General features: G+C 61.6%; 46 protein-coding genes and 1 tRNA gene (2 of these 47 cut by a window edge). 25 read left to right on the forward strand and 22 right to left on the reverse strand.

The features are described from left to right. Nucleotides 1–1,472, reverse strand: the 5' portion of a protein-coding gene (locus VGG89_09980; protein ID HEY1976864.1) for an EAL domain-containing protein. The gene continues 694 nt to the left of window position 1, outside the view; only the first 1,472 of its 2,166 coding nucleotides appear in the window; its start codon is at nt 1,470–1,472; its stop codon lies off the left edge, out of view. An 82-nt stretch (nt 1,473–1,554) separates the two neighbouring features. Here VGG89_09980 and VGG89_09985 point away from each other — a divergent pair, with 82 nt between their 5' ends. Together VGG89_09985 and VGG89_09990 are read left to right on the forward strand one after the other, a co-directional pair. Beyond that, nucleotides 1,555–2,403, forward strand: a complete 849-nt coding sequence (locus VGG89_09985) for an NAD(P)-dependent oxidoreductase (GenBank protein HEY1976865.1) — start codon at nt 1,555–1,557, stop codon at nt 2,401–2,403. A 6-nt stretch (nt 2,404–2,409) separates the two neighbouring features. After that, complete coding sequence (locus VGG89_09990; protein HEY1976866.1) at nt 2,410–4,692, forward strand: EAL domain-containing protein; 2,283 nt, start codon at nt 2,410–2,412, stop codon at nt 4,690–4,692. Here the strand turns inward: VGG89_09990 and VGG89_09995 are convergent. The 5 genes from VGG89_09995 to VGG89_10015 form a co-directional block, all read right to left on the reverse strand. Next, nucleotides 4,661–6,292, reverse strand: coding sequence for a GMC family oxidoreductase (locus VGG89_09995; GenBank protein ID HEY1976867.1), 1,632 nt, complete (start codon nt 6,290–6,292; stop codon nt 4,661–4,663). The genes VGG89_09990 and VGG89_09995 overlap by 32 nt on opposite strands. Then, on the reverse strand, nt 6,274–6,615 hold the full coding sequence (locus VGG89_10000) for a hypothetical protein (GenBank protein HEY1976868.1): 342 nt from the start codon (nt 6,613–6,615) through the stop codon (nt 6,274–6,276). The genes VGG89_09995 and VGG89_10000 overlap by 19 nt, the downstream gene beginning before the upstream one ends. Before the next feature lie 33 nt (nt 6,616–6,648). After that, complete coding sequence (locus tag VGG89_10005) at nt 6,649–7,275, reverse strand: hypothetical protein (GenBank protein HEY1976869.1); 627 nt, start codon at nt 7,273–7,275, stop codon at nt 6,649–6,651. A gap of 200 nt (nt 7,276–7,475) precedes the next feature. Next, nucleotides 7,476–8,009, reverse strand: a complete 534-nt coding sequence (locus VGG89_10010; protein ID HEY1976870.1) for an inorganic diphosphatase — start codon at nt 8,007–8,009, stop codon at nt 7,476–7,478. Between the two features lie 20 nt (nt 8,010–8,029). Next, entirely contained in the window at nt 8,030–8,458 is a 429-nt protein-coding gene (locus tag VGG89_10015) for a hypothetical protein (protein HEY1976871.1), read from the reverse strand. Nucleotides 8,459–8,539: 81 nt separating this feature from the next. Between VGG89_10015 and VGG89_10020 the strand changes: the two genes are divergently transcribed. Next, a complete protein-coding gene (locus VGG89_10020) occupies nt 8,540–9,034 on the forward strand; it encodes a hypothetical protein (protein HEY1976872.1) in 495 nt (164 codons plus the stop codon). Here the strand turns inward: VGG89_10020 and VGG89_10025 are convergent. Next, on the reverse strand, nt 9,031–11,286 hold the full coding sequence (locus VGG89_10025) for a hypothetical protein (GenBank protein HEY1976873.1): 2,256 nt from the start codon (nt 11,284–11,286) through the stop codon (nt 9,031–9,033). The genes VGG89_10020 and VGG89_10025 overlap by 4 nt on opposite strands. A 70-nt stretch (nt 11,287–11,356) precedes the next feature. Then, nucleotides 11,357–11,788 (reverse strand): c-type cytochrome, encoded by a 432-nt coding sequence (locus VGG89_10030; protein HEY1976874.1) that lies wholly within the window; start codon nt 11,786–11,788, stop codon nt 11,357–11,359. A gap of 307 nt (nt 11,789–12,095) precedes the next feature. Here VGG89_10030 and VGG89_10035 point away from each other — a divergent pair, with 307 nt between their 5' ends. Continuing rightward, nucleotides 12,096–13,118, forward strand: coding sequence for a cyanophycinase (locus VGG89_10035; GenBank protein HEY1976875.1), 1,023 nt, complete (start codon nt 12,096–12,098; stop codon nt 13,116–13,118). On the opposite strand, the gene VGG89_10040 is transcribed toward VGG89_10035, so the two are convergent. Next, nucleotides 13,115–15,901 carry an NB-ARC domain-containing protein gene (locus tag VGG89_10040; protein ID HEY1976876.1) on the reverse strand — a complete coding sequence of 929 codons (2,787 nt, stop codon included), beginning with the start codon at nt 15,899–15,901 and terminating at the stop codon, nt 13,115–13,117. The genes VGG89_10035 and VGG89_10040 overlap by 4 nt on opposite strands. Nucleotides 15,902–16,039: 138 nt before the next feature. Between VGG89_10040 and VGG89_10045 the strand changes: the two genes are divergently transcribed. Further along, nucleotides 16,040–17,464, forward strand: coding sequence for a hypothetical protein (locus VGG89_10045; GenBank protein HEY1976877.1), 1,425 nt, complete (start codon nt 16,040–16,042; stop codon nt 17,462–17,464). Nucleotides 17,465–17,542: 78 nt separating this feature from the next. Here the strand turns inward: VGG89_10045 and VGG89_10050 are convergent, their stop codons facing one another. Continuing rightward, a complete protein-coding gene (locus VGG89_10050; protein ID HEY1976878.1) occupies nt 17,543–17,917 on the reverse strand; it encodes a hypothetical protein in 375 nt (124 codons plus the stop codon). A 164-nt stretch (nt 17,918–18,081) separates the two neighbouring features. Here VGG89_10050 and VGG89_10055 point away from each other — a divergent pair, with 164 nt between their 5' ends. Continuing rightward, nucleotides 18,082–20,787, forward strand: a complete 2,706-nt coding sequence (locus tag VGG89_10055) for an AAA family ATPase (protein HEY1976879.1) — start codon at nt 18,082–18,084, stop codon at nt 20,785–20,787. A gap of 51 nt (nt 20,788–20,838) precedes the next feature. Continuing rightward, nucleotides 20,839–22,212: a PQQ-binding-like beta-propeller repeat protein gene (locus VGG89_10060; GenBank protein ID HEY1976880.1), complete on the forward strand. Its 1,374-nt coding sequence runs from the start codon at nt 20,839–20,841 to the stop codon at nt 22,210–22,212. A 24-nt stretch (nt 22,213–22,236) separates the two neighbouring features. Here VGG89_10060 and VGG89_10065 read toward each other — a convergent pair whose 3' ends face one another. Then, nucleotides 22,237–23,409: a choice-of-anchor tandem repeat GloVer-containing protein gene (locus VGG89_10065; protein HEY1976881.1), complete on the reverse strand. Its 1,173-nt coding sequence runs from the start codon at nt 23,407–23,409 to the stop codon at nt 22,237–22,239. A 179-nt stretch (nt 23,410–23,588) separates the two neighbouring features. Between VGG89_10065 and VGG89_10070 the strand changes: the two genes are divergently transcribed. The 3 genes from VGG89_10070 to VGG89_10080 all read left to right on the forward strand — a co-directional run bounded on the left by VGG89_10070 (nt 23,589) and on the right by VGG89_10080 (nt 25,896). Then, nucleotides 23,589–24,392 carry an MEDS domain-containing protein gene (locus tag VGG89_10070; protein ID HEY1976882.1) on the forward strand — a complete coding sequence of 268 codons (804 nt, stop codon included), beginning with the start codon at nt 23,589–23,591 and terminating at the stop codon, nt 24,390–24,392. Further along, entirely contained in the window at nt 24,392–25,036 is a 645-nt protein-coding gene (locus VGG89_10075; protein HEY1976883.1) for an MEDS domain-containing protein, read from the forward strand. Before VGG89_10070 ends, VGG89_10075 begins: the two co-directional genes overlap by 1 nt. Before the next feature lie 596 nt (nt 25,037–25,632). Beyond that, complete coding sequence (locus VGG89_10080; GenBank protein HEY1976884.1) at nt 25,633–25,896, forward strand: hypothetical protein; 264 nt, start codon at nt 25,633–25,635, stop codon at nt 25,894–25,896. A 152-nt stretch (nt 25,897–26,048) separates the two neighbouring features. Here VGG89_10080 and VGG89_10085 read toward each other — a convergent pair whose 3' ends face one another. The 4 genes from VGG89_10085 to VGG89_10100 all read right to left on the reverse strand — a co-directional run bounded on the left by VGG89_10085 (nt 26,049) and on the right by VGG89_10100 (nt 29,857). Beyond that, complete coding sequence (locus VGG89_10085; GenBank protein HEY1976885.1) at nt 26,049–26,654, reverse strand: DUF4760 domain-containing protein; 606 nt, start codon at nt 26,652–26,654, stop codon at nt 26,049–26,051. Between the two features lie 14 nt (nt 26,655–26,668). Beyond that, entirely contained in the window at nt 26,669–27,259 is a 591-nt protein-coding gene (locus tag VGG89_10090) for a DUF4760 domain-containing protein (protein ID HEY1976886.1), read from the reverse strand. A 126-nt stretch (nt 27,260–27,385) separates the two neighbouring features. Beyond that, nucleotides 27,386–27,796: a hypothetical protein gene (locus VGG89_10095; protein HEY1976887.1), complete on the reverse strand. Its 411-nt coding sequence runs from the start codon at nt 27,794–27,796 to the stop codon at nt 27,386–27,388. A 438-nt stretch (nt 27,797–28,234) separates the two neighbouring features. Continuing rightward, on the reverse strand, nt 28,235–29,857 hold the full coding sequence (locus VGG89_10100) for a hypothetical protein (GenBank protein HEY1976888.1): 1,623 nt from the start codon (nt 29,855–29,857) through the stop codon (nt 28,235–28,237). Nucleotides 29,858–30,039: 182 nt separating this feature from the next. Between VGG89_10100 and VGG89_10105 the strand changes: the two genes are divergently transcribed. Next, entirely contained in the window at nt 30,040–31,320 is a 1,281-nt protein-coding gene (locus VGG89_10105; protein ID HEY1976889.1) for a choice-of-anchor tandem repeat GloVer-containing protein, read from the forward strand. Nucleotides 31,321–31,493: 173 nt separating this feature from the next. Further along, a tRNA-Ser gene (locus VGG89_10110) sits at nt 31,494–31,582 on the forward strand. Between the two features lie 19 nt (nt 31,583–31,601). On the opposite strand, the gene VGG89_10115 is transcribed toward VGG89_10110, so the two are convergent. Together VGG89_10115 and VGG89_10120 are read right to left on the reverse strand one after the other, a co-directional pair. Continuing rightward, nucleotides 31,602–32,390 (reverse strand): copper resistance protein NlpE N-terminal domain-containing protein, encoded by a 789-nt coding sequence (locus VGG89_10115; GenBank protein ID HEY1976890.1) that lies wholly within the window; start codon nt 32,388–32,390, stop codon nt 31,602–31,604. A 259-nt stretch (nt 32,391–32,649) separates the two neighbouring features. Then, nucleotides 32,650–33,873 carry an MFS transporter gene (locus VGG89_10120; GenBank protein HEY1976891.1) on the reverse strand — a complete coding sequence of 408 codons (1,224 nt, stop codon included), beginning with the start codon at nt 33,871–33,873 and terminating at the stop codon, nt 32,650–32,652. Nucleotides 33,874–33,901: 28 nt separating this feature from the next. Here VGG89_10120 and VGG89_10125 point away from each other — a divergent pair, with 28 nt between their 5' ends. The 4 genes from VGG89_10125 to VGG89_10140 all read left to right on the forward strand — a co-directional run bounded on the left by VGG89_10125 (nt 33,902) and on the right by VGG89_10140 (nt 35,340). Continuing rightward, nucleotides 33,902–34,240 (forward strand): hypothetical protein, encoded by a 339-nt coding sequence (locus VGG89_10125; GenBank protein ID HEY1976892.1) that lies wholly within the window; start codon nt 33,902–33,904, stop codon nt 34,238–34,240. 82 nt (nt 34,241–34,322) lie between these two features. Continuing rightward, a complete protein-coding gene (locus VGG89_10130) occupies nt 34,323–34,682 on the forward strand; it encodes a hypothetical protein (protein ID HEY1976893.1) in 360 nt (119 codons plus the stop codon). After that, the gene (locus VGG89_10135; GenBank protein ID HEY1976894.1) at nt 34,682–35,080 is read left to right on the forward strand and encodes a phage holin family protein; all 399 of its coding nucleotides are present in this window, start codon (nt 34,682–34,684) and stop codon (nt 35,078–35,080) included. Before VGG89_10130 ends, VGG89_10135 begins: the two co-directional genes overlap by 1 nt. Nucleotides 35,081–35,139: 59 nt before the next feature. Next, nucleotides 35,140–35,340, forward strand: a complete 201-nt coding sequence (locus VGG89_10140) for a hypothetical protein (protein HEY1976895.1) — start codon at nt 35,140–35,142, stop codon at nt 35,338–35,340. Here the strand turns inward: VGG89_10140 and VGG89_10145 are convergent. Then, the gene (locus tag VGG89_10145) at nt 35,337–37,841 is read right to left on the reverse strand and encodes a zinc-dependent metalloprotease (protein ID HEY1976896.1); all 2,505 of its coding nucleotides are present in this window, start codon (nt 37,839–37,841) and stop codon (nt 35,337–35,339) included. The two genes, VGG89_10140 and VGG89_10145, sit on opposite strands and share 4 nt — an antisense overlap. Before the next feature lie 38 nt (nt 37,842–37,879). On the opposite strand from VGG89_10145, the gene VGG89_10150 reads away from it, so the two are divergent. The 5 genes from VGG89_10150 to VGG89_10170 all read left to right on the forward strand — a co-directional run bounded on the left by VGG89_10150 (nt 37,880) and on the right by VGG89_10170 (nt 44,259). Further along, nucleotides 37,880–38,527 (forward strand): FMN-binding negative transcriptional regulator, encoded by a 648-nt coding sequence (locus tag VGG89_10150; GenBank protein HEY1976897.1) that lies wholly within the window; start codon nt 37,880–37,882, stop codon nt 38,525–38,527. Further along, nucleotides 38,521–40,005: a radical SAM protein gene (locus VGG89_10155; GenBank protein ID HEY1976898.1), complete on the forward strand. Its 1,485-nt coding sequence runs from the start codon at nt 38,521–38,523 to the stop codon at nt 40,003–40,005. The genes VGG89_10150 and VGG89_10155 overlap by 7 nt, the downstream gene beginning before the upstream one ends. Before the next feature lie 25 nt (nt 40,006–40,030). Then, entirely contained in the window at nt 40,031–40,405 is a 375-nt protein-coding gene (locus tag VGG89_10160) for a VOC family protein (GenBank protein HEY1976899.1), read from the forward strand. Between the two features lie 81 nt (nt 40,406–40,486). Then, entirely contained in the window at nt 40,487–43,066 is a 2,580-nt protein-coding gene (locus VGG89_10165) for a LuxR C-terminal-related transcriptional regulator (GenBank protein HEY1976900.1), read from the forward strand. Then, nucleotides 43,063–44,259, forward strand: coding sequence for a hypothetical protein (locus VGG89_10170; protein HEY1976901.1), 1,197 nt, complete (start codon nt 43,063–43,065; stop codon nt 44,257–44,259). The genes VGG89_10165 and VGG89_10170 overlap by 4 nt, the downstream gene beginning before the upstream one ends. A gap of 256 nt (nt 44,260–44,515) precedes the next feature. On the opposite strand, the gene VGG89_10175 is transcribed toward VGG89_10170, so the two are convergent. Next, entirely contained in the window at nt 44,516–46,738 is a 2,223-nt protein-coding gene (locus tag VGG89_10175; protein ID HEY1976902.1) for a hypothetical protein, read from the reverse strand. Between the two features lie 24 nt (nt 46,739–46,762). After that, complete coding sequence (locus tag VGG89_10180; protein HEY1976903.1) at nt 46,763–48,679, reverse strand: multicopper oxidase domain-containing protein; 1,917 nt, start codon at nt 48,677–48,679, stop codon at nt 46,763–46,765. A gap of 76 nt (nt 48,680–48,755) precedes the next feature. On the opposite strand from VGG89_10180, the gene VGG89_10185 reads away from it, so the two are divergent. The 4 genes from VGG89_10185 (at nt 48,756) to VGG89_10200 (ending at nt 51,434) form a co-directional block, all read left to right on the forward strand. Continuing rightward, the gene (locus VGG89_10185) at nt 48,756–49,247 is read left to right on the forward strand and encodes a hypothetical protein (GenBank protein HEY1976904.1); all 492 of its coding nucleotides are present in this window, start codon (nt 48,756–48,758) and stop codon (nt 49,245–49,247) included. Further along, nucleotides 49,195–50,439, forward strand: coding sequence for an FAD-dependent oxidoreductase (locus tag VGG89_10190; GenBank protein HEY1976905.1), 1,245 nt, complete (start codon nt 49,195–49,197; stop codon nt 50,437–50,439). Before VGG89_10185 ends, VGG89_10190 begins: the two co-directional genes overlap by 53 nt. Before the next feature lie 102 nt (nt 50,440–50,541). Then, a complete protein-coding gene (locus tag VGG89_10195; protein ID HEY1976906.1) occupies nt 50,542–50,805 on the forward strand; it encodes a DUF6582 domain-containing protein in 264 nt (87 codons plus the stop codon). 101 nt (nt 50,806–50,906) lie between these two features. Beyond that, the gene (locus VGG89_10200) at nt 50,907–51,434 is read left to right on the forward strand and encodes an SRPBCC family protein (protein ID HEY1976907.1); all 528 of its coding nucleotides are present in this window, start codon (nt 50,907–50,909) and stop codon (nt 51,432–51,434) included. A gap of 10 nt (nt 51,435–51,444) precedes the next feature. Here VGG89_10200 and VGG89_10205 read toward each other — a convergent pair whose 3' ends face one another. Both VGG89_10205 and VGG89_10210 read right to left on the reverse strand, forming a co-directional pair. Then, the gene (locus VGG89_10205) at nt 51,445–52,335 is read right to left on the reverse strand and encodes a CheR family methyltransferase (GenBank protein ID HEY1976908.1); all 891 of its coding nucleotides are present in this window, start codon (nt 52,333–52,335) and stop codon (nt 51,445–51,447) included. After that, nucleotides 52,320–57,671, reverse strand: partial view of a HAMP domain-containing protein gene (locus VGG89_10210; GenBank protein ID HEY1976909.1) — the 3' portion only. It continues 1,167 nt past the right edge of the window; only the last 5,352 of its 6,519 coding nucleotides appear in the window; its start codon lies off the right edge, out of view — the gene reads right to left on this strand; it ends in the stop codon at nt 52,320–52,322. Before VGG89_10210 ends, VGG89_10205 begins: the two co-directional genes overlap by 16 nt.

The raw sequence follows: 57,671 nt of genomic DNA on the forward strand, positions 1-57,671 counted from the left end.
ATCTCGCCGCTGGCGAGATTCACGATCGGCTGGTAGCGCGCGAAGATCTGCGACGATGCGATCGCGCGGTGAAGCGCGCTTTCCATGGTGTGACGCGCCAGCACTTGTTCGCGCATCGATTCGTCGAAGATCGCCAGACGGTTGCGTCCGGCGCGCTTGGCCGCGTACATCGCGATGTCGGCGTCGCGGAGGAGCTCGTCGGCCTTCCCGTAGCGCTGCGCCGCGACGACGATGCCGATCGAAGCGCTGATGTAAATGTCGCGGTCGCCGACCCGGAACGGTTGGCGCATGTGCGAGAAGATCATTTGCGAGATCGTCTCGCACTTATCGAGATCGCTGCCCGGAGGAACCCACGCGACGAACTCGTCGCCGCCGATCCGGCCGATCTCCACGCCTTGCGGCAAGCCGTCTTCGAGCCGCTTTGCAATCGCGCACAGGAGCTCGTCGCCGACGGAATGTCCAAGGCTGTCGTTGACCACGGCGAAGCGGTCGAGATCGATGTAGAGCACTCCGAACGGATTGTGACTTACCGCGAACGAGCGAAGCGCTTCTTTGAGGCGCCACAGCACGTACGCCCGGTTGTAGAGACCGGTCAGCGTGTCGCGCACGGCCGATTTTTGGAGAGCCGCCGCGCGCAGCTGCAGCTTGCGGAGGCGCAGCAGCACGAAGATCACGAGCAGCGCGCCGCCCCACGCGACAATGGTCAGCGGAACGTCGATCGCGAGCGCGCTGGCTTGCGCGCTGTCGACGGCGGCGAAGTGCGACGCGACCTGCAAGCTCCACGGAGCGGCGTCGAGCTGTCTAGTCAGCGCGGCGTCGATCGCCATCGTGGGCGGCGGCGTCGAACCGGCAATGACGTTCCCGGCCGAATCGGTAATCCAGGCGCTGTCGAGGGCGTCGCTCGCGCGCGCGAGCAAAGAACCGAGTTTCGCATGCGACGTTTCGATCATGACCACGCCCGCCGGCGAGGTGGAACCGATGGTTTCGCTCACCGCAACGAACGGCGTACCAGAGGGTGGATCGGCTCGCGTAAAGACCGCTTTCCCCGGATCCGCAAGTGCCCCTTTGAACCACGGACGCTGGCTATAATCCGCGGCAAGCCGAGCGTTGCGCGAGCGGCTCAACCGAATCGATGGCGGATAGCCCTGCGAGTAGTACGCACCCATGCCGGCAACGAGCGACGGATTGGTGGCCGAAAACAGCTGCGCAAGCGTCTGCGCGGCGGTGTAGGGCCCGGTTTGCGCGCCCACGGTCGCCGCGGTGACGTCGGTCAACTGGGACGCCAGGGCAAAGTAACCGTCGACTCTGAGGCGCATTTGCTGCGCATTGCCTTCTTGGATGGCAGCGGCTTGGCTGCGTGCCTCGGCGACTCGCTCGATCGAATAGAGCAAGCCTAGGCCGTAGACGGCGAGCGCTACGACGAGCGTCGTGATGATGGCCGGCCATGGATATGGGGGTGTTTCCTTATCCATCGCGCCCCTTAGGCATATGCTGGTACTTGCTTCCGGGCGCTCGGCGGGTCGACCTACTGCTGGGCCCTAAGAACTAGGGCTTATGAAGATTGCCTATTTTGGAACCGGTTTGCTGGGGTCGGGCTTCGTGCGGGCGATGCTCGACCGCGGCGATGACGTGCGGGTTTGGAACCGCACGAAAGCCAAGGCGCACGCGCTCGCGGAGCACGGTGCCGTCGTGTGCGACGATCCGGCCGATGCGACCCGCGGCGCGGATGCGATCCATTTGACGCTCGCCGACGACGCCTCGGTCGACGCCGTTCTGGAGCCGCTTGCCGGTTCGATTGCAAGCGAAACCACCATCGTCGATCATACGACCACGGCACCGACGCCGACGCGCGAACGCGCCGCACGCTGGCGCGGGCGCGGTATTGCGTTCGTGCACGCACCAGTGTTCATGGGTCCGAAAAATGCTCGCGAAGCGACGGGCATCATGATGATTTCGGGCGATCGCGCGCTTTGCGCGCGCGTAAAACCTTCGCTCGAACCTATGACCGGGCAGGTTGTGGAACTCGGCGACGATCCCGGTGAAGCGGCGGCGTTCAAGCTCATGGGAAATTTGATGCTCGTCTTTACCGTTGCCGGACTCGCGGACATGTATCGCTTTGCCGATGCGATCGGCATCGCGCCGCGCGAAGCGCATAAACTCTTTTCCTTTTTTATGCCGGTTAACGCGATCAACTTTCGCGGCAAGGACATGGCTCACGGCGATTTCACACCGCAGTGGGAGCTCAAGATGGCCCGCAAAGACGTGCGTTTGATGCTCGAAGAGGCCAAACGCTACGGCGAAGATCTTGCCGTCCTCCCCGAGATCGCGGCGTTTTTCGACGACTATATCGAGCGTGGCCACGCCGAAAAAGACGTGGGAGTCATCGCAATGCGAGCCGAATGACGGTTTATGGGGCTCGAAGCCCTCGAGGTCGACGCGCGACGCTATCGCCGCCCATGGTTTTGGTTGGTGGTGCTGTTTCTTGCGGCACTCCTTGCGACGGTCGCCGAAGCCGTCGTCGCGCAATCGCGTATCGCGCAAAACGTCGCGGACTTCCGTTCGGTGCAGATGCTGCGGCTCGAACGAGCCGAAACCTCGATCGACGACTTCCTTAACGACGCCGTCCAGCTCGTCAACGCCGAAGCCGGCGCCATCGGACCGCTGCGCGGTGACCGCGCCCTCGTCGAGCGTCTCTTATTGGGGATGGCACCGGCGCGCAACGATCGTCTTATGTATGGTATGGGGATCTTCTACGCGCCGGGCGTTTTCGACCGGCGATCGCGCCTTTTTGGGCCGTACGTCGTCGTGCTGCCGCGGGTTCGATTCCTTCCGAACACGGAAACGAGCGACAAAGAGTTTCACTATCCCGCGCGTTTGTGGTATCGCGACGCGGTAGACGCCGAGGGTGAGCGAGTCGTCGACGGTCCTTATACCGAGGAACGCCAGAGCTACATCAGCGTGTTGAAGGCGTTTTATCGTAACGGCGCCCTTGCGGGCGTGGCGAGCGTCGACACTAAAACGTCGGCGTTCGGCAACATGGTCGCCGCCGCGATGAAGAAAACGTCGCACGACGTCGTGTGGATCACGAGTCGAAGCGGCGAACGCGAGTTTTCCAGCGGAACGATGCCGCCGGGGCGTTCCCACATCGATCAAGCGATTGCGTTGCGTGTCGTTCACGCGCTGCTGCACCTTTCGACCGACGCTTCGGCGCTCGCGGCGCAGAATAAGGTGATTGCGTCCGGTGCGATCGTTACCGGTGTGATCGTCTGGATTCTCGCAGCGACTCTGGGGATCGTCATCGTTCGCGGATGGCGCGTTCGCGAGGCGGCGCTGGCCTCGGAGCTGCGCGAGGTGCGCCTGCGTCACGAAATGGAGGCGGCGAAGAAGCTCGAAGCCAGCCTTCGCAAGGCCGCATACACCGATGCGCTAACCGGGCTTCCCAACCGCACGCCGTTTTTGCAGAGCGTTTCGACGGCGATGTCCGAAGTGCGCGCCGGCACGCGATCGTATGCGGTATTCTTCATCGACCTCGACCGTTTCAACATGGTCAACGACACGCTCGGACACATCGCCGGCGACGAACTGCTCAAGCTGGTGGCGCGGCGCCTGCGCGAGACGCTTCCGCCCGATGCAATGGTCGCTCGGCTCGGCGGCGACGAGTTCGTCGTTCTCGCGCCGGTCGATCCGAGCGGCATCGAGCCGATCGCGCGCCTTTTGCTGGAGTCGTTCAAACGGCCGATCGTGCTGGAGTCGCGCAGCTTGCGCATTGGCGCATCGTTCGGCATCGTCGACATCGGCGGCGAGTACTCACGTCCGGACGAGCTGCTGCGCGACGCGGACATCGCGATGTTCCACGCCAAGCTGGCCGGCCGCGGCCGTTACGCGCTTTTCGATCTGGCGATGCGGTTGCGCGTGGCCGAAGCGTCCGAACTGGAAAACGACCTTCGTCACGGCATCGAGAAGCACGAGTTTACGCCCCACTACCAGCCGCTCTGCGACATCGAGTCCGCCTCGATTCGGTCGTTCGAGGCGCTCGTGCGCTGGCAGCGTCCCGGCCGGGGGCTCGTGCCGGCCGCGGAGTTCATCGGTTTTGCTGAAAGTCACGGTTTGATCGACGCCATCGACCTCATGGTGCTCGAAGACGTGTGCGAGCACGCGGCGGCAATTCGCGCCGCGTATGCGGAGAGTTCGATTGCGGTCAACATCTCCGCCGCCCATCTCGCCGCGACCGACTTGGTATCGACCGTAGCGGCGGCATTGTCGACGCGGGGGTTATCGCCCAGCGCGCTCAAGATCGAGGTGACGGAAACGGCCGTTATGTCGAACGAGGAGCTCGCACGCGCGACGATGACGGGCTTGCGAGATTTGGGCGTGCAAATCGTTCTCGACGACTTCGGTCAGGGACATTCGTCGCTGGCGTACTTACAACACTTGCCGATCGCGGGACTGAAGATCGACCGCTGCTTCGTCGAGCCGCTTGGAACGAGCGCCCAAGCGCTCGCGATCGTGCGCAGCATCGTGGCGCTGGCGGGGACGCTGGGTTTATATACCGTCGCCGAAGGGGTGGAGAACGAAGCGCAGCTTCAGGTTTTGCGCGAGCTCGGCGTCAATTTAGGCCAAGGGCATCTGTTCGCGCCGCCATTGGCACTCGACGAACTGCTCAAACGCTCCGCCCAAGCGACCGCCGGATAACGCTTGCAGTCCGCAGCGCTAGCGCCGCGATGGTGAGCGTTGGATTGGCCGTGCCAAAGGTCGGAAAGAGTCCGCTGCCGGCGAGATAGAGGTTGGGATGATCGTGTGAACGGCCGTAGCCGTCGGCGACCGACGTTTTGGGATCGTCGCCCATCCGATACGTTCCCATGATGTGCCCGGCGCTTTGAAATGCCGGCGAGTGGTGGCGCTCGGTCACGCCGAGCGCGTCGAACAAGCGGTCGTGCGTGCGTTGCGCTTCGGCCATGCCGTCGAGCGCGTACCGGTCGACGCGGTACGTAATCTTCGGCCGGGGAATACCGATCGCGTCGAGCTTGTCCCAGTCGGGGACGATCCGGTTTTGCGAATCCGGCATCTGCTCGTTGAGGCTGGCGAAGCGAATCTCGCGCTGCATCCGTTCGTCCAGTGCGCGCTGCAGCGCGGCTCCCGCGAGGCCTCGATCGATGAGCGCTTTGGCCGAGTCCGTCGGCCAGCCGAACGGCCAGCTCCAGCCGTCGTTTCCGATCTCGATGCGAAACGCCGAACGTTTCGAACGAAACGCGCCGTCGCGCAGCATCTCGATGCCCGACGTCGAGAGCGGGCCGCGATACGGGTAAACCGGATCCTTCGCGAGCGCCCAGCTGAGCCGGGTCGGATGATCGCTGAGATTGCGGCCGACGAGCCCGCTGGCGTTGGCGACGCCGTTGGGCAGCGCGTTCGATCGCGAGGCCAGCAGCAGTTTCGGCGTTTCGATAGCGTGCGCTGCGACGACGAAGACCTTGCCCGTCGCGGTATGCGACGATCCGTCGGGGCGCTTGAAGCGAACCGCGGCGATCTTGCCGCCGCTCGCGACGTCGATCGCGTACGCGACCGACTGCTCCAGAATGCGAACGCCTTTAGCGCGCGCCTTTTGCGCGTGAACCGAGCCGTCGTACTTCGCGCCGATGGGACAGACCGGAATGCACGACGCGTTGCCGCAGCACGGCGGACGACCGTCGTAGACTTGCGAGTTGCGGGCTTGAGGGGTCGATGCGACTTCTAAGCCGATCTTCGACGCCGCGACGGCAACGCGGCCGTCGAGATACGATTGCGCGATCGGAGGCAGCGGATACGGCCCGCTGCGCGGCGCACCGCCGAGATTGGCGTGCGCATCGCCCGAGACGCCGAGCTCGCTTTCGGCGCGATCGTACCACTGAGCGAGATCGCTATACGCGATCGGCCAATCGATTCCGACGCCGTACGCGGTGCGCATCTTGAAATCGTTGGGCAGCAGCCGCAGCGCGGTGCCCAGCCAATGCCACGTCGTTCCGCCGACGCGGCGTTCGTAGGTTGCCGCAAACGCATCCGGTCCATTTTGTACGTAGTACGCGTGTGGATCGAGCGACGAGGGTCGCGGCGCGTAGGGTACGTCGGGATACGCGCACTCCGGTACCTTGGCGATCGCGTTACGAAAGCGTTCGACGGCGTCGCCGCGATCGACCGACGGTCCCGACTCGAGCACGGTAACGCTCGCGCCGGTTTGCGCGAGCTCGTAGGCGATCGACAAGCCGGCCACGCCGCCGCCGACCACGACGACGTCGGAGTTTATGGTTTGTAGTGCCACGATCCGGGAGCCGCGCACTGACTCGGGGGTTTGGTAAAGCTGCACGCACGCCAAGCCAATGCTTGCAGCCACGTTACCGTCGTCGCCTTTGCGCCGTCGATCCCCGTGTACCAGAGCGTCAGAATCGCTCGATCCGGCGCGGACGCACCCGCGATTTGGAAGTACGTCGCGCCGAGTTGTGCGTCGAGATCGGCGTAACCCGTGAGTGCTTTCGACTTGGTCATAAACGCGTCGAGATCGCCGCCGCTCGCCGCACGCGTGCACCCGGCCAGCGCGGCGATACCGGCGATGAACGCGCTCCGGCGCAGAGATGCGATTCGCACGTACGGTCGCTTATCTGCGGTGTACGAGGGTCCCTACCAGTGCAGCTGTCCCTCGGGGTGCGGCTTCACCCAAACGATCAGGTCCCATTGCGTCGGGAACTCGAAGATCGTCGAGATGTAATCGGTACTGGGGACCCGGCCGGCCTTGACGACGGTCTCGGCCGACGGATGCGCGAGATCGCCGCCCGCCTTCACGAAATCGTCGTTCCAAATCCACTGGTCGTAAATCGTTTTGCCGCTGCGCGGATACTTGACAACGTAGTGCACGTGTCCGTTGAACTCGTACCAGCGGCCCGGATCGACGCCCCACATGCTCGGCCGGGGTTCTCCGTTGGGCCGCGGTACCGAAAAATCTGCTCCCATCAGGTTACCGTCTTTGTCGTACCAGAGCTGGCTGGGGTGCTTCGGATCGGAGTTCCACTGCTGATCGGCGTAGCTGATCGCGCCCGTGTCGTCGGGTGCGGTGTAGCGCACGTAGCCGGCCTTTAAAGCGTCGCCGACGTGCGCAAAGCGCGCCATGAGGTCTTGCTGAACGGTTTGCACGAACTGCGTTTCAGTCGGGCCGAGCGGCCCGGTGTTCGTGGGCTGCTCGTCGGCGACGGCAGTTGCGGGGAATGCGCAAAGAGCCGCCCACACAACCGCTACCAACAGTGATCTCATCGAACCTCCTCCTCGCTCGTCGGGTGCCCCGAACGATAACGTGGCGAGGCGGTACCCTGTGACTGCATCGTTTAGGGCACGACCTCAACCAAGTTCCAATTTCAACGCCACCGAATGCTGCTCGCGCGCAGCCTGCCGGGCGTTATTCCGGAGAGGCCACCAGCCGCGCAGGCCGCGAGCAGAAGAATGATCGCCAGCATCTAACCGGAAAAGCGGGCGTGCGATTCGGCAATTATGCGGCGAGCATAGGCGCTGTCGTGCCAACCGATCACGCTCGTTTCTTTTCCTTCGAGCGCTTTGTACGTCTCGAAAAAGTGCGAAATCTTTTTCATGAGATGCGGAAACATTTGCGTATAGTTGTAGATCTCGTCGAAGGCGGGCTCGCCGACCGGTACGGCGAGAACCTTGTCGTCTTCCTTGCCTTCGTCGCGCATCTCCAGCAGCCCGATGGGGCGCGCCGCAAGTAAGCATCCGGGAAACGTCGGCACGATCGCCAAAACCAGCACGTCGAGCGGATCGCCGTCGAGCGCCAGCGTTTGCGGACCAAATCCGTAATCGCCGGGATAGTGAATCGAGGAATGTAGGGCGCGGTCCAAGCGAAAAATATCGAGCTTTTTATCGTACTCGTACTTGTTGCGCGAACCTTCCGGAATCTCGACCACGACGTTGATCTCGTCGGGCTGCTTGTCGCCCAACGGCAGGTGCAGGTAGTTGCGTGGCGGTGCGGGCGGCATAGTCGTCGACTAAAGATCGATTACTGGACCGGCTTAAAAAAGAGCCCGGCGATCTTTCCCGTCGCCGGATCGATCGCGATCTCTTCGGCGATGACTCCACTCTTGAACAGGACGGCGTAAACGTACACCATATAGTTTGCCTGTTTTGTGACTTGAGCCAGTTTGAATCCCTGGGGATCGCCCAGTTGCGACAGCTGTGAGGCAATCGTTTTGACCAGCGAGTCGGTGAGTGACGCGTTCATCTTGTCGTCGAACTGCGAGCGATCGAACTGCCCGGTCTGAGCTTGATGAAAGAGGTCCTTGGCTTTGGCCGTCATCACCGGATCGTCGGTCGGTAAGGGCGATGGCGCGGAGGACGGCGTGGACGAAGGGGTGGCGCTCTGGGCGAACGCTGCGCCGGGGAAAAGTGCGATCGCTAGTGAGACGCCCGTGATAACGCGATGTTTCATGGTTTGGTCGTACACCGCCGATGCGTCGATTCCCGTCTAATTTGAAGGACTCGTGGGGCGCGACGCTCGATTTTCAATAACGTGGCCGTGCCCTGGAAGCCGCTGATGGTTATGCTCGTTGCCGTGCAGGCGATGGCCGGCTGCACTGTCTCGCGTAATACCGGCGAGGGCGCAGCGCTGATCGGTACGTGGTCCTGCAGCAGCGTCTCTCACACCGTCAGCACGATGCGATTTTCGCGTGCATCGGATGGGTCGATTTCAATGGCGAACCGATACACGACCGAAGGCGGCGACGCGGGCGAGTTCGACGAGACGTACAGCTACGATCCCAAAGGCAAAATATGGACCTGGAGCACGACCGACAGCATAACGGGATCGAGAGAAGAAGGTACGGCCGGCCCGTGGACCGGCCGCACGTGGACGTTCGACGGAACGCGCTACATGCGCTCGGGCAGCAAGCAAAAAATGCAGATGGTCTACACGCGGCTAAACGACAATGCGTTTAGGCGTGAGTTTATGATTTCGCGGCGAGAGACGCCGATTATGACGAGCTCTTCGCTGTGTAAGCGTATTTAGAATCCTGCCGCGGTAGCGAGTGACGTGATCTGCGCTTGCGTCAGGACACCGTTGAAAATGGCGACTTCGTCGATCGTCGACACCGGCGCGCAGGGTATCGTCCCGCACAGGCCTCCGCCGGCGTTGAAGTATGAGGCGGCTCTTGCCGGCCACGCCGTCGAGTGCGGATTCGCGGCGCTTAGCGTTGCGCCGTTGACGCTGACGAACACGTGATTGACGCCGCCCGAAACCTGCTGTGTCATTGCGACGAAATAGGGAGTACCGTCCGTTAGCGCGACTGCCTGCGACGCCGCGTTGCCAACGAGCGCCCATCCTAAAGAGCCGTGATAGATCCCAAAGCAGTTCCCTTGATAATCCACGACGCACTGATGCAGGGCCGAGTACGTCCCCTTGATTTGCGCGACGATCGTATATCCGGTCGCCCTGGTTACCGTCGGCATGTTCGACGGCAACGCGACGAAGCCGTGTTCTGCAAACGAGAATGCGGTATCGGGCGAACAGCAAATGCCGGTCACTCCGGTCGCCACGTCCGAGGGGTTGCGCACGACGCCGGCATAGGCGTTTCCGGACGAGTCGGCTACTGCAGAATTCGCGGCATCGTCGAGCCGGTAATAGGCAAGCGGCGATAGTGCCAGGACCGATGCCGCATAACCGGTGGGCGCCGGACTCGGCGTGGGGACCGTAAAACCGGCCGTCGTCGCGAGTGTTGCGATCTGTGCGGTGGTCAGTGGCCTGGGGAAGATCGCGATTTCGTCAATCTTGGCTACTCGCGTGCACGCCGTGGTGCAGGTTGGGCCGCCCACGTCGACCCGGCTGGTTGTGGTCGCGAGGTGCGACACGCCGGAGATGTTCGCCGGAACTTGCGGGCCGCCGTCGACGCTCACCGTAACGACGGCCGGGCTGTGGGAAATGTCGACCGACGCGGTTGCGAAGTAATTCGTGTTGTCGGTGAGTGCGATCGCCTTGGACGTCGCCTTGCCGACGTTTCCCCAACCTAAGTAACCGTCGTCGACACCGAAACAATCGCCGTAGTAGTCGACGATGCACTGACTCACCGTCGAATAGCTGCCGCCGATTATCGCCGAGATCGTATACATGCTCGCGTGCTTGAGCGTCGCCGAGATCGCAAGATACCCCGGCGTGACGAACGAGTAGGAGGTATCGGGCGAACAACACAAACCGGTTGCTCCCCGCGTCACGTCAGCCGGGTTTCCCACCGTCGCGTTCGCGTTGTGGGCCGATCCGTCGACCGCCGCCGTTCCGCCGCCCTCGTCCAAGCGGTAATACACATACGGGGTGTGCGCAAGGACGGCTTGCGCGAACGGATCGGCGCCGGTGGCCGTGGACGAATGCACGCAGCTCGACGTCTGATTGCTAAAGAGCGGTTGCATGGGAAACTCGTCGGTACCTAGCGTGGAACCGCCGAAGCTGTCGTTTTGCAGCATGATATTGGCGCACTTGTCGGCTATCTCGGCCGTCGTCGAGTCGTTCCAGCTGACACCGTTGAGATCGGTGAGCGTTTCGGCGATTTCGTGCCCCATCGCGATCGAGACGCCGTCGAGCGTTCCGGCGCCGCCGGAGTTGACGAAGTTCACCCCGCAGTTCGAACCGATCATATACGGAAACGCGACGAACGGCAGGACGGTGGTGCCCGTGATCGCGTCGGAGTGATAGGCACAGAACGACGTGTTGTAACCGGCGGGATTATGACCGAAGGGAAGCGCGATGACGTAGATGACGTTGTAGTTGCTCACTCCGAAATGCGTAGCGACCCGCTCGGTTTCGGCGGCTATTTGGGCGGTCGTCGGTGCCGACGGCACCGCGTTGGCGGTATCGCTCCACGTACCGGCAACGATATTCGCGGGATTGGTGATGTAGGATCCGTTCCACTCCCAATATTGCGTGACCGTGTTGAGCCAGTTCGATCCCCCCAATGCGTTCAGGAAGTTCGTAATGCGCGTTTGCTCGCTGTCGGGATCGCTCGTAAATCCCCAAAAGTCGAGGTAAATGGTGGGTACGGGTTGGATGGCGCCGCCGTGGTAGTACAGGTTTTGCGTTGCGGTCGTGTGAGGACGCAGCCTATAGCCGCGCTTGGTGAGCATGAGGTGCGGCTTGCGGAATCGGATCTGTCCGGACCACTTCGTTTCCGTCTTCGCAGGGAGCACCGAAAGCGGCCCGCTCGGGCCTCCCTTGGCCGCGCAACCGGCGGCAAGGAGCAGTAAAATGGCAAAAGCCCCACGGTTCAAACGCATGGTCGCCTCCTGGCCATACAAGGATTCGCCGGCCAGGTACCCGACCCTGGCGCGTTGCGGCCGCCGGAGGCTACTTCAGTTGGGTGAAGACGTAGGTGGCGACGTCGTGTAAGTCGGTCTCGGAGAGCCTCCAACGCGGCATGACGGGATCGAGCGGCTGACCCTCGTTGTCAATGCCGGTGGAGATCGCGCGCTCGAGCAGTGCGATCGTGTACGGATGCTTCTGATCGACGACCAGCGCTTTGTGTCGTAGGTCGGCGCTCACGGCGCCGCCCGGCAAGTGGACGCCGCCGGCTCCGTCGGCGCCGTGGCACGCCGCACACGCCGGCCGCAACGGGGGCTTGGCAGCGACGATCTGAGTGCCGCTGCTGTCACGGCCGGTCAGGAAGATCGATCGTCCGTTGTTGGCCGAGCTCGAGTTCCCTCCGCTGCATGCCGCGATCGAACAAGCGGTCAGGAGCGCAAGCGATGGAAATACCTGGGCTCGAACGACGCTCAACATTTCAATCCTTCAGTTCCACGAAGACGACGTGGGTATCGGTGGCTCCCAACGTTCTCGCCGACATTATTTTTTGTCGAGAGTTTCCATTTTCCCGGCAGCGCGGATTGCGTGGCACGCTTGCTTAGCGGAAATCCCCTATTGTCGCGGCCGCTTGACTAGGGCTACAATTCGACATCTTTTGTTGACGCTCGACGAGGTGGAAAAGATGTCGCGACGTTTTCTCGCAGTAACATGCGCCACTGCTGCTCTCGCACTTGGAGCCTGCGCCGGAAGCAACGCTCCCTCAGTGCCCACCTCGTCTGCCCCTGTGAAAGGGTTGCGCCCTCACGGGGCGTGTAAGTACCAGTTTTATCCGCCGGTGGGGAGCAGCACGCCGAGCAACGTAACGCCTCAAGGGCCAGGCATCATCATGGGCGGCGGCGGTACCGACGTCGACGCGGGGTTCGTGTGGATGCACGACACGATTGCCGGCTCGCCGTCGGGAAACGGCGGCGACGTCGTCATTCTGCGTTCGACTGGAACCAATGCGTACGACTCGTACATTTACGCCCTCGCGAAGTTTAATTCCGTGCGCACGCTATTGCTTCCGACGTGCACGCCGGCGAGCGTATTGCAACAGGCGGCGACGATCGTCAATCAGTCCGAGGGCGTCTTCTTTGCGGGTGGAAATCAAGCCGACTATATCAGCGCCTGGACGGGTACGCCGCTCGCGACCGCCGTTCAGAACCTCTACAATCGCGGGGGAGTCGTTGGGGGAACCAGTGCCGGCGACAACGTGCTGCCGCAGTATATTTTCGATGCGATCGCCTCAGGAAATAAGTCGGTCGAAACGAAGGACGTCGTCGCCAATCCCTACGAGTCGACCATTAGCTTTTCGTACGATTTCCTGAATCTGCCGATCTTGCAGAACGTCATGACGGATCCGCACTTCGTTACGCGCGATCGCTTCGGGCGCTTTGCTGGATTCCTGGCTCGCCAGTTTGCAGACGGGAAAGACACCGGGACGGTCATCCACGGAGTCGGCATCGACGAAATGACCGACGTGGTCGTCGACAAGAATGGGATTGGAACGCTCTTACTACAAGGTACGGGTGGTTCGGCGTACTTTTTGAGCGCGGGCCCGGCTCAAACCATCAGCGCGAAAACACCGCTGGTATACGACAACATTCAAGTTACCCGTTTAGGCGCGGCGGGGCAAACCTTCAACTTCAAAACCTGGTGCGCTGCGCAACCGACCTATACCGTTAACGTCAACGGCAACAACTCGCCGATCTACGCCCCGAATCCGCCGTACACGCCGCCGCCCAGTGCGATCATCCCCACCTGTTAGAGGGCGGTTTTAGCGAGCAGACGTACTTCAGCGATGGCCTTCTCTTCGGTCCAGAATTTGCCGGCGCTCACACACGTGTCGAGGTGTTCCTCCTCGATGGCGCCGCTCCAGAAGGCGTTGAGAAGTTCGGTATATCCGAGCAGCTCGGTGTGCTCGCGCGTAATCTCGAGCGCTTCGAGTCGTCCGTCGATATAGCCAAGCAGGTGCGCCGCTCGCGCGGCATTTCGGCTGCCGTTGCTGCTTTCGAGCATATGAGCCGCCGTCAGATGTTGAACCGCGTAGATTAGCGAGACTTCGTCTCTTTGGCCGTCGCAAACGATGTCCAGCGCTTCGCGCGCATGCTCTTTCGCATCGGCGTAACGTTGAAGCGACAACTCGTAGGCGGCGATATTCACTAAGATTCCCGCCAGGAGATTGTACCGTCGCAGATCGCGCGCGCTCGTCAACGCCTCCTTCGCCAATCGAAGCGCCTCTTGCGCATTCCCCGCCATGAACTCCGCTTCGGCCAGCGTCGCGGCAGTGAGCATAACCTTCGATGCGTCGGCGGATTCTTGGTAGGCCGCAGATGCCTGTGCGAAAAGCCCACGCGCGGCCACGACGTCACCCTGGAGCGCGCGTGCAACGGCGAGATCTCCCAAGACGGCGCCCAAACGCGTCGAGCCGCAAGCCCTTCGACCTGCGAGCGCCTCAAGTAAAAGCGCCTCGCCCTCGTCGACTCGCCCCATGTAGAGCAGCGAGCGGCCCGCCAAGCGTTGAGCGTCGGCAACGTTGCTGGGCACGTGGAGGTCTTTGAATAGCGTTAGCGCGCTGACGGCGGCCGTATGCGCTTCTCGGAAATGATTGAATATCGAGGCGAAGCTCGCGCGCGCCAACTCGAGTCCGGCAACGATCTCCTTGGGCGTCTCATCGGTAACCGACTCAAACGCGACGGCGAGCCAGCGCAGACCTTCGGCCGGCGCGACGGCACCGAACACACGGGGAATTGAAGCGGCAATGCGCTGTCCGACGAGCCGATCGCCGCACGAGAACGACCAGGAAAGCGCGTCGCGCAAGTTCTCGAGTTCGGCTTCGGCACGCGCCAGCCACGCACGAGGCGAAAACGTCTCGTACTGACCGTTCAACGCTTCAAGGTAATCCGCGAACAGGCCGGCATGCCGGTTGGCGGCGGTTTCGTGTTCGGCTGCGAACGTTAGCTTCTCACTCGCGTAGTCGTGGGTCGACTCGAGGAAGTCGTACCGAGTGGACTCTTCCCAAGGTTCCGTAAAGAGCAAAGACTTGTCGACGAGCGACGTCAGCGCGTCGATAACGTCGACCGAGTCGACGCCGGAGCTCTCGCACAATGCTGCCGCCTGCTCGGTCGTAAAGCCGTTGAGGAAAATCGAGACCTTGCGGAAGATCGATTGCTCGCGTTCGGCGAGCAGATCGTAGCTCCAATCGATCAGCGCGCGCATCGTTTGATGACGCGGCAGCGCGCTTCGGTCGCCGCCGGTGAGCAAGCGAAAGCGCTCGTGGAGTTTCTCCGACAGCTGCTTGGGAGTCAGTATCTTGACGCGTGCGGCAGCCAGTTCGATGGCCAACGGAATACCGTCGAGCCGGCGGCAGATCTCCGTTACGTCCGGCGTATTGTCGTCGGTCAACGTGAAACGTTTGTCGGCCGAGCGCGCACGATCGGCAAAGAGCGCAATCGCTCCGGCGATCTCCAAAGACGGCATACGATACGCGTCCTCGCCGGCGATCGCGAGAGCCTCGCGGCTGGTGGCAACGATGCGCGTATCCCCGCACTGCTGGAGGAGGACCGTGCAGACGGCGCGCGCCTCGGCGATGACGTGCTCGCAGTTGTCGATGATCAGCAGCAACTGCTTGCGCTTGAGGTAGCCCACGATGGTATCGAGCGGAGAGCGCGTCTGCGACTGCGGCAGGTTCAGTGCGCGCACGATGGTATCGGTTACCAGCGTTGCATCTGCGACTGGAGCAAGATCGACCAGCCACACGCCGTCGGCGAAGCTCGGAAGCAACTGCGTGCCGATCTCTAACGCCGCACGCGTCTTTCCAATGCCGCCCGCGCCGGTCAAGGTGACGAGACGGAACGTACGGAGCGCTCGTTCGATCTCGGCGACGTCGTTCTCGCGCCCTACGAGCGATTTTACGAGCTGCGGCAGATTCGTGCGCGGCTGTTCGTGGAGTCGCAGCTCCGAATCGAGCGTCACGAGTGCGAGCCCCGCCGCCTCGACGAGGGCGCTAAGCGCGTGCAGATCCTCCGCGTCGTAGTCGATGTGCTTGGGTGCGACGGCCAGAAACCCAACGAGCTCACCGCGCGCCATCATTGGAAACGCAAGGCGCCCCGCGGCCATCGAGCCGAGCGCGGTTGGATCTACCGGAACCGGTGACGACCGCAGACGGATAGGTAGCGCATCGTTGAGCGGTATGCTTTCAAGCGTGCGTTCGAAGGATGTGGCTTCGGGCGCGTATTCGCCGCGCCAAAGATACACGGCCGATCCCGCGGTGCTCATGTGACGATCGACCGTTTCGATCATGTGATGGAGCAGTTGCGATACGTCGGCGTACGAAGTCAGCTGTTTTTGCAACCGCGCCAAGGCGGCGCGCGCTTCGCGTCGGCGCTTCGTGAAAATCGAGTCAATGAGCGTTTCGACGCGGCTATGAAACGGCCTGAGCGCAAGTGCGCCGGCTGCGACGATGCCAAGTTCGATGACGGTGCCGGCGACGCGCGAGTGGTGCGAAACGAAGTTTTCGGTCAGCGTTTCGCCAATCGCAAAGACCGCCACCACAACGGCGGAAACGAGTCCGTATGCATACGCCCGAAGACGCGCTGCATTTGCGGCGCCTCTCATACTCGCCCATTATGCGGTGATTGGCAGCGAAACGCAACGCAACGGCGAAGTGCTTCGCTGCGAGAGGTGCACGTGAAAGCTATACAGATGCGTTTGATTGCTCTTGGCGGCGCAATGGCGCTTGCTTTTGCCGGGTGTGGAGGAAGTGAGCAACAAGCAGGCGCTGGATTAGCTGGATTACAAGCGAGTCAACCGAGCGTCGCGTTGCACACGTATCACGTTGCGCGATCGGGCGTCAGCGTCGACCTGCACGTACGCGCAAATACGGTGCTGCCGAATTCGTCGATCCGCTTTCAACGTTCCGAAAAGCGTGCTCGAACGACCGAGCAAGCTTGTCTGTCGATTCCGCCGATTGAGATCTTCAATCCGCGCTTCGTTCCCATCACGATCGGCATCCCGTCCTTTACGGTACACCTGCCGTGCGCGAACACGGGCATGCTCTTCGGAGCGACCTGGACCCAAATCAAACCGTTGCCTTCCGTAATCGCGCCGCTAAAGATCGGCGATGCAACGGCGATCCGCCGCGCGATAACGTTCGCCCCGGGGGTGCAGAGCGTAACGCTTGCGCCGCGCACCAGGTACGAGCTCATCATTCTACCCGAGCAGTCGACCTCGGACGTCGCCTTTCCGGTCGTTCCGTCGGCTACGACGAACTTGACGGCGAACGCCACCGATGTGACCTCGGGCACAACGTTCAACGGACTGACCTTCTCGTATCCGAATGCGTCGGGCGCGTCGAGCTATTCGGCGGCGTGTTTCCCGGCCTTTGTGAACGGACAGCTCGCGTCGTTCCTACAGAACGTCGCGCTCGTCGGCACGCCTTCGTTCTATTGTGACCTCACCACGCCGTTCAACGCGCCGGTCACCTTTGGACAGACGGTGAAGTTCAACGTGCTGTCGCCGCCGGCGGACCGTGCGCTTTTTGAGCCCGACGGAGTGCCGCAAGGCTTTGCGTGCTCGGCGCCGTCAAATAATTCCAGTTCGTGTAACGTACCGCAGTTCAGCATTCCCACCACCTATCAAAACTTTATCGTAGGAAACGTACAGGATCTGCGATCGTGCGTTCCCGTTACGTCCGGCGTGGATTGCAACGGTTTTGGAACCGATCGGCAAGGCGGCGCGCGCACGAACGTGCCGTGCTGCAGGGAGTTCCAGCTGCTCGTTGCCGACGATCCGACGTACAAGCCGCCGGCGTCGTCGTTACAGCCCTGGGATGGTCTGTTCCGGATGACTTATACACCCGGAGTTTGTGTAGCCAGCACGGGTCCCGACAATGACCACGACGGCCCTCCGGGCTACTCCGACAGCGCGCAGAAGGGCATCGGCCCGGCAGCCGAGTTTGACGTTGCGTTGCTGGCGTCGGGAACGTGTACGATTACGGTTACCGAAGATTCGAAATATATCATCGATGACAGTAATCCGAGTGCGCCCACTCCGCGATCCGCTACAATCACCCTTACCGTCGGTCAGGTGCCCGCGACTTTACCTGGGAAGTAGGGGTTCCTCCCCATACCGCCGGCCTCCCGAGGGCGGTATGCTCACCTCGTGCCGATCTGCGACGACCTCGCTCCGGTTCTATTGCAGCGTATGCGTCGCTTGAATCGTGCCGAGCGAACGATTCTCATGCGGGCCGCGGTCATCGGGCGGCGTTTTCATCTCGCCGTTCTGACTGCCACAACGGCTGTAGGCGAACATCGCGTACGAGCGATTCTCGAGAAGGCTTGCACTCTGCAATTGACAATACGCGAGAGCTCGCACGACGACTGGTATGCTTTTCGGCATGCCTTGATCAGAGACGTCGCTTACGAAGAGTTCGTCCGCACGCGGGTGCTCCAAGTTCACCGCCTCATTGCGCGTGCCTTCGAGCGCTGCGCGGATGAAACGGGGACATCGCTCGACGATCTCGCCTATCACTTCTGGGCCGGTAGAGATGCGCGGCGGTGCGTTCACTACAACGAGCTCGCAGGTGATCGAGCGGTTGCCGTCTTTGCCAACCAGGACGCTCGAATCTACTACACGCGTGCGCGCGAGTTTACACACCCGCGTTCGGAACGATATCGACGCTTGACGAGCAAGCTTGCGGGTCTGCAAGGCGATGAATAGAAGACCGCCGGGTGATCGTTCGACCCGTTGTCTGTCGCCGGTTCATTGGTCGGCAGGCGGAGCTCGCATATCTTCAAGAGGCGCGCCTCGAAGCGGGCGCTTCTCGCGGCGGCTTGATCTTTGTTGCCGGAGACGCCGGCCTGGGCAAGTCACGGCTCATCTCAGAGTTTTGCCGCTCTTTGGCCTATTCTCGTTGGCGAACCGCTTTCGGTTCATGCAGGGAGTTTGGAGGCCGCCCCTATGGTGCACTTTTAGACGCGCTATCTAGCTTCGACTCCAGCGCGACACGGCTTGCCGCCGAATCGAAACAGCAATACTTCGAGGGAATCGTGGGACGGTTAGGCGCAACGGCCTCGCGCCAAGCGTTGCTTCTCGTCATCGAAGACTTGCATTGGGCTGACGCAGCGACGCTCGATTTGCTCGCGTACCTCGGTTCGAAAATCCATCGGATGCGAATCTTGGTTCTCGCTTCCTTTCGACCCGACGCTCTCTACGCCGGGCATCCCGCGGCCGCTGCTATCGAAAGGGTTGGACGTGCCGCGCAAGCCGGTCGCATCGACCTGTCCCCACTCCACGGGATCGAGCTGCAGGCGTTTATCAATGAGGCGTTAGCCGGCTTCAGTCTCGGCGATGAGAAAAGGCGTGCGATTGCACTCGCCGGCGAGGGAAACCCGTTTTTTACCGAGGAGTTACTCAAAAATGCGCTACAGGAAGCCGCCGAAGGCGACGACGGCGACGGCAACGGCAACGGGCGCGTACCTCAGAGTTTGCGAACCACTCTGCTCGAGAGGTTGCGGCCGCTTGAGGCTGACGATCGCCACATCGTTACGCATGCAGCGCTCATTGGACGAACCTTTGCGCTCGATCTCCTGGCGACGGTCGTCGGCACTGAGCCCGAGCGCCTAGTTCCAACCTTAAGGCGCGCTCGCGATTTTCAGCTCATCGATGAGCTGGGCCCCAATCTCTTTAGATTTCGCCACGGGCTCACGCGCGATGCTATTTACGGCAATTTTCTTCGCACGGAACTACGCCCGCTTCACCGCCGAATCGCATCGGCGCTAGAGAATGCGCCAAGCGACGCACGGTCGACCGAAGCCCTGGCCTATCACTGGTGGGCGGCCGGCAATGGCGAGCTTTGCCTTCGGTATAACGAGCTGGCAGGCGACAGCGCTCGGAAAGTGCACGCGCACGAAGACGCGATTGCGTTCTACGAACGTGCGCTCACGCCGGAAAACATCGATCCGTTAGCGCGCGGCTCTATTCTGGAAAAGATTGCGAATCTGCGCTTGGTGTTGAGTATGGCCGAAGAAGGGCAGGCGGCCTATAGCGCCGCCGCCGACGTCTTCGCAGCAGCCTCAGCATTCGAACGCGAGGCGGTTTGCCGCGTTCGTGCGGCCATGACGGCCTACACGATCCAGTTATCCGATACCACGGCCCCTTTGGAGCGGATGCTGGCGCGGCTCGACGAGACCGAATACCTCGCGCGCGGCCGGCTGCACGTTGGCATTGCGTGGATCGCTGCCGCACTGCGCTGTCCGTCCCGCGCAGGAGCCCACCTAGAACAGGTCGATCCGCGAGCCACGAGCGAGGCAACGGACGTCGCGGTGCGATATCATAACGTCGCGGCGTGTGTTGCCGCGGCCCTAGGTGATGCCGATCGTTTTCGACGCGAACACGCGGCGTGGCTCGATGCAGCCCGAGCGCACGGCGCCGGCGCAATGGCCGGCGTCTATTACAATGGTGCCAAGTTTTTTGCTGCCTTCGGACTGCACGAGGAGGCGCGTGAAAACATCGACCAAGCATTACGAGTTGCGCGCGAAACGCGTAACCGCCATGCCGAAGAATGTGCGTACGCGACTGCAGCGCTATGTTACGTATTGAGCGGAGATCTGCGAAGTGCTCGCCAGGCTATCGACAAGATTCCGGCGACGACGGACAATCGCGTCAATATCATCTTCGCCTCGGGTGCGGGAGCCGCGCTGGGAGCCTATCTCGGCGACGAAACCTTGATCGAGAAGTGGTTCGATCGATTCGAAGCCTCAATCTTGTCGGCGCCGGAAATCGAGAGCGGCTTCGGGTTTTCCGAGGTGCTGGTGCGTCGCGGGCGCTACAAAGATGCTGAGGAACTCTTGCACCGCGTGCTGCCTGAGTGTGAGCTCGTGCGCGGCGAAGTTCCAACGTTGCTCGCTATCGGGCGCTATGGAGCGCCGGACGATCGCGCGCGGGCACGTGAATATTTGGTACGCGCCGGCAACGCCGAGAACACGATCGAAGGCCCAGCTCTCGCGCTCTTCGATGCGATGTGCCAATCCGAGGGACAGCCGGAGCAGGCGAAGCGGTTGGCGAGAGAGGCGGCTGACGGGTTCCGCCGCGTTCGCACCCCGCTTCTCGAGGCCGCGGCTCACGAAATGGCGGGAGACGTCGGCGCGGCGCTAGCGTTGTACCGCCGTTGCGGCGCAACGTACCACGTTGCACGCCTCGAAGGCGGCGCCTCAGAGGGCGCCGATTCACTCGACTCGGGCACTCATGCGGAGATTTCGGTCCTATCGATGCGGGAACGTGAGATCGTCGTCCTGGCGGCGGGGGGTCAATCGAATTTGGAGATCGCCCTCCGCCTTTCGATTAGTCACAAGACCGTGGAAAAGCATCTCGGAGCGGCGTATCAAAAGCTCGGCGTGTCCTCACGTCGAGCCCTTCGGTCGTACGTTCGAAGGTAGGGTTGCCCACCCATACCGCGGCGCGCCCCGCTCCCCTACGATGGCCTGGTGATGCAACATATACGATCGATTGCTTCGGGAATTGTGCTCTTCACATTCCCAGCCTCACTCCTGGGCGGCTGCGCGTCGTCCGTCGCGCCCGTTGCGCCGGTTTCGTCGCTCGCTCATCGGGCGATCGTGCAAACGGCCGCAAGCTGGGAAGCCGGCAAGAAAACGGAGCAATGGCTTCAGTTCGGCTTCGATGCGGGACACAGCGGCTACAATCCGCTCGAGAAGATCGTCAACGCCAAGACCCTCAAGAAGCTAAAAATCGCTTGGAACGACAAAAAGATCATTCAGCCCGGGGGCATCGTCGTCGATCACAACGTCGCCTACATTGACGACATGGGTCAAGCCAAGCAAGGGCTGTACGCGCTCAATGCGACCACCGGCGCGCGGAAGTGGTATACGAACCTTCAGCTCAACGGCAGTTGGGGAAGTTTTACTCACGCGGTGGCGGTGGTTGCGGGCAAGGTCGTCGTCTCGCCCTGCAGCAACGGTTCGACGAGCATGTTCTTGACCGGCCTTTGCGGCGTCAATGCGAAAACCGGCAAAGTGCTGTGGCGAACGTACTGCACGCAGTACCAGGGAAATCCGTGCGGCGGTCTTGTCAACGGCGGCACGTCGCCGACGCTCTATGGTAATCTCGTGTATTTTCAGAGCACGCAAGGTGTCAACGAGCAGCCCGACACTGAGGCGCTCGATCCAAGAACCGGTGCTATCGTGTGGGATGTGCCCGGCGTTTATCACTGCCCGGACGCCGGCGATGGGAGCAATAATCCTTTGCCCGCGGCAAATGGCCTAGTGTTCGCCGTGCTGGGCTGTCAAGGTTCGCAGGGTGCCACCGAGATCTGTGCGCTATCTGCCGCGACGGGGGCCGCCGTATGGTGCGATCAGTCTCCAACGACCTACATTGAGGATCTCATTGCAGACGGCAGTCACGTGTACTTGACGGAGCCTACCAGCAATCTCAACGTGGTCGCGCTCGATACCAACACTGGTGCGCAAGCTTGGACGGTGACGCTGCCGGGCGGGAATTACTCAGCGATGGCTACCGCAGACCAACGGCTTTTTGTCGAAGATGACGGACCGGGAGTCTACGCTTTATCGACGGCCACTGGAAAGTCACTCTGGAGCTATACGGCTAATGCGAATCTCTACGTAGGCGGCGTCTTGTCCGTCGCCAACGGTATCGTCTACGCCGACGGCGGCGGCGGAAACAACGGCAACGTCGCCATTACGGCGTTGAGTCAAAAGAGCGGGCACCTGATCTGGACGAGCGGTTCGATCGGCAACGGCGGAGCGCGAATGACGCCGGTGGTCCTCAACGGGACGGTGTACGCGGGATGTTACACGATGTGCTCGTTCACCGTGCCGGCCAAATGAAATCCAAAAACGTAAGGCACGGTGTTATTTGAGCTTCTGCGTGAAGACTGCGCCATCGCCTGCCGATCCGCCTATGAACGCCGTGCCGTAGAGCGTTCCAGTGACGTCAATGAGGTCGCCCATCGGACCTTTGGCGTCGTTGCTGTTCGTGCTTGCGAAATTGTGCACGACTTTCTCACGTGTTCCAACGATCTTAAATAGGACTCCGTTGTTCGTCTTGCCGCCCTCGGAGGTGACTCCATACAGTGCGCCTTTTACGCTAATCACACCGGCATACGGAGCGTTTCCGTCGTCGCCGTTCAAACCACGAAAGGCGTATACCGTCGTTTCAGCGGTGCCGGCAAACTTAAAGACGGTCCCGTTGTTAGTGGGACCACCTTGTTGAGTTGTGCCATACAGCGCGCCCCCCACGTCGGTTAAACCGGAATGTGGGGCGCCCCCGTCATTGGATACGTCTCCAAAGTTATACAACGCCGTCTCGGTCGTGCCGCTGAGTTTAAAGATCGTTCCCATGCCATGCGTGCCGCCGGTTGTCGTCGTGCCGAAGAAGCTGCCGTCGACGTCGACTAAAGGTCCGTACGGGAACTGTCCGTCGGGGGACGCGCCGAAGCTGTGCAGCACGGTTTCGGTCGAACCGCGGAACGAAAACGCGGTTCCCATGCTGTACGTTCCGCCCATATTCGTCGTGCCGTAAAACGTACCGTGCTCGTAGATCATTCCAGCCGTCGGGCTTCCGCCGTCGCTTCCCGATTTGAAACCGTAGAGTACCGTCTCTTTCTTACCGACGATTTTGAAAATCGTCCCGGTTCCAGTCGGTCCGCCGTTCTCTGTCGTGCCATATAGCGCGCCCTTGACGACGACGAGCTTTCCCAAGGGATGGCTGCCGTCGCGCGGGGAGCCCTTGAAACTGTAGAGCACCGTTGACTTGTTGGCGGCAAACTTGAAGACCGTTCCGTCGTCGTACTTTCCGCCTTGCTGAGTCGTGCCGTAGAACACGCCCTTTATGTAGACGAGACCCGCGTACGGATTTGCGCCTGCCGGCTGCCCGAGAAAGCTGAAGGTTTTGTAGCCGGAGCTCCTTGCCGTTTCGTCGGGTGAGGTCCCCGACCCGAATGGCAGCGTCGCGCGTCCGCAAGAAGCTAACGTCAAGGCAATCGTCGTCGCGGCGGCAACAAGAACGAGCAATCGGTGGCGCATACAGGCCTCCTCGATGTTGGCTCCCGTCAGTTAGCGGCAGGCAGCGTTAGGCGACATTCTTACGAGCTATGGGCCGCTCCTTGACGGCAAAAACGCCGTGCAACTTCAAATGATTGCAAGCAACCAACCGGAGGCTCTCACCTAAAGGGTGGCAGGGGCCCATGCGGAACAGATTTGGCTTGAGCAATAACGATTGGAAGCGTCTCTTAGCCGAGCCGGGGTTGGACGGGCACATCGTCCAGCTCTATCAGGATTCCGATTTCTATGGCGAAGCGATCAGTCACTTTGCCGCAGAGGGACTAGTGCGCGGCGAATCCGTCATCCTCGTCGCCACGGAACCGAACTGGCAGAGTATTTCGGCGCGGCTTAGGAATAAAGGTTTCGACGTTCCCGATCTCTTTGATCGCGGACAACTCACGTTTTTGAACGCGAATGATACGTTGCCGTTATTCATGCGCGGCAGCATGCCGGATGGAAATATTTTCAAACCGCTGGCCCACGAAACCATTCAAAGGGCACGCCGTGGCGGGACGTATTCGGGCGTGCGCTGGTGGGGAGAGATGGTCAACGTTCTTTACGTTGAGGGCAACGGCGAAGGATCCAATCGGCTGGAGCAGTTTTTCGACGATGTAGCGCACGAGGCAACGATCCCCATTTTTTGCTCGTTTTTCATGGACCGATATAGTCCCGCTATTTACGAGCAGGCCTTTGCAAACGTGTGCGCCACACATGGGCACGTCATCCCGGCACAGGATTACGTCAGTCACCGGCAAGCCGTGAATAAAGCCATTACCGAGGTCGTCGGGCCGATCGAAGGTGAGCTGCTGCGTTCGATGGCCTCGTGGAAGCGTAACGCCGCGGGAATGCCGTCTTCGCAGCAGGCGCTGCTCTGGGTCAAGGAAGCCGTGCCCGCTCATTTCCAAGATGTGCTGGAAAGAGCGAAAGCATACGATATGCCTGCGGTCGAGGGTGGGAAGCCGTGATGAAATCCCATCTTACCGATTGCGGAATACCAGGGATCGCCGAAATCCCGTATGGCTTCCATATGTGTCACTTCTATCCGTCTGGTCGCGTGCTGCTCGATGGGCTGACCGCCTACTTTCAGGCGGGGGTGCGTAACAACGAGCTCTGCCTGTGGGTAGGATCGTTGCCGTTGCCGGCCAGCGACATACATCGAGAGGTCACGAAGTATCCTGACCTCGTAAAGGCGGCCGAATCCGGGCAACTACGAATTTTGGACGCCCTGGACTGGTTCGGTGAACCATCGGTACTCGACGCGGGGCGCATGGTCCAGCGTTGGATCGCTGAGGAGGAGCGCGCCGCGCTCGACGGCTTCGAGGGCTTGCGGGCCACAAGTAATATCAGTTTCGTACCGCCCGAACATTGGCACCGTTTTATTGAATACGAACGAGTTTTGCACGAGAGTTTGCCTTCAAGGCGCATCCTAATCTGGTGTACGTATGACCGCGAAGACTGCGGGCCGGTGGAATTGATGGAGGTTGCCGGCCATCATCACGCAGTTCTGGAAAAAGGCTCCAAAGCCAACCGCGACGACCATTATTGGGAAGTCTTCATGCCGGAATCCCAGGGAAACATCGTGCAGAACGGTCGGTTCCCGGCTGCCTAGCCCCGCAGCTAGCCTCGATACGTTCTCGCAAGCGTCTTTTTTCTGAGTTCTCGATTCTCGCGTTCGCGGAAACTATCGACGACCTCCGAGCCCCGCCAAGCAACCATTTGGAAACGCTTAGGGGCCGATGAAGCCCAACTACAGGGGATCTTCAAAAGAGTAGCAGGCAGAAGCTACGGTCTGGCCGGGGTGCCTTTCGCAACTGCCGTGGCGCGCAGAACCGTATTTGCCTTGTAAACCCAGAACGTCCACATGCCACCCGCATTGATCGCTGTGACTCCGTTCTTCGCTTGTGCGGCGCTCGCCAGCGGCACCTCTATGCGCGAAGGCTCACTGGCGCGTACTCCACGATCGAGCCACGAGCACTGGCCCGGTTGCAGTCCTTGCGCGGCCGGCTTCGCGGCCTTCGCGAAGCGAACGGTTAGCGTCGGGCCCTGGGCTGACGCCATATTCCCGTCGCCGCGGCATCGCATAGGAAACGTGCTCGGCCTTGGTGTTGCCGTTAGCGAGGTACTTCCGCCGTTCACGAGTCCCGAATTCGCAAAAGGATTGCTGGCACGTTTGCGCTGCTCGTAGGCAAGATACGCCTTCGGGCATTGGTGAAGGACCCCGCGGTACAGGGTGACCGCGACGGGATTCGCGTCGGCCAGATCCTCGTCGAGCAGCAGCAAAAGTTGCAGGGCTTGACCGTCGGGTTTTTGTTGACCGGACATGACAGCGCACGTCTTATCGACGGCGGCAGCCATATCGGCCGCGGTCTGGGCGCGAGCGGCCTCAGCGTCGAGAAAAACGGCGAACAACGATATGGCCAACCCACACGCGACGCCGAGCGCTTTGTATCGCCGGCAGTTCACTTCTAAGCCTGGATTCGTCATGTAGGCACGTGGTTCGACGCGAAATTGACCTTCTCCAGCCATGGCCTCTCAACCGGCGAGAGGCGTGCTTCCGCGACTTTAGGGCGCGCCACTCCCGCGAAGGGTCGGGTTTCTCACGTAGCTTCTGAAGGTAGCGGCTATGTGCCGTCGGTCGACGATGCGACCGGTCTCTCTGACGCTTTGGCTTTTTCAACCGCCTCGATGAACGAGCGTTCTTCGGGCATGCGCGGAAAGCCCTTCGGGTATGTTCCCGTTGGGTGATCGTGCGAGAAACGTTGAGCGAGCACGGCCAAGTATTCGAAGTTCTCCCAAATCCCAGGCGCATCCAGGTCTTTTCGCACGAACGTAATAATCGGTAGCAGTGCGTTCCAGTTCCGCAAAACGACGTGCGACCATGTATCGCATGCAAGGGTTTTGTCGATGATCCCGTTCTTGACGAAGACCCCCAGGCTTTCGAAGAAATTCCCCACCGTGTCGATCGCCTGATACTCGTCCTGAAACTGCGACTGAGGCTGCGCGATCCGCAGCACCTCCTTCGGATCCTCGATGCGCGTGGGGAGCTCGTAGCTGACAAAGCGCTGCGCCTCCCTGAACGCCGGCGATTCCAGCGTTTCGCGACATTCGGTCAACGCGACGATCTGATTGCTTCCACGCATGTGCCGCAGTTGAATTAAGGCGGCGATTGCGGTCGCAGCAATGACCACGAGTGTGCCTAGCGTCGCGACCGTGTTAACGAGTTCCAAAGTCATAAATGCTCCTACGCGGGTGCAAGCGAGGCCGCATACTGCCGATCGACTTCGAGCCACTCGTCCTGAAGGTCGATGCGAGGCATTCCGGCAGGGTATGTTCCGCTTTGATGCGCGGCGAGCCACGCCCTCGAGAGGACCGTCAGATACTCGAAGTGCTCCCACAGACCCATGCCTTCGTCTCGTCGAACTATGGCCGTTACCGGCGCGAGCGTGTCCCACGTTGAATTGATCTGTCCAAAGAAGATATCGAGTACCAGCTTTCTATCAACTAGCCCGTGCTTGACGAGAACTCCCATCGCCTCATACGAATTGCCGAGGTGTGTGATCTGACTCCAGGCGGCCTGGTTTTGCGCGGTCATGTTCCGCCGATGGGTTATCTGATATCGAAAGACGGGATCCTTAAGCACGTCCTTCAAGTCGGTACGCACGAAATGACGCGCGGCTTGTAGCTCGGGGCTTTCCATAATCTCCTGCAATTGGCTAAAGGCGGTGATCTGATTACTGCCGCGCATATGGCGCAACTGAACGATTGCTGCGATAGCGGTCGCAGCGATGACTAAGAACGTGCCGAGTGTGGCAACGGTATTAACGAACTCCAAAGACATAGGCCCTCCAAAATGGCAAAGCGAGCTGATTCTACGTATAAACCTTCTCGATCCTAAGCAGTACGTGCTCTGTGAGAAAATCCGTGAGAAGAACTAGCGTCCTCACAAGACTGCTCACGATCAAGAGCTGATCGCAGCAGCGGGCGCCTTCGAATGTCGCAGATCCCATAACCCGTGGAAGGAGAGGACGGCGGAGAGTGCGGAACCCACGGCGAGCGCGAGGAGCGTCCAAACGAAGAAGAACGCTCCATTGGACTGAGCGAGCGTCCCAGCCGACAGTCCTCCGGCCTGGCTCACGTGAACGGTGAAAACGATCATGCCAGCGACCGAACCGAGAAGCATGATCGTATATCCTGATCGCCGCTCGGCGAGCACCAGCGTTCCGTATAGCCACACGGCGAGTATAGCCGCCGCGATTACGTTTAACGCGGCTGACTTATCCGATCCATAGACGATGTCATCTGTCAAGTGAAGAGACAGCAGCAGGATCGAGAGCAGAGACATGGTGGTTAAGACGATGTTGCGCTTCATGCGGATTCCTGTTGAGGCGGCAAATAAGAGAGTCACTGCTATTTTCTTGCCCGGCCTTCCTACCGGGTCAAATTCGGCCTTGAAACATAACCCAGGTCCAGGTTACGAAAGCGCATCCGTGACAGAGGAAAAACCGCGACCGATAAGGCACTTGCGGGACTTGGAGAGGTGGCAGAGCGGTTGAATGCAGCGGTCTTGAAATTCTTGCAGCTAGCCTCGATAAGTTCTCGCAAGTGTCATTTCTTCTTGACTAGTCGACTTATAGGCCCTTATCGATCCTAAGCGATGCTTATTGTGTGAGAAAATCCGTGAGAAGAATCTAGTTTCTCACTTGATTTCTCAGCAGCGAATCGCAGCGACGCTTACGGTGCTGCTTGCCATCCGGCCAGCATGAATATTTGGACGGACCCTCCGCGCTGTTAGCCTAAGGAATACGGGTCATGGCGTGAACTTCCAGATGACGGCTCCTAAATCGGCCTCATATGCGGTACCGTCGAGCTGGTCCACCGCAAGACCGACGATAATACCGAAGTTCGTTCCAATCGTCTCGACCTTTCGGTCGGCGGAGAGGGTTTTAACGTTACCGAGCGTTTGAACGTATAGCGTATTCGTTACGCGATCGAACGCAAGCAGTCCGGGATACCCCAAGTTGTCGATGTGCTCGGCGACCGATCCATCGGGCGCGTATCTCCGCACGACGGATCGGTCGGAAACGTACACGCTGTGGGTGCGCGGATCGACGACGATACCAGCCGGAGAGAATCCTTTTTCGAACGGCGTACTCGTGCCGTTCGGCGCAACTTTGTCGACGCGGTCGCTATAACCAACGTAAAAATCGTGGGTGCCGGGGTCGATAGCAAATGCACTTGGATTGGCGAAATTCCCGCCCACCGTGGTTGTGTGGCCGTTGGTCACCTTTAGGATTACGCCGCGTAGCTGCGTCAAGCAGTACAAATCGTGCGTGCTCGAGTCCACGGCTAACAGGCACGTATCAGGGAGCCCGTATAGCCACGCGTTAGCGTTACCGTCTGGGAAGACGCGTATGACGGCGCCCCCCGGGCCCGTCAGCCCAGCGACGAAGAGATCGCGCGTGCCGGGATCGAATGCGATGCTCTGAAGCGAGATGCCGCTCTCGGCTACGTAGAAGTTAAACGGAATCTTCTCGCTGGCGGCTTTGGTAATCCGGTATACGGCCTTTTCGAGAACATCGGAAACGTATAGCCGGTTCGTTCCCGGATCGACCGAAACGTATTGAGTGCCCTTAAGGTCGCTGCCGACAAGCGTTTTACTTCCGCCGGGGGCGAGGTCCCAAACTCCGTCGCCGATGGTTGCAACGTACAAATGATGCGTGTGGACGTCGAACGTCACGCCGAGCGGGCCGCGCCATCCCGAGCCGATAGGGATAACCGCATCGTTTCGGTTGATGATGAAGACCGAGTTGAGATCGGGGTCGCTGGCGTAGACCTCACCCGAGTCCGGGTTTAGCGACAATCCATATGCGTTAAGGCCTTTGGCGATTGCCACCTGGGGACGCTGCCCCGGGGGTACTTCCCACACTTTGTGAGTACCGTAATCGCTCACGTAGAGAATGTGGTTGTTGGGATTGACGGTCAGGCCTAACGGGCGATCGAACCCCGTTGCGGCCGTGGAGATCGTCCCATTTGGATGCACGGCTTTGATCGTCCCATCACCTGCATCGACGACGTAGACGATGTGCGTACTGGAATCGACCGCAATTGTAAGCGCGTTTTGAAACCCCGACGCTACCGTGATCACCGCTCCGGTGACGGGGTCGATCTTCTTGACGTCTTGATCCAAGACGTAGACGATCTTCGTCTTTTCGTCGATCGCCACGCTGCGTAGATGAAAGGTCCAATCAGAACCAATCTTTTGCTGACCCCAGGGACGTAAGCTGCGCGACGCGACGGCGCTTCCGAATGCCGGTCGCACGCCCACGGCGCTGTGAGCATTGGGGAGGCTGCCGGACGCGCCGCTGCCGCAACCGGCGATCAGGGAGCCGGCAAGCAAGGCCACCGGTAGACGAAAGGTGCGAGAGTTCACGGGCGTTCTCCCATACAAAGCGCGCACTGCGTCTCCCCTGAAGGGAGCCGCTGTGAAGACAACGATTCGGCCGTACGGCTCGTTCCCCCGTTAGGAGATTCTCTTCACAAGTAAACTCTCACCCGCCATTGAACGTTAGTGGTGAAGAGGGGGCAGCCTATATGTCGCTGTTTAGGACTGTTTTGGGTCGTGGCGCGCTTACGGCAGGGGTCGCTTCGCTCGTCCTGTTCGCAGGAGGGTGTACGTCGAATGGCCTTATCGCTCGAAACGGCGAACCGGCCGCGGCGCAAGCGCTGAGAGGAAACGACACCGGGAACTACGCCATCGCGGCAACGTTTCCGAAGACTGCTAACGGAGCGCAATACCCAGAGGGAAATCTCGTCGAAATTAATGGGAAGCTGTACGGCATCGCGCAAGGTGGAGTCAGCTCGACCGATGGCACAATTTTTAGCGCCGCCGGCGGCGAAATCAAGACGGTCTACCGTTTCAATTCCCGGGCGAACGACGGTAACACTCCAAACTTCGATGTCATCGCCGTCAAGGCCGGGACCGGCGACGTTACGATCTACGGAACGACGCAAAACGGCGGGGCCAATAATCACGGCACGATTTTCAGCTATGACCCCAAGACCGACAAAGAATCCATCGTCTACAGTTTCCAGGGCAACGCCGACGGCGCGAGTCCGGGAGCGGGCGTCATCTATCATGACGGCGCGCTGTACGGGACGACGCGTCGCCGCGGCGAGAACGGCAAAGGCGGCCTCTTCAAGTTCGCGCTGCCGAACGGAAAAGCGGGCTCACCCGAGGTGTTGCACCAGTTTCGTGCGATGCCCGATGCGTCCGACGTGGAAGCGCCGCTGCTGTACCACAACGGTATGCTTTGGGGCGTATCCAAAGAAGGCGGCGAGTTCAAAGGGCCGGCGGGCAGCTTCGCAGAGGGATACGGATCGGTTTTTAAGTTCGGCCTCGATGGCAGCGGCGGCGTCTGCAGCAGCGCAAACGGCGATGAGCTGCTGCAGCCCGACAAGGCTTTTGTCAATAACAGCGACGCGTTTTTAGTTTCCGTGGGATCGTCGTTTGACGATCCGGACGGGTTCATCTGGATCATTCACGACAGCGGTTGCCGTATCGGGATTCCACGCGACGGCAGAATTCCAAAGAGCTTGGGGGGACATTCCCCGTCGGGCGCGCTCGTCTATTCGGGCCCGGATCTGATCGGCGTCATGTTCGGCGGCGGACCCGATGGCAGCGGGGTCGTCTACCGATATACCGGTCGGGCCGGTCCGCCACCGCCGGGGAAATCGTCGTTCGAAGTGCTGCACACGTTCACCGGGAAACTGGGCGCGCGGTCTGTCGACGGGTGTAAACCCGTTGCGACGCCGATCCTCGTCGCTGGGAAGATCTTCGGAACGACGCGCGGATGTGGAAAAGACGATGTTGGAACCGTCTGGGGTTGGAATTAGGATCGTAGTGAGCGTCCCGTATAGCCACACGACGAGTATCGCCACCACGATGACGCTCGACGCTGCCCATGCTTTCGACCTACGCTCATGCAATGGAAGGCGTAGCTAGAGAGGCCGTCAATCGGCTAGCCATCAGAGGAAAACCCGTATGAAATAAGGCACTTGCGGGGCTTGGAGAGGTGGCAGAGCCTGGTTTAATGCAGCGGTCTTGAAAACCGCCGAACCGGCAACGGTTCCGTGAGTTCGAATCTCACCCTCTCCGACGAGCTTGTGAGCTTGCCTCAGTGCGCGATCACAAAAGAGAACCAAATGGTCTTCGCTGGGTCAGTGGAGCTTCGGAAGGCCACGCGAACCCTTCCCGATGTTACGGCCTTGAGGATAAACTCGGTAAAAAAGCCGGTCCTTGGGGGCAACGACGTTCCATCGCGATAAACCAGGGCAACGCCGTTCGACGTACGCTTTGCGAGAGTCCAGTCCCACGAGTTCTCGGAAGCCGGCAAGTCCACGGCGAAGGTGTCTCCGACAATGCCGAAGATCGTAGAACGTGAGTCGGATTCCATAATCGGCCCGAAGTCCGGGCGAGGCGGCGGAACGATGCGTTGCAGCGTGCCCTGAGTCGCAGATACCGCAAGCCCGCGAGCGTCGAGCATATCGAGCTCGCGACCGCCCTCGCAGAAGAAGTATCGCGTGGCTAGCTGCTTTCCGTGAGATGATTCCGGACGAAGCTGCATCTTGCCGCTAAATGGTTCCTTCTCGAACTTGATCGACCAAGCCCCGTGCGTCGTTATTGAGTCTCCGCGATGAACGCCTCCCGTGAAGCGCTCTGTCATCACGAACGTCCCGCTGCCAAGGCCGCCGGCAGACGGATCGACGAGGGTAACTTCGGTCCAAACTCCGGCACAGTCGGCGCACACAAGCACCCCCGCATACTTTCCGTCGACGGGAAAGTCACCGCCTGGCACGAGATAGGCGCGCACCGTGGTTTGAGACATGCCGAAGCTCAGTGCGCAGGCCAGAGCGATTGCCAGTATGCCGCGTCGCGCAAGCGAGGTTCGCGTTTCCATCCTCATGCAATATGTTCCATGATTGGCCGATTCCCGCAGCGTCACTTACCCTCCCACGGATGGGGAGCGATGCAACCCGAATTGCTACCCAACGCCGCGAGACTTGTAGTCAGCAGACGGTACGAAACAAGACCGAGGTGGTTAGTGCTACGAACGAAGCGATGCGCCGAGGCATTATGTGACACGCGAACGCACGGCTGATAACGTTCTTGAAAACCACCGAACCGGCAACGGTTCCGTGAGTTCGAATCTCACCCTCTCCGAGCTATTCAAGGCGTTCCAGCGAGCGGAGCGACGGGAAGAGCTTCATCCACAGCAACGCGATCCCGACGCTAGCAACGCCGCCCAGCAGCGCCGAAGGCATTGCTCCCAAGAACGCAGCAACGGTTCCGCTCTCGAAGGCGCCGAGTTGATTGGACGCATTGATGAACAAGAAGTTCACGGCGCCCACGCGGCCTCGCATCGCATCGGGCGTGCGCAGCTGAACTAGCGCGGAGCGGATGACGACGCTAATCGTGTCGGCGGCTCCGAGAATCGCCAGCATGACCAGCGACAGCCAAAACCAGTGAGACACGGCAAAAACGATCGTCGCCAGTCCGAAGACGATCACGGCACCGAACATCCGCGCTCCGGCGCGCCGCGAGATCGACCGGTGCGCGAGGATGGCCGTCATCACCAACGCGCCGACGGCGGGCGCCGCGCGCAACACGCCCAACCCGAGCGAACCGACGTGCAAGATGTTGCGCGCATAAATCGGCAGCAACGCCGTCGCGCCGCCGAAAAGCACGGCAAAGAGATCGAGCGAAATCGTGCCCAGAATCGCGGGATCGCGCCGTACGAACGCTACGCCGGCGAGCAACTCCCGCCACGAGCGCGATTGCGTGGAATCCGCGGCGGCGGTCGCCCCTGCTGCGATCGAGGCGCTGAGCATCGAGGCAATTGCCCAGAACACGAACATCAACGCATACGGCACGCCCGGCGAAATCGCATAGAGCAAGCCGCCCAGCGCGGGACCCGCAATGGTCGCGAACTGCAGTCCGCCCGATGATATCGCGGCACCGCGGGCAAGCGCGCTGCGCTCCGTCACCGCCGAAAGTAGTGCGGCAGTGGCCGGGCTCTCGAAGGCATCGGCAACGCCGAGTACGGCGATCGCTCCAAAAATCGCGGGCACCGTCACCCAGTGTCCGAAGCTGCCCCACGCCAGGAACGCCGCAACCACGCCTTGGGCGATCTGGCACGCCTGCATGACGCGACGCCGGCTAAAACGATCGGCGGCCGAACCGGTCACGAATACCAGCACGGCCGTAGGAACGAACTGCACCAGGCCGGCCATGCCCAAATCGAACGCGCTGCCGGTCAGCGAGTAGATCTGCCACCCAATCACGACGGACGCCACTTGATATGAGAATTCCGAAGAGAAGCGAGCGGCCAGATAGATCAGAAACGGCGGATGGCGCAATGGACTGTTGAGCACGACCTCGAAGGTCATTCGTCACGCTAATTGGAGGTGCCCGTTCGTGCGAACCGCTCTTACACTCGCCGCCTTTATCTTGACATCGTCCATTGCTGCCGTGGCAGCGGATGCAGTTGCGCCCTCGGCTATCGTGGCTTCGCCGTCAACCTACGACGGCAAGACCGTAACGGTCAGCGGTAAAGTCTCGAACTTCCAAACCTCGAAGACGATGATGGGATCGGTTGCCGGCTACCAGCTGTGCGATAGCGAATGCATCGTCGTCATCGACGAAACGAATACAGCGCAAACCAACGGATCGACGGCGAGCGTCACCGGAACTTTTCACGCGACGTTCAAAGCGCCGCGAAAGACGTTTACCAACGCGGTCGTCATTTCGAAATAGCCGACTCGCGCTTGTTTGACCTCGGAGCAAACGTAACTCTGCTCGTTAGGTAACGCGTTTTGCCGTTGGGTACGAACGATCCATGGCAAACGTTCTGAATCAATATCTCGACCTAGCCGGCGACGCCGTCAACGTACTGGTGACTCAAGGTACCAGCCTCCTCGCGCAGCGTATCGAACAATACGCGCGCGTTGGTGACGAAATCATCGTGACTTTACGAAAAAACGATGAGGTCCAGGCAGCCGATTTTGCCGAGCTGCTGAGCGGCCGGGCACACGCGACCGCTAATTATATGCGTACTCGCGACGGCCGCCGCATGTGGTCCGACGCGCAGGACGCCATGAGCGGCCGCGGGTGGGTCATGGCCGGTGCGGGATTGTTGACCGGATTTCTCGCCGCGCGCGCGATTCGGTGCAGTCCGCCGTCGAGGTACGATCTCTGATGAATCTCATCCCGGACGCGATCACCGACGCGCTGGCGCGACTACGTAACGATATCGAAAGCGCCGTCCGCGCCGAGCTGCGAACCTTCAAAGAAGAAGCCATGGAGCAGTTGAGGCCGTTGTTGGCCGCTGCCGGAATGGCGACGGTGGCGGCGGTGGTCGGTTTGGCTTTCGTCGGCGCGTTCACCGCACTGTGCGTGATCGCGCTCTGCACCGTACTTGCGCCCTGGCTCGCCGCGATGATCGTAACCGTCATTTGGGGCATCGTTGCGGCAGCGCTTGGGTCGACGGCCGTCGCTCGAGTGAAGGCGGCGTTGCCTCTAAAATTCGATAGAACTGCGCGAACCGTGAAAGAGGATGTGGCATGGATCAAGAGCGATTTGAAACTGCGGAAATAAACGACGCCGGCATAGTCGACCGTGCTAGGGATGCGGTTAACAGCGTAGGCGACAACCCGATGCTGATGCTGCTCGGCGGCCTCGCCGTCGGATTTCTGATGGGTATGCTGGTCCCGGTTTCGCGTTTTGAAAACGAGCAGCTGGGCTCCGTGGCCGACGATCTGCGGGGTCGCGTGCGCGAAGCCGGCGCACAAGCGGCTCGCCGCGGCGGCGAAGTCATCAAAGACTCCATCGACGCGGCGACCACCACCTCGTACTAGCGAGCGATCGTCGCGCGCGCCTCTAGCGCCTGTTTCGCCACGGCGGCGAGGGCCTCGAGGTGCGCGCGAGTCAGCTCGTCGAGCTTTCCGTTGAGGGCCACGGCACAGTTGTGGGAGAGATCCTCGAGCTGCAGCCGCGCCAGCGATTGCGCGTCGGTAGGCGTACCGTCGGCCGGCGCGATCCAGAGCTGCGCGAGCCGTTTAGCAAAACGCATTTGAGCGTTACGCCGAACGACGCCCGCGCGCGCGACGGCTCCGCTTGCAATATCGCCGTAGATCCCGGTGCGCGACCAATCGAAGAGATCGACGAGCGTCATCGTCGTTCCACGGCCGTACTTCGTGCTGAGATCGTCGATGCGCTGTAAGGTCAGCGGTGCGAAGAGTTCGCCGAGCGCCTGATCCTGCGCGCTGCCGGCGATCTCGACGATCGGAACATCGTGTCGCGGTGCAGGATTGTAGGCCCAGGTTCCACCGGCTTCGAGCGAGCTGGCCTCGTCATAGGTCAAGCGATTGAGGACGTCGGGATTGAAGTGCCAGGCCGCGTCGGAGAACAGGTACTGCTGCAGCGTCCGCCACGCGGCGTATTCGTCCGCGCGCGACACGGGCTGCAACGGCGGCTTACTGCGCGGATCGCCGGCGTTAGCCCGCGAGAGGTATTCACCGCCGATAATATGTGCCGGCATCGTCGCGTCGCGCACGTAGTAGCGCAGCGGACGCAGGAAGGCGCGCCGCGCTTCTTCGTAGGACTGGCCTTGCGCCGGAAACCGCTTGGCCACCGAGTCGAGAATGCCGTGCAGCATCGCCAGCTGCGTGCGTTCCCACGTTAACGGACGATCGCTAAGGTCGTACATCTGCACGCGCGGATCGATGGCATGCCCCTGGTCGAAGAAGGCGTCTTCGTCCGACGCGAAGCGATACGTCGGATCGCTCCAGCGCGAAGCGAGCGCGTTGAGCGCGCCTACTTCGGCTCGCGGCGTCGTCGCGTTGGGGACGTACTCGTATCCCCATTTGACGGCGTAGTAATCGTAGGGCCCAAGCCCGAGCTGAAGATAATCGCCTTGCGGCGTGCCTTTCGGCCACAGGTTCACCGGCGCGTACTCCATCACACTGCTGCCCACGCCGTGGCGTGCGGTGAAGTTGCGGTCTTGCAGATCTTTGGCTGTATACGCCATCGATCCGATGAAGTTGTGCTGGAGGCCGAGGTCGTGGCCCGACTCGTGCAGCACGACCGCGCGAATCGCTTGAATCGTGTAGTTCGCTTCGAGCGCCTCGCTGTCGGGGAGTCCGCGCGCGGGCGCGATAACGTAACGGTAGGTTTGACCGGAGAGTCCCTCAACCGAATCGATGTTGATGCCGGCGTTGATTTCCTGGCCCGTGCGAGGGTCGGTCACGATCAGCGCCTCGGCGCCGTATTGCGGTGTCGACGAGTCGAACCAACGCACCATATTGTGTCGGATGTCGTCGGGATCGAAGCTCGACGAACCGTCGGGCTGCTGCTCGACCTTCACGGCGTCCAGAATGCCGATCTTCGTAAACGCGTCGTTCCACGTCATCAACGCGTCGGCGATCGTTTGCCGATATGCCATTGGAACGTCGTTGCTCAACGTGAAGATCAGGGGATTTCGGGCCGCCGAGGGCGTGCCGGGCGTCGCCGGATCGAAGTTCCAGCGGCTGACGTAGTACACGTTACGCGTCGGATTGGCGTCGCTTTGAAAATCGATCAGCGGCTGCTCGAAGTAGCCGACGCGCGGATCGGCGATGCGCGGCATGTAACCGCCCGCGGGAGCGGCGATGAAGTTGTACGTCATCTTGACTTCGACGCTGCGCGGATCCGGCACGTTGTCGATCACGTCGGGATCGTCGCTCGACCAGGTTTGGCTGACGCGAAGGATGGTGTTTTGCGGGAAGGCTTTGGCTTCGATGAAGTACGAGCGGCCCGAGTCGAGTTTGTAATGGTGCTGCGGCTTGTCGTCGAGCGCGTCGAACTGTGCCTGTAGGTCCGCGACGTCTTCCAGAAACGGCGTGGCCGCGATGACCACGGCGGTCGGCGACTCGGAAACGATCGGCGTGACGGCAACGACGGAGCTGGGCAACGATTCCCGTGCGCCGACACTTTGCGGCGTGTTCGGATCGACTTTCGCAAACGTGTTCGGCCAGCGAATGACCAGCGAGTTCTCCGCGCGCTCGAAGTGAATGATGCGCCCCGGCGCGACGTACGGCTCGCCCGGCGCCGGTCCGAAGCCCCCCAAACCGGTGGTCGGAACGGACGTTTCGATCAGGTCCGCGCCGAGTTGCGCTTTGGGGATCGACAGATAGACTTTCCCGTTTTTCTTGATGACGGCGATCAGTCCGGGCGACACCTGAGCGTCTTTGACGAAGGTTTCATAGGGTGCGGGCGACGCCGACCCCGAAGCTCCCTTGCCGTCTTCCTGAGCGAGTGCTCCGGCCGTTGCGAACGCAAACGCCGCGACGGCGCTAAGGCAACATCGAAGATAACGCATAGCGAAGGCTGGAGTTCAGCGAGGCCTGAAATAGACCTATGAGGTTTGAGTTCTCTGAGGATTTTTTGATGTACATCCCACCGGCTTTTTCAGTCGACGATCGTCGTTGGGCGGTGGCGTTGATGGAGCGCTACCCGTTTGGCGTGCTCGTCACCTGCGACGCTCCCTATGCGGTGACCACTCACTTGCCGATGTTTCCGTTCGAACGGGAAGGCGCGCTCTACATCGCCGGTCACGTCGCAGCCGCCAATCCCCACGTCACGTCGATCGCGGCCGGCGCGCCGGCGACGGCGGTCTTCACGGGTGCGCACGCGTTCGTTTCGGCTTCGTGGTATACAGAGCCGTACGCGACGGTGCCGACCTGGAACTACAGCGCCGTGCGGGCTTCGGGCAGCCTGCAGACGACCTCCGCTCGGGACGTCGTGCGCGAGCTCTCGGAACGATTTGAAGGCAACGCTCCCGGCGCTTGGCGGATTGACGGCCTATCGCCGGAGTACCTCGAGAAGCAGCTGCGCGGCATCGTCGCGTTCGAGATGCGCGTCGACGTTCTCGACGCCAAAGCCAAGTTGAGTCAAAACCGCACCCAGGAAGATCGAGCGCGGGTCGAGCGCGCGTTGGCCGGTTCCGACGATCCGATGGATCGCGCGTGCGCCGCGGCGATGCGCGAAAGCGAGGAACGGTGCTAGCCGTCAACGACTACACGCTGCTCAAAAGCGTGCGCGCGGTGTGTCCGCGCTGCTTTGCCGAGAACGAGGACTTCGATCCGGAGTATCCCGACGACATCTGCGACGGGCATCTCGTCGAGCGCGACGGCCGCGTCTATCTGCGCCGGTTCTGCCGGCGCGGCCACGGCGAAGTCTGGTCGCTGTACGAAGAGAACGCGCCGCTATGGCGCTACCTGCAGCAGTGGCGCGTGCCGACCAAGGTCGTCAATCCCGATACCGAGCAGATCTTTCCGGTACCGATGGGCTACGAGTACGGATTGGGCCCATCGCATCTGCAGCATTCGTGCATCTATCTGCTCGACATCACGATGCAATGCAATCTGTCGTGTCCGGCCTGCTTTACCAGCTCGAGCCCCTCGGTCTCGCAGTATCTGCCGCTCGATCAAATTCTCCGCGCCGTCGAGACGGCGATCGAGCGCGAGGGCGGCCGTTTAGACGTCGTGATGCTCAGCGGCGGCGAGCCGACGATTCATCCCCAGATCGGCGCGATCGTCGACCGCCTGGCGGCGCTTCCCGTGACGCGCATCTTGATCAATACCAACGGCATCCGGCTGGCCAACGAAGACGCGTTTCTCGAGAAGCTCGCATCCTATCGCGATCGCGTCGAGGTGTATCTCCAATACGACGGACAGCGCGCGAGCACGCAGGAGGATTTTCGCGGCGTCGATCTCACCGAGCTCAAGGCCCGCGTCGTCGAGCGTCTTTCGCGGGCGCGCATCTTTACGACTCTGGCGATGACGGTCGGTACGCACAACGCCGATCAAATCGGCGAGGTGCTCGACACGGCGTTTAGCACGCCGTACGTCGGCGGCGTTATGTACCAGCCGCTCTTTGCCTCGGGCCGCGCGCCGCACATCGATCCGATGGATCGCGTTACGACGACCGGCGTCCTGTCGCGAATCGAAAGTCAATCGCGTAACGGCGCTCGCGCGCGCGATCTCATCGCGCTGCCGTGCAGCCATCCGGATTGCTGTTCGATCGGATACTTCATCAAGGGAAAGGACGGCGCGTATACCGGCCTCGCGTCGATCGTCGGAGAAGACGCGCTGCGCGACAACTTGAGCCTGTTCGGCAATACGATTTCGTTTTCGGAGCCGTTAGGCGCGATCCGCAACGCGCTCTTCGGCATCATGTCCGAGACGATGACGCTCTCGCGCCCGCAGCTGCTCGATCATCTTCGGACGCTGTGCAGTGCGTGCGATCTGTCCTTTACCAGCGGTTTCGTCGGCGAGCGCGTCAAGCGCGTTACCGTCAAGCATTTCATGGACGCAAACACGCTGATCGCCGAGCGCTTGGAGCAGTGCTGCGTGCACGTCGCGGGTGCTGGAAACGACCCCGTCCGCATGCCGTTTTGCGCGGCCCGATTGTTTCCCAAAGTGCGAGAACGCGCCCTTGAAGGCACCGTTTCCCGTGCGGCGAATCGCACCGTCCCCACATAAATACGAGAAGAGGAGAGCCTCACCAATGACGACGGCAGCCAAAGTTGGTATTACCGGTATCGACGCCAGCTACTATCTAACAAAGGATCTTAATAAAGCGACCGCTTTTTACACGGGTCTGTTCGGTACGGAGCCCACGATGCACGTGCCCAATATGGTTTCGGAGTGGACGTTCGACCAAGACGGCACCACGTTCGGACTCTACCAGCCCGAAGACGCCGCGAACTGGCGTCCCAGCGGCGGCGTGCTCTTCCACGTCGACGACATTAATGCGTCAAAAGACGCGGCCTCGGCCGCCGGCTCCACGTTCGACGAGCACGTCGAAGAAACGCCCGGCTGCTATATGGCCTTCGGCAACGATCCGGAGGGTAACAGCTTCATCCTGCATCAGCCGAAGTAATCGGCGCAAAGCACCTTCCGAGGAGCCCCCAACCGGGGCTCCTCGTGTTTAGGCCAGCCGCTCGGTTGGTATAAAAATAGCGTGCAGTCAACGCGACTGATGCGCTCGCGCATCAACGATCGCCTGGCCCGCGCAACGCAATATCCGATCGCGCTGATCGTCGCTCCGGCGGGATTCGGTAAAAGTGTCGCGTTGCGTGACTTCTTGCTGAGCACGCGCGCCGAGGTCACTCGCTGCGACATCCGCCCCGAGAACGGAACCTTGCTCGCCTTTGCGCGTCGCCTAAGCGAAACGCTTGCGAGCGTCACCCCGAGCATCGCGGCGGCATTCCCCGAGATGCAGCAGCGCATCATGGAGACCGGCGAGCCGATCGAGCGCCTCTGCGACTGGTTCGTCGAGCATCTCAAACGCACGTCGTGCACGATCGTCGTCGACGATCTCCATTTTGCCGATCCGCCGGCGATCGCGTTTCTCGTGGACTTGATCGACCGCACCTACGAGCGCATTCATTGGATTATCGCGACGCGGTCGGACGCCGAGCTTCCGGTCGCGTCGTGGCTGGCGTACGGGCGCATGGATCTGGGCGTCGACGAGAGCGTCCTGCGCTTTACGCCCGAAGAAGCACTCGCGGCGGCCGACGAAGCGCAATCGGGCATCGAACCCGACGAAGTGGAGGCGCTGCGCGAGCTGACCGAAGGCTGGCCCGTCGCGATTGCCATCGCCTTGCGAACGCACACGCACGCATCCGACTTACGTTCGGCCGCGGGTGCCTACGAAGCCGCGACGCGCGAGATGATTTACCGGTATCTCGCCGAGCAGGTGTTCGCGGGGCTCTCCGAAGCGCAGCGCAACTTCCTGCTCGCGACGTCGGTGTTCTCGACGTTCGACGTCGGCATCGCGCAAACGCTCGGCGGCAGCGACTTCATCGCCGACCTGCGCCGGGGCGTCGCGTTCCTCAACGAGATCTCGCCGGGACGATATCGCTATCACGATCTGTTCGCCGCATTTCTCGAGACCGAACTGCGCCGCTTGGGCGAAAGTGCGTGGGCGGGCGTGCTCTGCTACGCCGGTCAGCTCATGGAAGAACGCGGAGAGTCCGCGGCTGCCCTCGTCCTCTATACGAAAGCCGGCGACGCCGGATCGATCCTGCACGTGATCGAGCGCGACGGTTTTGCGCTCTTCGAACGCGGTCACGCCGACGCGCTGGCTGCCGCGCTCGACGCGGTCCCCGACGCGATTCGCAACGCGAACGCCGCCGCACTGGGCTTACGCGCGACGCTCGACGCGGCGCGCGGACACTTCGATTCGTGCCGGCGCGGTTTCGTGGCCGCAATCGAGCGCGCGCAAGACGACGCGCTGCGGTTGGCGCTGGTGCATCGTTACGCGATCGAACTGGTGCGGCACGAGCGCGCGTGCATCGAGCTGCTCGAACCGTACGCCACCAACGAACTCGTCGTGCCGGCCATGCGAGCGCCGCTGCTCGGCACCCTTGGCACCGCGCTCGCGCGCGTCGGACGCGTCGAAGAGGCCATCGCGACCATCGCGCAGGCCCTCGAATACGTCGACGGTTCGACCGACGACGATACGCTGGCGCGGCTCTACCAGCAGGCAGCTTACGTGTACCGGCTCGAGTCCACGCACCAGCAAGCGCAGAACTACGCGACGCTCGCCGTCGAGCTCGCGCTGCAGCGCAATCTCAACGAAGTTGCCGTGCGCGCGTACAGCGTGCTCTATCAAATCGCCTACGACGACGGCGACGATCCCATCGAATGCTTGACGATTCTCGACAAGCTGCTCGAGTGCGCGCGCAAGGGGGGCAGCACGCAGGCGCTGCTCTACGGACTGTTGGCGACGTACGCCATCGAAGCCGAGCGCGGAAACGAAGCGATGCTCGAACGGCTCGATCGGGAGCTGCAGGCGATCGTGGGCGGATTGCCGCGCGTTCGTGCCGAGGTCTTGCTGCCCGCGATGGCGCTGCGCGCGGGTTGGGAACGCGACTTTCACCGAGCCTACGAACTCCTCGCGGGCACGACCGAGCTGCAAACCAACCACGAACGCTGCGCGTACCGGGCATCGGAACTTGCGCTTTACGCGCTCGCGGCAGGCATGCGTGCCGAAGGCGAAGCCGCGCTCGGCGAAGCGCTGTCCGCGCTCGCGTTGTGCGAAGCGTCCACGCGGCGCACCTTGCGCGCGCGGGTGATGGTGGCGTGTGCGGAACTGCTGCGCGGTCATACCGCATCGGCGCACCGCTACTTGAGTGAAGTCGAACGTGCGCTGGTTCCGTCGATGCGCTGGCTGCGCGCGTTCGCGCACGTCGCGCGCACGCTCTACCGGGTCGCGCTCGGACAAGCCGACCGGCTCGTGCTCGCGGGCGCACTCGAGCGACTGCGCGCCGAACAGCTTGGGGGAATCGCTCGCTTGCTCGAGGCGATGCCGTTCCCGCAGAGCAGCGAGGGCGGCTACTCGACGCTCACGCCCGCCGAACGCGACATCTTACATCTGCTCGCCACCGGCGCGAGCACCAAAGAGATCGCCGCGAAATCGGGACGCAGTCCACGGACGGTCGACACGCACATTCGTTCGCTCTGCCAGAAGCTGCGCTGCAGCGGCCGGCGCGCCGCCGTCGCGCTTGCTACGGGTTCGGGCTGGGTACAGACGTGAGAACCGTGCTACGCTCGAACGGCCTTGCGGCGCTCCTGGCTGCTTTTGCGTTATCTGCCTGCAGTAACGCGACGCCGTCCATGGTCGCGCCCTCCGGTCGTGCGCCGGCGCCGGCACCGGTTCACATGCATCCCGCCGAAGGCGCCAACGCGCTGCCCGGCGAGGGTGCCAACGCGTTGCCCGGAGCGACGCTGCCGTGCGTCTTCAATCCGGCGCAAGGTCAGGCCAACTGTACCGTCGCGATCAACACGAATATTCCGCCGGCAAGTAATCCGACGGAGCCCGCGTCGTTGATTCCCGGCCTGCATCCATCCGATCTCATCGGTGCGTACGCTCTGCCCTCGCAAAATCGGGGACAACTGGTCGCGATCGTCGACGCCTACGACGATCCGACCGCCGAATACGATCTGGGCGTGTATCGAACGGCGTTCGGTATAAAAGCGTGCACGACGTCCAACGGATGTTTCCGGAAGGTCAACGAGCGCGGCGGCAAGCCGTATCCGTCGGCGAACACCGAGTGGTCCGACGAGATCGCACTCGATCTCGACATGGTCTCGGCGGCGTGTCCGAACTGCACGATTCTGCTCGTCGAAGCGAACTCGGCATCGATCGACGACCTCGGCACGTCGGTCGATGAAGCCGTCGCCCTCGGAGCGCGCGTGATCAGCAATAGTTATTACGCCTTCGAGTGGCAGCAAGAAGCGTCCGAAGACGCGCACTACCGCCACAACGGCACGGCGATTACCGTTAGCTCCGGCGACGCGGCCGAGACGTTCTATCCCGCGGCGTCGCCGTACGTTACCGCCGTCGGCGGGACGTCGCTCAAAGGGAGCACCGGAGCGTGGGCCGAGTCGGCTTGGTCGTACGCGGGCGGCGGCTGCACGCAATACGAACCGCGGCCGAGCTATCAGAGCGGCGTCGTGAAGTGTTCGAAGCGTTCGTCGGTCGACGTTGCCGCGATCGCCGATCCGCAAACCGGCGTCGCAACGTTCGCAACGAGCGCGGGCGGCTGGATCGTTGCCGGCGGCACCAGCGTGGGCGCGCCGCTGGTAGCGTCCGCCTACGCGCTATCCGGAAATCTCCAGGGACCGGCGTATTCGTATCAACATCGCGGCGCGTTTGCCGACGTGCTCCCGGCCGGTTACGATTTCCGTACGGGAATCGGCACGCCTAACGGCGTCGCGGGGTTGTAGCCCAGAACGACCAGCGTTTTCTTCGGCAGCGGTCGCAGACCCAGCGCGATACGATGTGACCCGTTTCCAGTTCGATTAAGCGGATCATGCCGCACTTCTCGCACACACCGTGCGCGTCGCCGTCGCTAAAAAAGCAGAACGTTTCAGTCGGCTTCCCGCAGGCGCAGGCGAGTTGCGGTGTGGGCGTCATACCACAAGTGTGCCCGGCCGCGGATTGAAACGAACTGCGTAATTTTGCGTATGGGCCGTGGCCCATTCACTGCAATGGTTGCGTCGACTTCAGAATGCCTTGACCGTCGGAACCGAGGTAGAGGTATCCGCCGTTCCAGCGGATGCCCCAGAAGCTGTGGGTGATGAGGTTGCGATCGAGCCGTCGCCACGTCGATCCGGTGTCGCTGGAGAGATAAGCGCCGCGTAACGTCGTGAGCGCGACGAGCTCCCGTTTTCCGGCCGCCGCGGGGCTGAAGACCATCTGGCGCGCCGGCGAGTAGATAAACGCCGGCCGCGGCTGGGCGGAGCGTTCCGCGAGATCGCGATCGGCCGGTCCTCGCAGCAGCGGCGCGTTCGTCACGTCGGCAACGCGCCTAAACGTCCGCGCCCCATCGGTGCTGCGCAAAACAAAGACGTTGTTTTGCGCATCGACGCTGCAGGCCAACACGATCTTGCCCCTCGCGGGCGAAATCGCGGCCGCGTACCAGAACGCGGTTGCCGGAACGCCCTTCGACGTCGTCCACGTCTTGCCGCCGTCGAACGTGACGCGAATCGATGAAAACTTCTGCTTCGCTAAGTCGCCGACGATGATGTGCGATCCGTCGTGCGGATCGACGACGATCGCGCCGGGCTCGTCGACCGGCCACCGCAGCCGCTTGAAGCTGATGCCGCGGTTCATGGTGGTGAAAACGGCTCGCGGTGCCGAGGCAAAGCCGGCACCGACGACGTCACCGGAGGCGAGGTACAACTTTTTCGGATTGTCGGGATCGAAAGCAAGCGGCGTCGTCATCAGCCTGCTCGACAGCAGTTTGGCTGCCGCCGCGGACGGCGATCCGTAGGTCGTGCAGCCGTCGTACGAGACGAGAAGTCCCGAAGCTTCGTCGAACGCGTAGCACACGCTCGGATTTCCCGGCTCGAGCTCGTTAAAGCCATCCTCGTAGAGCGCGAAGCTGCGCGACGTCAACTCGGTCCAATGCGCGCCGGCGTCGTGTGTGACGTGGCTGTCGAAGTCTTGCAGCGACGCGACGATGGTTCGCCCGTCGGGCGAAATCGCGAACCGCCGCGCCAGTCCCGTAGCGACGGTTTTGGTGACGACGTCGTCGTTAGGAGAGCGCGAGTACGCCGAACACGCGGGAACGTCGTCGAGGCCCTGATCGCTGGCGACCCAGCAGCGATCGTCCTTTCCGTTGGGAAACGTCCACACGTTGCGGACGTCGATAATCGAAAGGCTAGCGGCAACGGCAACCGTTGGACGGGTCGCGCCGCCGGCGGTCAATGCGAACAAGACGCCGGGGCCGTCGAGTCCGATGTAAAGCAGATGCGGATGAACGCGGCTGAATGCGATCGCTTGCGTTCCCAGCCCGAGCTCGTAGTAGTTGTAACCTTGAAAAGCCGGGACGACGCGCGTCCACGTGCCTCCGCCGTCGGACGACGCATTGAGATTTTGATCCCAGCGTCCGTCGTTGGAGCTGGCGTAAATCGTGGATGGATCGAACGGATCGATCGCGATTTGGTGAACGGCGGGCGAGCTGCCGTCGGTGCCGGTATGTGCGTTATAGGGAAGTTTCCCCGACGTTTGCCACGCGCCGGCGGCGTATTTGAGCATCGTACCGTCGGTCATCCCGGCGAACATCGCGCCGCTGCCCGACGACTCGGCATTGATGGCCGTCGGATATCCGGTTGCGGTCGCCGGATACGACACCGTCCAATGCATGCCGCCGTCGTTCGATCTCAGAATGCCGGCGGCGGTCGTTGCGAACAGCGTGCCGCCGTACGAGGCAAACTGCGTGGCTTGCGACGTGCGATAGACGTTGTGCCAGGACGAACCGGAATCGGTGGAAAGGAAAATGCCTTCGTACTCGGTGGCGGCCAGCAATCTCGCGTGGTGTACGGGATCGATCCAAAGCGCGTTGACGACCGAGTCGACGACGCCGGATCGATCGGTGAGCCCGTTATCGATGGGCTGCCACGACGCACCACCGTTGCGCGTGCGGAAGACTCCCGCGGAAGAATAGGTTTCGAGGCCGGTTCCCCGTCCGCTCGCGACGTAGAGAATCTTTGCATCGGAAGGATCGACTGCAAAAGCGTTGACTTTACCGGAGTTCGCAATGAATCCCGACGTCATGTGCGTCGGGCCGATCGGGCGAAACTCGATCGCGCGCCTCGCGGCGCTATCGAAGCCGGGTACGGCCGGCATCAGCGCGCCGCCGCTCCCACGGCACCCGGCGCAGAGCAACACGAGCACGAAAAGCAAGCGAGAAAAACGCATTTTGAGGTGAATGTATCCGCCTAATTAGCCGCCGGTGACGTCGAGATAGAGCTCCGTTGCAAACGCGATCAAGAAGCCGAGGGTCATCGTGGCCGTAGCCATCGCGGTAAGACCCATTCGACGCAAGACGCTCCACAACTCGCCGATCACGAAAATCAGCGCGCCGACCGCGATCGCCAAGAACAGCACCGACAGCACCGGCGAGTAGAACTGATAACCGACGATTGTGCCGGCGAACGTCGGACCGCCGGCGATGAGGCCGGCCAAGCCGATCTGCGCCCACGACGGTACGACGCGGCCGACCAGCGGCGCCGCGATGCCGAACCCTTCGGTGGCATTGTGTAAGCCGAAGCCGACGATGAGCGCGAGCGCGATCGCCGTCGCTCCCGACGCGGCCGATGCGCCGATGGCCAAGCCCTCACCGAAGTTATGCGCGCCGATACCGACGGCAATAAGTGCCGCGAGCACGACTGGATTCTGTGCGTGCTCGGCGGCGCTCTTGGAGAAATACGTTGCCGCGCTGCCCAGGCCGACCAAACCGACCAGCAAGCCGATGACGAAGACCGCAACGAGCGCGTATGGAAATGCGATCGATCCGGCGTGCCACTGCGCGACCGCTTGGGCGATCGGCACGATGGCGTTCTGCGCGATCTCGACGACGAGGTACAGCAGAATGCCGATCGCGAGCGCGTTGAGCAGGGCGATGACGTCGGGCTTCAAACTGCGCGCGCGGGCGATCGGTAACCCGAGAAAGATCGTAAAGCCGGCAATCGCTCCGAGCAGCACGGTCATGCCGAAGCTCAGCGCGTGTTTCACCGGCCGCATCGACGGCGTCATCGCGTTATACATCGATGCCAGCGTGTTCGGCGTTCCAGCGTAGTGAATCGCGGTTATGAGGCCGTCGGGCATTCCGTTGGGATCTTCGATGTGATCCATTACGTGGCAGTGCAGCAGCCACGTGCCGGGCTTGGCGTTGGCATCGACGACGACGTCGACGCGCTGTCCCGGTCCGATCAGCACCGTGTCTTGAACGTCGGTATACTCTACCGGCGCGGCGTCGCGTGCGATGATCTGCTGGTAGTGACCGTGCGTGTGCATCGTGTGGAACTCTTCGCCGGAGATGCTGATCCAGCGGATCCGGATGCGCTCACCGGACTTGACCTCCAGCGCCGGCGCGGACGGATACTCCTTGCCGTCGAGGGTGAACTCGTTTTCGGCGCCGCTGCGGATCTGCCACGACGAAATGACTTCGAGGTAGTCGTGCGCGAGATGCTGCTCGACCGGACGCGGATGCGACGGCTCGACGATGATCGCCCCGTAGAGCCCCGAATCGAGCATCGCTTCGTTGTCGTGCGTGTGATAGATGAACGTCCCGGATTGATCGGCGACGAAGCGATAGGTGAAGCTTTGGCCGTGGCGGACCAGCGGTTGCGAAATGCCGCCCACGCCGTCCATGGTATCGGGGATGTCGTGAATGCCGTGAAGGTGGATCGAGTCGGGCGTTTCGCCGTCGTTGGTGTAGTCGATAACGACCGTGTCCCCTTGATTCACGACGATCGCGGGACCGGGAACGACGCCGTTGTACGTGTTGGCCATGACGGTCATGCCGGGTTTGAGCGTCCAGGGTGCGCTGCGCTCGACGATGTGAAAGACTTTCGTGCGGCCGTGCGTCTGCGGAATCGCTTGATACGCGCCCTCCGGACGCAGGAAGCTTTTCGACTCGCCCGGTGCCGGCGTCGCAACGGGAATCGGCCCGCCGATCGGCTGCAATCCCAGATTGGTCGAGTTCGGCGACGCGACTTCGTCGGCATCGGCCCGCGCGACCGCGGGCAGCGCGCACGCGAACGCGACGGCGATGACGATCGCGAGCGCGGTTCGCGCGACTACGTCGACGATCGCTTTCGGCAACCCCGTGCCGCCGGGCGGGACCGCCTCAGCCATAAGGCCGTTCGTTCGAGGCATGCCTAGCAATACTATTAGGCATGCCTAACACCTGTCAATGCCGAAAGCGGCCCGCGTGTCAGACATTCGGCTTCAACGCGAGCTCAAAGTTCCGCCCGTGCCGGCGTTTACGGCGCTTAAAGAGATTCTGTCCGCCATCGCGTCCGAGCAGGGCGCGTGGCGCGGGTTCGCGCTGCACGTCTCGCTCGGCGATCTGCATCTTCCCGATCTGGGATACCTTTCGGTTCCGATCGCACTGACGATTGGCGAGACGCACGACGAAACGAACTCGGTCGACATCCGTTTCACGTCGATGAGTAACGCTGCGGTATTTCCCGTGTTTGCGGGCGCGGCCGGCATCGACGCTACCGGACCGACCGGCTCGACGCTTTGGATATCGGGCGACTACGCCGTTCCGCTGCAAGTCCTCGGCAAACTGCTCGACAAGACGCTTGGAGCGGGAGTCGCGCAACGCACGCTCGAGAATCTCATCGACGACTTAGCCGTCGCCGTCATTGCAAACGTCGAGAAACGCGAAGCCGAGTACGCCCGCTACCGATTGCATTAGCGCGCAGGCATGCATAGTCGGCGGCGGCCCCGCCGGTATGATGCTTGCCTTGCTGCTCGCGCGGGCCGGGATCGACGTCGTCCTGATCGAGAAGCACGGCGACTTTCTGCGCGACTTTCGCGGCGACACAATCCACCCGTCGACATTGGCGGTGATCCAAGAGCTTGGTTTGCTCGACGAGTTCTTGCGGCTGCCGCATCAGCGGGTCACGAGCCTGTCGGGCAACTTGGGCGACACCACCGTCCGGGTGGCGGACTTTTCACGTCTCCCCGGGCGCTGCAAGTTCTTGGCGTTCATGCCGCAATGGGATTTTCTCGACTTTCTTGCCGCCAGAGCCCGCCAGTATCCGAACTTCCATTTACATTTGCAGACGCGCGCGCACGCGTTGCGCTTCGACGGCGATCGCGTCGCGGGCGTTTGGGCGGAAACGCCTGACGGTGAGCTGGAGATTCGCGCCGCAGTTACCGTGGCTGCCGATGGTCGCGACTCCGTTTTGCGGGCGTCAGCAGGCCTCGTACCGATGACGGTCGGAGCGCCGATGGACGTTCTGTGGCTGCGCTTGACCAAACGCGCGAGCGATCCGCACGAGACGTTCGGCTACGTTCGCGGCGGCCGGATCATCGCCTTAATCGATCGCGGCGAGTATTGGCAGTGCGCCTATGTCATCGCGAAGGGAACGTTCGAGGAGTTGCGGGGCCAAGGTATCGAGGGGTTGCAATCGAGCATCGCCGCCACCGTGCCGTTTTTGGCCGACCGGACCGGCGAACTGCAGTCGTGGGACGACGTCAAGCTGCTCACGGTTCGCGTCGATCGCTTGCGCCGGTGGTACCGCGCGGGGTTTCTCTGCATCGGCGATGCCGCGCACGCCATGTCGCCCATCGGCGGCGTGGGCATCAACTTGGCGATCCAGGACGCGGTCGCAGCGGGGAACCGGCTCGCACCCAAACTCTTACGCGGCGCGCTCACGACCGCGGATCTCGCAGCGGTACAGCGTCGCCGGGAGTTTGCTGCCAGAGCAACCCAAGCGCTGCAGGTATTCATTGGCCGCAACGTGATCGGTCGCGTGCTCGAAGCGGGTCATTCGCCGCTGCTCGCGCGCGTGCCGCGCGTAGCGCGCGCCCTGCCGTTTCTTCCGCGCGTTCTGGGCCGAGTCGTCGCTTTCGGACTGCGCCCCGAACGCGTCAGAACGTGATGCACCAAAAAGAGTTGCGGTTGATTGGCACACTCGGTTCGCGGGAACGATTCGAGCATGAGAGCAACGTGGAAACCGCACGAAAAACACGGGCGGCTAACCATGCAGAGCGACTTACCGAACAGCGTCTACGCGTTTCCGAAAAAACGTAAAGAGCCGCTGACGGATGCCCGCCACGTGCGCAACGCCGTCGCCCGCTTCGACCAAGTCACCGACGTTTCGGACGAAGAACGTTCTCAGGCACTTGCCAATATTAAAAAGGCCGCCGCCTATTACGAAATCGATCTGGCGCCTAAGGGAGCAGCCACTCGAAAGCGCACCGGCGTCGCCCGTAAGAAATCCACGCGAAAGAGAAAGGCGCGCTAAGCGCACGCGCCGCTCACGCGTGGCCGGATGGCTCGGTTGCCCGCATCCTTAGCGAGAGACGTTGGCGGCGACCGGGCCATTCTTTTGGGAATAAAGGGCTCGTGTACGAACACCGAGCGTCGACTATCGTCCCAGCACCCGTCGATCGGGTCTACGAGTTGTTCACGTATTTCCATCACTATCCCGAGTTCATGCGCCACGTCAAAACCGTCTCGTACTACGACGATCAGAACACGCATTGGGTGGTCGACGTCGCGGGGCGGCACGAATGGGACGCAATCAACGAGGGCTGGCAGCGTAACTCCCGCATCGGCTGGCGTGCCACCGGCGGTCTCAAGCATTTCGGCGAAGTACTGTTTCAGTCGCTCGGCTCCGAAGCGACCTGCGTTTTCGTACGCCTGAAGTACGAGCCGCCTGGCGGCATGGCCGGGAGGTTCGCCGCCGTGATGGGCGTCGCGCGCACCGTGGAGCGTGCCCTGCAGCAGGACCTCGATCGTTTTGCCGAGGTCATCGGCGAGTCGCGCACGCAAGGCGCGGAGCTCGATTGGAACACGATCCGGCGCCGGCGGCTCTACACGATCCGCGGCACGATCGGCCGCGGTAAAGTCATTCCTCTGCGCCCAACGTAGCTAAGCGCGACTAACGCATACGACGGTAGATAGGTTCGTCTTCCGAAACTTCGCGGAAGATGCGTTCGTGTGGCGTTCCCTTGATCGTTTCGTTGGGTCCGAGCGCCAAGAATCCCAGCCGAATGAGGCTGTTGATAAAGAGATTGTGCACGCGGAACTGCAGCGCTTTGTTGAATTGCGTCAAGACGCCGCGAGCGACGATCAAGTGGAACTCGTTGATCGATTTGTCGCTGATCAGATTGTGCTGTGCGAAAATCAGATTCTTGCGAAGCTCGTCGCGCACTACGAGTGCGTGCTCGCCGATTTCGGCGGTTTCCGAGAGGGCCTTGGTGGCGCCGGTCGCGTGATGCGAGGCTTTGATCGCTTCGGCCGATTCGAACTCGAAGATGCCGCGCTTGGCCGCGGTGACGGCGATCTCGCTCGTATCGGTCGCGTAGATCATCGTACGCGACAACAGGCCTTCTTCGTACAAGACGGCCGCTAGGGAGTACGCGTCTTCGCCGCGCGAGCAGTTCGGGACCCAAATCCGGCTGAAGGAGTACGTACGCAGCAGCGGCACGATTTTTGTGCGAAGGAGCGCGAAAAACGCCGGCTCGCGGAAAAGCTGCCCCGGACCGCCCGACATCGCGAAGACGAAGCGCGCGAACGCCGCCGAATCGTGGAGCACGCGCTCCTGCAATCCGGAGATCGTCTTCACCTTTTCGTCGCGCAGCCTTTCGGCGACCCTTCGCTTCAGCGTGGACTGCGAATAATCGCGGTAGTCCAGTCCGCTGAAGCGCAGGATAGCTTCGAGCAGCAGATTGAGCTCGAGGTCGGTTAGGGCGCCGTCGCGCGCGGCGTCTTCGGACTGCCGTCCGGCGTCGCGAGGGCGACGCTCCTGATCGACTACCTGTTCAACCATACACGCAGCAGCGCTACGAGCTGATCGGTATCGACCGGTTTGCTGATGTACTCCGACGCTCCGGCCGCGATGCAGCTGTCGCGATCTTGCCGCATCGCCTTCGCGGTGAGCGCGATGATCGGAAGATCGGCGAACTCGTTGTTGGCGCGGATTCGCCGGATCGTTTCGTAGCCGTCGAGCTCCGGCATCATGATGTCCATCAGCACGATGTCGATTCCCGGCGTCGACTCGAGAATCGAGATGCCTTCCATCCCGCTCTCGGCGCTGAAGACGTTCATATCGTACGACTCCAGCGCGCTGCGCAACGCGAAGATGTTGCGCGTATCGTCGTCGACGATCAGCACGCTCTTGCCGAGAAGCGAGATGACCGGCGGGGCGACGACGTCCACCGCCGCGCGTTTACCTTCGGGCAGCCGCGACTCGACCTGGCGCAGGAAGAACTGCGCTTCGTCCATCAGCCGTTCGGGCGACAACGCATCCTTCACGATGACCGCTTGGCTGAGCTCGTTGAGATGCATCTCCTCTTGATGTGTAAGGTCGCGTCCGGTGTAGACGATGACGGGCACCTTCACGCCGTTGGGCATCGCGCGCATGCGCTTGATGAGCTCCTCGCCGGCGATATCGGGAAGACCGAGGTCGACGACCATGCAGTCGAAACGCTGCTGTTCGATGGCGGTCAGGGCTTCGGCGCCCGTGCGGACCGCCGTCACCGCGACTTCGCCGCTGCCGATGAGATTGACCAGGGCGTTGAGCTGCGTGATGTCGTCTTCGACGACGAGCAGATTCTTCGAACCGTTGGGCGTAAAGCCGAGCAGCGAGTCGAAGGTCTGCATCAGCGCTTCTTCCGTGATGGGTTTCTTGAGGTGAGTGACGGCGCCGGCGTCGAGCGCGCGCTGCCACTGCTCTTCGCCGGAGATGACGTGCACCGGAATATCCGTCGTAAGCGGTTCGGCCTTGAGCTCTTGGAGCAAGCTCCAACCGTCGGCGTCGGGCAAACCGACGTCGAGCGTGATTGCATCGGGCCGGAACTGCCGCGCGAGCGCCAGACCTTGCGCCGCGCTGATCGCGACGATGCCCTTGAAGCCGCGATCTCGCGCCAGACCGAGTAAGATCCGGGCAAAGATCACGTCGTCTTCGATGATGAGCAGCACCCGATCGGACGGATCGATTTGCGACCGGTCGTCTTCGATGCGGCTGTGCGGATGCTCCTCGGCGGCGGCTTTGGGAACCGGACGCATGATGCGCTCTTGCACGCCGCCCGAGATGCCGATGGTGCGTTGCGTGACGGTAGCGATGTTGCGCTCGAGCGGATGGAAGAACGTGAACGAGCTGCCTTGTCCCAGCGTGCTCTCGACCGAAATCTCACCGCCGAGCAGTGCGGCGATTTCGCGGCTGATCGCAAGGCCGAGTCCGGTACCGCCGAACTTCCGCGACGTTCCCATATCGGCTTGCTGGAACGCTTCGAAGATGACGTTGAACTTGTCTTGCGGGATGCCGATGCCGGTGTCGGTGACTTGGAACGCGACCGCGGGACCGGTGATCGTCGAAAGACGGTGATCGCGCAACAGCTTGATGTGGAAGCTGACGCTGCCCTCGGTCGTGAACTTGAACGCGTTGGAGAGCAGGTTTTTGAGAATCTGCTGCACGCGCGTCGGGTCGGTGAGGACCGCTTCGGGAAGATCTTCGTCGCAGCGGATGATGAAGTCGAGGTTCTTGTCGACCGCAATCTGGTTGAACGTGCGCTCGACTTCGTCCTGAATCTGCGAGAAGGTGACTTCCTGAAGGTCGATCGACGTCGTGCCCGACTCGATCTTCGAAAGGTCGAGAATGTCGTTGATCAGGGTCAGCAGGTCGGCGCCGGCGGCCCGGATCGTGCGCGAGTACTCGACTTCCTTGGGCGACATGTTGCCCGACGGATTGTCGGCGAGCTGCTTTGAGAGAATCAGCAAGCTGTTGAGCGGCGTGCGAAGCTCGTGCGACATGTTGGCCAAGAACTGCGACTTGTATTTCGACGTGAGCGCGAGCTGTTCGGCTTTCTTTTCGAGCTCTTGCCGCGCTTCGTCGATTTCGCGCGTACGCCGTTCGACTTCGGCGTTGCGTTCTTGCAGCAGGCGCGCCTTTTCTTCGAGTTCGTCGTTGGTCTGCTGCAGCTCCATCTGTTGGCTTTGCAGTTCGATGGTCAGCGCTTGCGACTGCTTGAGCAGCTCTTCGGTCCGCATCGAGGCCGCAATCGTATTGAGAATGACGCCGATCGATTGGGTGAGCTGCTCGAGGAAGAGCAAGTGCGTTTCGCTGAAGTGCTCGGCCGACGCGAGCTCCATGACGGCTTTGACGTCGCCTTCGAAGAGCACCGGCAGCACGATCAGCGAGACGGGTCGCATCGCCCCCAGTCCGGAGTTGATCGCCATGTAATCGCCGGGCACTTCCGACAGCAGTACGCGGCGCTTTTCGACGACGCACTGGCCGACGAGACCTTCGCCGCCGTGCACGAGACGCTGCGCCGCTTTGCGCCGCGAGAGTGCGTAGCTGGCGATCAAGCGTAAGAGCGGCTCTTCGCCGATCGGCTCGTTGAGATAGAACGCACCGGCTTGCGCGTTGATCAGCGGAGCGATCTCCGACATGATCAGGCGGCTGACCGTCTTGATGTCGCGCTGCCCTTGCAGCATGGCGGTGAAGCGGGCGAGGTTCGATTTGAGCCAGTCTTGCTCGGTGTTCTTTCGCGTCGTGTCGCGGAGATTTTGAATCATCTCGTTGACGTTTTGCGTGAGTTCGCCGACTTCGCCGCGCGCTTCGACTTCAATCGCGCGCGAGAGGTCGCCCTTGGTGACGGCCGTCGCGACTTCACCGATCGCGCGAATCTGCGACGTGAGCTGTGCGGCGAGCTGGTTGACGGAGTCGGTGAGGTCGCGCCACAAGCCGGCCGCGCCGGGAACCTCGGCTTGTCCGCCGAGCTTTCCTTCGAAGCCGACTTCGCGGGCGACGGTCGTGACTTGGTCGGCGAACGTCGCCAGCGTGTCGATCATCCCGTTGATCGTGTCGGCAAGCTGGGCGATTTCGCCCGCAGCTTGCAACGTGAGTTTGCGCTTGAGGTCGCCGTTGGCCACGCCGGTGACGACCTGCGCGATACCGCGGACTTGCGACGTGAGGTTCGACGCCATGAAGTTCACCGAGTCGGTGAGGTCTTTCCACGTGCCGCTGACACCCGGAACGCGCGCCTGACCGCCCAGCTTTCCTTCGGATCCGACTTCACGCGCGACGCGCGTGACTTCCGATGCGAAGGCGTTGAGCTGGTCGACCATCGTGTTGATGGTGTCTTTGAGCTCGAGGATCTCGCCTTTGACGTCGACGGTGATCTTCTTGGACAAGTCGCCGTTGGCGACGGCGGTCGTGACCTTCGCGATGTTACGAACCTGGGACGTGAGGTTCGAGGCCATCGTGTTGACTGAGTCGGTAAGGTCTTTCCAGGTACCGGCAACGCCGCGGACCTGCGCTTGACCACCGAGACGGCCTTCGGAGCCGACTTCGCGCGCGACGCGCGTGACTTCCGATGCGAACGCATTGAGCTGGTCGACCATCGTGTTGATGGTGTCCTTGAGCTCTAAGATTTCGCCGCGAACGTCGACGGTGATCTTCTTGGAAAGATTTCCGTTGGCGACGGCGGTGGTAACGTCGGCGATGTTACGCACCTGTGACGTCAGGTTCGACGCCATGAAGTTGACGGAGTCGGTGAGGTCTTTCCACGTGCCGCTGACGCCCTCGACCTGCGCTTGACCGCCCAGCTTCCCTTCGGAGCCCACTTCGCGGGCGACGCGCGTGACTTCCGACGCGAACGCGTTGAGCTGGTCGACCATCGTGTTGATGGTGTCCTTGAGCTCGAGAATTTCGCCTTTGACGTCGACGGTGATCTTCTTGGAGAGGTCGCCCTTGGCGACGGCGGTCGTGACGTCGGCGATGTTACGCACTTGCGACGTGAGGTTCGACGCCATGAAGTTCACGGAGTCGGTGAGGTCTTTCCAGGTGCCGCTGACGCCTTGGACTTGCGCCTGACCGCCGAGCTTGCCTTCGGAGCCGACTTCGCGCGCGACGCGCGTGACTTCCGACGCGAACGCGTTGAGCTGGTCGACCATCGTGTTGATCGTGCCTTTGAGCTCCAAGATTTCGCCGCGCACGTCGACGGTAATCTTCTTCGAAAGGTCGCCCTTGGCGACCGCGGTGGTAACTTCGGCGATGTTACGAACCTGGTTGGTGAGGTTACCGGCCATCGTGTTGACCGAGTCGGTCAAGTCTTTCCACGTGCCGCCGACGCCTTTGACGACGGCTTGCCCGCCGAGCTTCCCTTCGGAGCCGACTTCGCGTGCAACGCGGGTGACTTCGCCCGCGAAAGCGTTGAGCTGGTCGACCATCGTGTTGATGGTGTTCTTTAACTCCAGGATCTCGCCGCGGACCGGAACGGTAATCTTCTTGGAGAGGTCGCCGTTGGCGACGGCGGTGGTGACTTCGGCGATGTTGCGAACCTGCGACGTCAAGTTCGACGCCATGAAGTTCACGGAGTCGGTGAGGTCTTTCCAGGTACCGCTGACGCCGGCCACGGTCGCTTGACCGCCGAGCTTGCCTTCGGAACCGACTTCGCGCGCGACGCGCGTGACTTCGAACGCGAAGGCGTTGAGCTGGTCGACCATCGTGTTGACGGTGTTCTTGAGCTCTAAGATTTCGCCGCGCACGTCGACGGTGATCTTCTTGGAGAGGTCGCCCTTGGCGACGGCCGTCGTGACGTCGGCGATGTTGCGAACTTGCGACGTGAGGTTCGACGCCATGAAGTTCACGGAGTCGGTGAGGTCTTTCCAGGTGCCGCTGACGCCTTGCACCTCCGCCTGACCGCCGAGCTTGCCTTCGGAGCCGACTTCGCGCGCGACGCGTGTGACTTCCGACGCAAAGGCGTTGAGCTGGTCGACCATCGTGTTGATCGTGTTTTTGAGCTCGAGGATCTCGCCTTTGACGTCGACGGTGATTTTCTTGGAGAGGTCGCCCTTTGCGACGGCCGTCGTAACATCGGCAATGTTACGAACCTGCGACGTGAGGTTCGAGGCCATGAAGTTCACCGAATCGGTGAGATCTTTCCACGTGCCGCTGACGCCCGCGACCTGCGCTTGCCCGCCGAGGCGGCCTTCCGATCCGACTTCGCGCGCTACACGTGTGACTTCGGATGCGAACGCGTTGAGCTGGTCGACCATCGTGTTGATCGTGCCTTTGAGCTCGAGGATTTCGCCCTTGACGTCGACGGTAATCTTCTTTGAAAGGTCGCCTTTAGCGACGGCGGTGGTGACTTCGGCGATGTT

Source organism: Candidatus Baltobacteraceae bacterium, from assembly GCA_036488875.1.
GTDB lineage: Bacteria > Vulcanimicrobiota > Vulcanimicrobiia > Vulcanimicrobiales > Vulcanimicrobiaceae > JAFAHZ01.

Excerpts from the sequence above, each read along its gene's own strand:
- VGG89_09985 (HEY1976865.1), top strand. The coding sequence starts at position 1,555 with ATGAAGATTGCCTATTTTGGAACCGGTTTGCTGGGGTCGGGCTTCGTG.
- VGG89_09990 (HEY1976866.1), top strand. The coding sequence starts at position 2,410 with ATGGGGCTCGAAGCCCTCGAGGTCGACGCGCGACGCTATCGCCGCCCA.
- VGG89_10005 (HEY1976869.1), bottom strand. The coding sequence starts at position 7,275 with ATGAGATCACTGTTGGTAGCGGTTGTGTGGGCGGCTCTTTGCGCATTC.
- VGG89_10010 (HEY1976870.1), bottom strand. The coding sequence starts at position 8,009 with ATGCCGCCCGCACCGCCACGCAACTACCTGCACCTGCCGTTGGGCGAC.
- VGG89_10015 (HEY1976871.1), bottom strand. The coding sequence starts at position 8,458 with ATGAAACATCGCGTTATCACGGGCGTCTCACTAGCGATCGCACTTTTC.
- VGG89_10025 (HEY1976873.1), bottom strand. The coding sequence starts at position 11,286 with ATGCGTTTGAACCGTGGGGCTTTTGCCATTTTACTGCTCCTTGCCGCC.
- VGG89_10030 (HEY1976874.1), bottom strand. The coding sequence starts at position 11,788 with ATGTTGAGCGTCGTTCGAGCCCAGGTATTTCCATCGCTTGCGCTCCTG.
- VGG89_10060 (HEY1976880.1), top strand. The coding sequence starts at position 20,839 with ATGCAACATATACGATCGATTGCTTCGGGAATTGTGCTCTTCACATTC.
- VGG89_10065 (HEY1976881.1), bottom strand. The coding sequence starts at position 23,409 with ATGCGCCACCGATTGCTCGTTCTTGTTGCCGCCGCGACGACGATTGCC.
- VGG89_10075 (HEY1976883.1), top strand. The coding sequence starts at position 24,392 with ATGAAATCCCATCTTACCGATTGCGGAATACCAGGGATCGCCGAAATC.
- VGG89_10095 (HEY1976887.1), bottom strand. The coding sequence starts at position 27,796 with ATGAAGCGCAACATCGTCTTAACCACCATGTCTCTGCTCTCGATCCTG.
- VGG89_10115 (HEY1976890.1), bottom strand. The coding sequence starts at position 32,390 with ATGAGGATGGAAACGCGAACCTCGCTTGCGCGACGCGGCATACTGGCA.
- VGG89_10120 (HEY1976891.1), bottom strand. The coding sequence starts at position 33,873 with ATGACCTTCGAGGTCGTGCTCAACAGTCCATTGCGCCATCCGCCGTTT.
- VGG89_10130 (HEY1976893.1), top strand. The coding sequence starts at position 34,323 with ATGGCAAACGTTCTGAATCAATATCTCGACCTAGCCGGCGACGCCGTC.
- VGG89_10135 (HEY1976894.1), top strand. The coding sequence starts at position 34,682 with ATGAATCTCATCCCGGACGCGATCACCGACGCGCTGGCGCGACTACGT.
- VGG89_10140 (HEY1976895.1), top strand. The coding sequence starts at position 35,140 with ATGCTGATGCTGCTCGGCGGCCTCGCCGTCGGATTTCTGATGGGTATG.
- VGG89_10145 (HEY1976896.1), bottom strand. The coding sequence starts at position 37,841 with ATGCGTTATCTTCGATGTTGCCTTAGCGCCGTCGCGGCGTTTGCGTTC.
- VGG89_10150 (HEY1976897.1), top strand. The coding sequence starts at position 37,880 with ATGAGGTTTGAGTTCTCTGAGGATTTTTTGATGTACATCCCACCGGCT.
- VGG89_10160 (HEY1976899.1), top strand. The coding sequence starts at position 40,031 with ATGACGACGGCAGCCAAAGTTGGTATTACCGGTATCGACGCCAGCTAC.
- VGG89_10175 (HEY1976902.1), bottom strand. The coding sequence starts at position 46,738 with ATGCGTTTTTCTCGCTTGCTTTTCGTGCTCGTGTTGCTCTGCGCCGGG.
- VGG89_10180 (HEY1976903.1), bottom strand. The coding sequence starts at position 48,679 with ATGGCTGAGGCGGTCCCGCCCGGCGGCACGGGGTTGCCGAAAGCGATC.
- VGG89_10195 (HEY1976906.1), top strand. The coding sequence starts at position 50,542 with ATGCAGAGCGACTTACCGAACAGCGTCTACGCGTTTCCGAAAAAACGT.
- VGG89_10205 (HEY1976908.1), bottom strand. The coding sequence starts at position 52,335 with ATGGTTGAACAGGTAGTCGATCAGGAGCGTCGCCCTCGCGACGCCGGA.